Below are 57,671 nucleotides of genomic sequence, written 5' to 3' on the forward strand. Positions count from 1 at the left end.
TTTATAGGCGTATTTTACTAGATCTTGTAGAATATTCTTTAGATTATCAAGATAAAATGCAAATAAACGATATAAAAACGACTTTTTTAGTCAATTTTCTTAATTATTTAGAAAATAATTCAAAAAATGGCAATAAACTATCAAAAAAAAACAAAAATAACTTATTTGAGAGTATTAACTAGCTTTTTTTCTTTTATAAGCGATAATAATGATGATTTGTTTGTTTTTTCCTTTGATATGAAGAAAATTAGATTTAGAACAGAAAAATCAGAAGAAAAATTAAATTATCTTAATGAAAATGAAATTATAAGGCTAAATAATGTTTTAGAGAAAGAAAAAGCAAAAAAAGAAGTTTACAATAGTTTTAGAAATTCTTTACTGATAAAACTTATGCTTTATGGAGGACTTAGAATTTCTGAAGCTTTAAATGTAAAACTTTGTGATTTTGAAGAGGTTGATGATGAAATATTAAAAATATCCATAATAGGCAAGGGCGGTAAAGAACAATTTGCATTTATTAAAAAAGAAGAAGTAGATGATGAGCTTGAATATTTTAAAGAAAATATCCAAGATAGTGATTACATAATGCAAACTAGCACAGGAAAACATTTAAATAGAAGCAATGCTTTTTTGATTGTAAATAATATTTATGCTAAAGCTTTGATCAGTAAAAAAGGACTTCATTTGCTTAGACACACTTTAGCCATGAGATTAACAGCCAAAGGAACAAACCTTGTGGTCATACAAAAAATTCTAAGACATGCAAATCTAAATACTACTACTATATATGCCAAAGCAACAAATGATACAATAAAAGCTGCGTTATTGAATAATTAATTTTTCTAAAATTGAGTATTTACATAGACTTCTTTTTGAAGTCTATGCTGTAAATCTTTCTAATAAAAGTTTAGGTTCTCCGCCAAGTATTTTGATGAAATTTGCAATTCTTGATTGTATCATTTCTACGGAATACATACTTCCTAAACCGCCTAAAGCATAAAATAATTCTTTGAAAATGTCTTCTTTGTTAAATTCAAGTTCTTCTATATCAATAAGATCAGGAGTTTGGCTACCTTTTTGTAATTCTTGATATATTTCAACCAAAATATTAATTCTTTCTGGATTATTTTTAGTTTTTAGATAAGAATTTAAGTGTATTATTAGGGTTTTTATGAGTTTTTCTCTATTTTCTTTATTTTCAACCCCCCCCCACCATAAGCACTTCTTTTGTATTTTCTTTTTTCATATTATTCCTTTCAAATTGTCAACATAATCACTCCACCATTGCATTAAGAGCTTCCTATCGTTTAGCCTTAAACTTCTATTATAAGCAGCTTTAACATTATTTCTTTCACGATGATCTAAGCATAACTCTATAACTTCACTATCTTGCCCATGCAAATTTTTAAATTCATAGAGCAAGGTTGAAGCTGTTGTTCTAAAACCATGAAAAACCATTTCATCGCCAAAGCCTAATCTTTTGATGGCTTGATTTAATGTGTTTTCACTCATAGTTTTGGATTTGCTTATATCACTTGGAAAAACATATTTTGAATTGTGGAATGAAAAAGGTTTGATAAATTCAAACAACTTGATCACGCTTTCACTTAGTGGTACAATAAAATCTTCACCCCCTTTCATTTTATTTGCAGGTATAATTATCTTTAAATTTTTAAAATCTATTTCACTCCATTCTAAATTTCTGATATTAGCGCTTCGCAAAAACAAATATGGGCTGATTTGCAAGGCTACTTTTGTGAATATATTTCCATTATAATTTTCTATTGCTAATAGTAACTCTTTAAATCTTTCTTCTTTTGTGATAGCTCTAAGATTTTGTTTTTTAGGCGAGCCATAAAGAGCTTTCATGTCTAAAGTTAAAATATTGCTATTTTCTATATATTCTTTATTTATGGCATACATTAACATTTTTTTTAAACCCAAGAAGACTCTTTTTATAGTTTCGAGTTTACCTTCTACATAAAGTTTATCAAGAATAAGAAGTATATCATTTTTGGCAAGTTCATTAATATGTTTGTCTTCGTATTTAGAAATAATATGAGTTTTTAATCTCTTCGATAAATTATAAGAAGTATTATTTTTATAAAAAACTTGACTCCATTCATTAAAAACTTCTTTTAGGGTTTTTGATTTTTGTATATCTTCTTTTTGAATTTGTTCTTTGGGATCGATTTTTTCAGCTAACATATTATTAAAAATATTTGCTTTTTCTCTTGCACTTGACAATGTAGTTGTTGGATATTTTCCTATTTTAATGCTTTGTATTTTTTTATTTAACCTATATCTAAAATAAAAAAAAGATAATAGTACCTTTTAAAGAACCTTTTGCTTCGATGTAGAGATTTTTGGTGCACGCATCTTTAATGTATGTTCTTTTTTCTACGATTAAATTTTTAAGCTGTTTATCGTTGACAATAACCATTTTATAATATTCCTATGTTAAAAAGTATATGTTATTTTTGAATTTTAAAATTTAACATACACTATAACATATACTTTTAAAATTGTCAATCCTGATAATTTAAGATAATTTAAGATAATTTGAGATAATTTAAAGTATGATTTTATCATATCTTAATTGATAATTTTAGATTACTTAAGATTTCTTGGGATAATTTCAGAAAAGAAATAATGGTGCCCGAGGTCGGACTCGAACCGACACAAGGTTGCCCTTACCAGATTTTGAGTCTGGCGCGTCTACCAGTTTCACCACTCGGGCTCATTTTTAAGATTTAAAGCTAAAATTATACTTTTTTAGACTAAAAAATACTTTAAAAATAAAAAGTATTTTCAAAAAGATTATATAAAATTATGTAATTTAAATTTTTGGAACAGTTATTGCTTTTGTTTATTAGCAATGTTTGAAAAGATTTTAACTTTAATACTTTAGAGGAAAAAAATGAGAATTACAAATAAACTTAACTTCACAAATAGTGTGAATAATTCTATGGGCGGTCAAAGTGCTTTATATCAAATATCTCAACAACTTGCTTCAGGTTTAAAAATACAAAATTCATATGAAGATGCAAGCATTTATATAGATAATACGCGTCTTGAATATGAAATTAAAACATTAGAACAAGTAAAACAAGCAACAAACAGTGCAAAAGAAATGACTCAAAACAGCATGAAAGCTTTGCAAGATATGGTAAAACTTCTTGAAGATTTTAAAGTTAAAGTAACTCAAGCTGCAAGTGATGGGAACTCTCAAACTTCAAGGGAGGCTATAGCAAAAGAATTAGAACGCATAAAAGAGAGTATAGTTCAGCTTGCAAATACTAGCGTTAATGGTCAGTATCTTTTTGCAGGCTCACAAGTTGCAAATAAACCTTTTGATTCCAATGGTAATTATTATGGAGATAAAAATAATATCAATGTAGTAACTGGAGCTGGAACTGAAAGTCCTTATAATATACCTGGATGGGATTTATTTTTCAAAGCGGATGGAGACTATAAAAAACAAATTACTACTAATATCAGTTTTACAGATAATCGTTATACAGATAAAGATAAACAAGAATATTTAAACGGAGATTCTGCTTGGAAGCAGCTTATCGGGCAAAATTATGTAAAAGATGGAAAATTAGATCCCGATATAGATTTTGAAGATAAAGACCGAAAACTTAATTTTCCACCTTCAACACTCTATGTTCAAGGAACAAAACCAGATGGAACAAGCTTTAAAAGTGCAGTTTTAGTAAAACCAGATGATAAAATAGAAGATGTATTAGAGCAAATTGGCGCACTTTATGGCAACACTGCTAATAATAAAGTTGTAGAAGTAAGCATCAATAATAGTGGTCAAATTCAAATCACAGATTTAAAACAAGGCAATAATAAATTAGACTTTCATGCCGTAGCCTATACTCCACAAATGGACAAAACAGAAAGTTTCAAAGCAATGGAAAAATTTGTTAAGGATAATGATCTTAACATGGATAATGTTACCAATGCTGTTATGCAAGAGGCTATGAAAAATGGTGATATTACCAATCCAACTAGTCCAGTTACTATTAAGTTAACAGGAAAAGATGGAAAAGAGCAAGAGTTTACCTTTAGTTTAGCTCAAACTGATTTTATTAAAAGCAATATGACTGATTCAGCTGGCAACAAAGCCAATGGTGCAGATTATGATAATGTTTATTTTGAAAAAGATGGAAATACTGTTTATGGTAATGTTTCTCAAGTTATTAAAGGAAGTAATGCTTATGCAACTGATTCAACCAAACTTAGCGAGGTAATGGCAGGAAATAGTCTAAATGGTACTACTTTAAATTTAAAAGTCAATTCCAAAGGTGGAAATTCTTACGATGTTACCATAAATTTACAAACTTCAACTGTAAGCTATCCTGATCCTAATAATCCAGGTCAAACCATAAGTTTTCCTATAACCCATACTGATCCTGCAACTGGAAATAGTGGAGTTGTTACAGGATCAAATGATATTACTTATGGTCAAATCAATGATATTATAGGTATGTTTGCCGCAGATAAAATTCCAACCCAAAGCATAACAGCTGCAAATGGAAAAGTTGATGCAAATGGTTATAATAGTTTACAACAACTCATGAAAGATTCTCAAGCTACTGTTGATGTAAGTATGGATTATAAAGGTCGCATTAGCGTTACCGATAAGCTATCCTCAGGAACCAACATAGGAATTTCTTTAAGTGATTCTCAAAGTGGACATTTTCCGCAACCACCTTATACCACAACTGCGCAAGTAGAGAATGGTCCAAATTTTAGTTTTAGTGCCAATAATGCTTTAGTTATAGATGAACCAAATGTTGATCTTATAAAAGATTTAGATACTATGATAGATGCGGTTTTAAGTGGTAATATGAGAGCCGATGGAAATTCGGCCGATCCAAGAAATACCGGAATGCAAGGAGCTTTAGAAAGACTCGATCATTTAGCAGATCATATCAGCAAGCTTAATACAACCATGGGAGCTTATCATAATACTATAGATGGTGTCAATACTCGAGTAAATTTCTTAAGCGTAAATGTGCAAAGCATTAAGTCAAATGTTATTGATGTAGATTATGGTGAAGCTATGATGAATTTAATGCAAGTTCAACTTGCATATCAAGCTTCTCTTAAGGCTAGTACAACAATTTCTCAACTTAGCTTATTAAATTATATGTAAAAATTTATGGTATAATTTGGCTTTGATTTTATTTTTAAGGAAAGAATATTAAAAAAGAAGCCATTTTTACCAGCTCTACACTTGTTATTTTTTATATTTGTCTTTGTATGCTAGCACCTAGCATGGGAGAATGGGTTTACAAGGCTAATTTATTTTTATTTGGAGAATTTGGGTATTATTATCCATTTTTTTTACTTGTGTTAAATTATCTTTACTATAGAAAAAATTATAAAATAGAAAATTTTAAGCGTAGAGAGCTTTTTGGTTTTTCTTTGGCCTTTTTTTCTACTTTGCTTTTATTTTCTGTCTTTTATAGAGAGTTTGGGTATATTTTAGAAATTGTATATGGATTTTTTTCTATAATCTTAGGACATACAGGGAGTGGAATTTTTGCTCTTTTACTTTTGCTATTTTCTTTGATCTTATTGTTTCCGAAATTTGCAAAAGAAATTTTAAAAAAAGAATTAGATTTTACTTTTTTATTAAAAGTAGAGCAAGCTTTTAAATCTTTACTTATGCGTGTATTTGGCGGAGAAAATGAGAAAGAAGATGTAGGTAAATCAGAACCTATGGCTCCAAAATTAAATATTTTGCAAGATAGTATTTATGAGAATTTGCAAATAAATAAAAAAGAAAAAACCAATAACTTAGAACAGATAATCAAAGATTGCAATATCAATGCAAGTAAAAATTCAATTACCACAGCTAAGGAAAACTTTGAAAAACTAAAAAATCAAATTTTAGATGAAACCATAGAGATTGATACACAAAGCTTAAAAGAATCAAGAAGTTTTGTTTATGAGCATTCTCAACAAGTGCGAAATTTCGCACAAAAGGCTAGCAAAATGAGCATTAGCCTTGATGAAGATTTTAATTTTATTTCAGAAGAAGGGGTAGATATGATTCCTGAACGTTTTTTAAAACCTAAAAAACTTGAAGATATAAAGCAAATAGATACAAATAAAAATTTAGATGAGCCAAGTTATAAGCGTAAAAATATTGAAATTCCAGTTTCTAAACAGGAAGTTAAACCAAAAATTTTCACAAAAGAGCTTGAACTTAGAGAGAATTTGATAAAAAAAGAAAAACTAGAACAAGAATACAAAGCCTATCAAAATGAAATTTTAGAAAATAAAGTAAAACAAGAAATTAAAAAATTAGAAGAATATGATGCGATAAATTCAAGCAATATTATAGAAGGGAATAAATACAGTTTTAATAACTCAAAGACAATCAAAACAGAAACAGAAGAATCAAACAAAATAAATGAAAATAAAAATCCAGATAAAGCAGACAATATCTTCGAATTTACTCCTATTGTAGAAGAGTTAAATCATCCTTATATAGAACCTACTCCTATAAAAAATATAAATGAAATAGTTATAGAAGAAAAAAATACACTCGATTTTATCCAAAATACAGAAATTAAAATCGATAATGAAAAAACAAATGAACAAGAAATTAAACTTCAAAAAGCAGTTTTAGCCAAAGAAATTGCTATTAACCAAGCTTTATTGCGTGAAATAGAGCAGGGTGAGATAGAAAAACCAAAAGATTTCACCTTGCCACCATTAGATTTTTTAGCTAATCCAAAAGAGCATAGACAAGAAATCAATGAAAGTGAAATAGATAAAAAAATTTATAATCTTCTTGAAAAGTTGCGTCGTTTTAAAATAGGTGGCGATGTTATAAGCACTTATGTTGGTCCTGTGGTAACTACTTTCGAATTTCGTCCTAGCGCAGATGTGAAAGTAAGTCGTATTTTAAATTTACAAGATGATTTAACTATGGCTTTAATGGCAAAATCAATCCGTATTCAAGCTCCAATACCAGGAAAAGATGTTGTAGGCATAGAAGTCCCAAATGATGAAATTCAAACTATTTATCTAAGAGAAATTTTACAAAGCGAAGTTTTTAAAAATGCTAAAAGTCCTTTAACTATAGCTTTGGGCAAAGATATAGTAGGCAATGCTTTTGTAACCGATCTTAAAAAACTTCCGCATTTACTCATCGCAGGAACTACAGGTAGCGGTAAAAGTGTGGGGATAAATTCTATGCTTTTAAGTCTTTTATATCGTAACTCTCCTAAAACCTTGCGTTTGATGATGATAGATCCTAAGATGCTTGAATTTAGCATTTATAATGATATTCCTCATCTTTTAACTCCTGTTATCACAGATCCAAAAAAAGCAGTCAATGCACTTTCAAATATGGTGGCTGAAATGGAAAGACGCTATCGTTTAATGGCTGATGCAAAAACCAAAAATATAGAAAATTACAATGAGAAAATGAAAGAATTAGGTAGCGAAGAGCTCCCTTTTATTGTAGTAATTATTGATGAACTTGCTGATTTAATGATGACTGCGGGTAAAGATGTAGAATTTTATATAGGAAGACTTGCGCAAATGGCAAGAGCAAGTGGAATTCACTTGATTGTAGCTACGCAACGACCTTCTGTTGATGTTGTAACAGGGCTGATCAAAGCGAATTTGCCAAGTAGAATTTCTTATAAAGTAGGGCAAAAAATTGACTCTAAAGTTATTTTAGATGCTATGGGTGCTGAGAGTTTACTTGGAAGAGGGGATTGTTTATTTACTCCTCCTGGAACAAGCTCTATAGTGCGTTTGCATGCGCCTTTTGCAAGCGAATTTGAAATAGAAAAAATCGTGGATTTTCTAAAGGATCAACAAAGCGTAGAATATGATGAAAGCTTTTTAAAAGATCAGCAAAGCGTGGGTGTTACAACAAATGAAAGCTTTGATGGGGAAGTAGATGAGCTTTATGAAGAAGCCAAAAGAGTGATCTTAGAAGATGGAAAAACAAGCATTTCTTATTTGCAACGCCGTTTAAAAATCGGCTATAACCGCTCTGCAAATATTATTGAACAACTTACGCAAAACGGGATTTTAAGCGAACCTGATGCCAAAGGACAAAGGGAAATCTTGTAAGATTTTTCTTGTATTTTTGATATATAAAACTGATTACAAAAGAAGAAATTTAAAAAGAAAAAGCCCCGTAAAAAGGGCTTAAAAATTATTTATCTCTAAGATTTAATTCAGTAATTAACTTACTATAAGAATTATAATCTTTTCTTTTAAGATAAGATAAAAGTCTTTTTCTTTGACCTACAAGTTTTAGAAGTCCTAGTCTTGATGAAAAGTCTTTTTTGTAGATTTTTAAATGTTCTGTAAGTTCTGCAATTCTTGCAGTTAAAAGAGCTACTTGAACTTCTGTTGAACCAGTATCACCTGGTTTTTTAGCGAATTTCGCAACTATTTCTGCTTTTTTGGCCGAATCCAAAGCCATGATAGACCTCCTGATTGGTAAAATAATAAAATTAAAGAACTGTAATTTTATCTTAAAAAGCAAAAAATAAACTGAATTTATCCTTTTTAGAAGGTTTTGTCAAAATTTAAGTCTTTTTCTAAGAATTATTTATTATAATTACAGCTATTTCTATAGTTATAATAAGGAGAATCTGTGCTATTTACCAAAGCTAGCGAATACGCTTTACTTTCTTTAATTTATATTTCTCAAAAAGAAACACCTCAAGATGTAGATTCTTTAGCTTTAGAGCTTGATATTCCCAAAAGTTTTTTAGCTAAAATTTTACAAACTTTAGCTAAAGATGGTTTGTTAAAATCCTTTAAAGGGGCAAAAGGTGGTTTTGCATTAATCAAAGAACCAAATCAATATACTATAAAAGAAATTGTTAATAGTGCTGAAAAAAAGGATATCAGTGTATTTGAATGCAGTGGTGGTACTTGTCCAAATAATAAAGAAAAAAATTGCACCTTAATGCCTATGTTAGTAAATTTACAAAATAAAGTAGATGAATTTTTAGATTCTATTACTTTAGAAGATATTATGAAAAATAATGGCAAAAAATAAAATAGTCGATTTAGTTTTTCCTTTTTTGGGACCTTTAATTGCTCCTGTTTTAAAAGCTAAAAGCTTAACTATTGTTGGTTTTTTAGTTTGCATTTTAGCTATTATCATAGTTCCTTTACCAAGTCCTATTTTGGACTTTTTCTTAGCTTTAAGTATAGCTTTATCAGTATTAATTATTTTAATTTCTATTTATATACCTAAACCGACAGATTTAACAACTTTTCCAACTTTAATCTTGATTATTACTTTATTTAGACTTTCTTTAAATATAGCTACTACAAGGATGATTTTAAGCGAAGGGCAAAACGGCCCTGAAGCTGTGAGTGAGATTATAGCAGCATTTGGAGAATTTGTTGTTGGTGGAAATATGGTCATTGGTGTGATTGTATTTTGTATCTTAGTATTAATTAATTTCATGGTTGTAACAAAAGGTAGTACAAGGGTTTCTGAAGTACAAGCAAGATTTACACTTGATGCAATGCCGGGTAAACAAATGGCTATTGACGCGGATTTAAATGCGGGACTTATCGATGAACAAACCGCTAGAGCAAGACGTCAAGAAGTTATTGCTGAGGCAAACTTCTATGGTGCAATGGATGGTTCTTCTAAATTTATCAAAGGAGATGCTGTTGCAGGAATTATCATAACTATTATAAATATCATAGGTGGTTTTTTAATAGGATCTTTTCAGCACGATATGGCTTTAAGCGATGCTGCATCTACCTATACTATTTTAACCATAGGTGATGGACTTGTATCGCAAATTCCAGGGCTTATTACTTCTACTGCAACCGCTATAATTATCACTCGTGCAAGCAAAGATGAGGAAAATTTTGCAGAAGGAACTTTAACTCAACTTTTAAGTGAATATCGCACGCTTTTAATAGTAGGTTTTGTACTTTTTATCTTTGCGTTAGTGCCTGGTTTGCCAACTTTATCCTTGGGCTTTATGGCTTTAGTTTTTTTAAGTCTTGGCTATCTTACCAAGCAGGTTAAGGAAGGTAAAATTGATATAACCACAGTTAAAAAAAGCAAACCAAGTGCTGCAGCTGCATCTCAAAGTGGAGCAGGTGGGACAACGGCAGCGCCTGCTAAGAAAAGCGAAGAAGAAATTCTCAAAGAAGAAGAGCACAAGATTAACGACATACTCAAAGTTGAAATTTTAGAACTTGAACTTGGATACGGACTTATTAAGCTTGCTGAAAACGAACTTACAGAAAGAATTCGCTCAATGAGAAGAAGCATTGCTGAAAGTTTAGGATTTTTAATGCCAAAAATAAGAATAAGAGATAATTTAAGACTTAAACCAAATGAGTATAGTTTTAAACTCAAGGGCGTGTCTATAGCAAGTGCTGAAATTTATCCGGATAAATATTTAGCCATGGATAGTGGTTTTATCACAGAAGAGATAGAAGGGATTGCTACAAAAGAACCCGCTTTTAACTCTGATGCACTTTGGATTGATGCGAATTTAAAAGATGAAGCAACATTAAATGGCTATATAGTAATAGATCCTGCAAGTGTTATTTCAACACATATGAGCGAACTTATCAAAGCACACGCAAGCGAACTTCTCACACGCCAAGAGGTGCAAAATCTTCTTGATAAGGTTAAAAATGATTATCCAATCATTGTAGAAGGTGCTTTAGGTGTTGCACCTGTAAGTCTTATTCAAAAAATTCTCAAAGACTTGCTTAAGCATCACATACCAATTAAAGATATGCTTACTATTTTAGAATCTGTAAGCGATATAGCAGAAGTAAGCAAGAGTTTTGATATGATTATTGAACATGTAAGGGCGTCTTTAGCTAGGATGATTACAAATATGTATTTAGATGATAAAGGAAATTTGGATATTTTTATCTTAGACTCTGCTAGCTCTGCAGTTTTAATGGAAAATGTACAATTTAGAGATGGAAGTTATCACTTGCCTTTAAGTGTAGCTCAAACAGGCACTTTAGTAGATACTCTAAGGGCTGAAGTTGCCGCGGTAGCAAATGGTCGTATCAAGCCTTTTATACTTTGCGTTGAACCGCAACTTAGAAAATTCATTGCTGATATTTGTTATAATTTTAGCATTAATATAGTAGTGTTAAGTTTTGCAGAAATTGCAGAAAATACAAATTTTAATACCGAGGGTATTATTAGGATAGAACTTTAAGGAATATAATGAAAATTTATCATCTTTCGCACACAGATCTTGATGGTTATGCTTGTCAATTTGTAGTAAATTTTTATTTTAAAAATGTGAAATTTTATAATTCTAATTATGGTAAAGAAATTAATGAAAATTTTAACTCTATTATAGGCGATATAGAAAAAGATGAAAATTTCGGAAAAGCTATTATTCTAATAACAGATTTAAATTTAAATTTAAATCAATGCGAAGAATTTGAAAAAATTTGTAAAGAGAAAAATATTAAAATTTTTCTTCTTGATCATCATCAGAGTGGTGAAGAATGCGCTCAAAAATATTCTTGGTATTTACTTGATTCTAAAAGATGTGCAACTAAAATCGTTTATGATTTTTTCTCTAAAATCTGCACCCCAGTTTTAAAACTTTCAAAATTTGTTGATGTAGTTAATGCTGTTGATATTTGGCTAAGCGAGGATGAAAATTTTGAACTTGGAAAGGTTTTTTTAGGCTTGATTGCCAATGCAAAAGAAATAAATCGCGTGATGTTTAAAGAATCGCAAATTGATTATATGTTTTTCTTGCTTGATAAGGCTTGGAAATTTATAGGAAAAGAAAATGCGAATATTTTACTCGATAATGCTACTCATTTTATAAAAAAGGATTATTTTGCCAGAAAAAATGATGATACTCTTTCTAATTTAATTTCTTATTTTGTAGTTGAAAAACTAAGTGAGCTAAAAGAAAATTTCAGTATAGAATATGAAGGCCATAAAGGCATCTTAACTTCAAATATAGGCAATACTTCTGTTATTGGAAATGATTTTTTAGTAAAAAATCCTGATTATGACTTTTTTATTGATGTTAGTTCTAGAAAAACCTTAAGTTTTCGTGCAAATGGAAAAATAGATGTAAGTTTAATGGCTAAAAATTTAGTAGGTGGTGGTGGACATAAAAATGCTAGTGGTGGACTTTTTGCGACATTTAAAGATGGAGCAAATTATAATCATATTAAGGCTCAAATTATTGATTTAATTAAAAGCAAAGAACTTAAAAAGGAAAACAATGAATCAAAACAATAATAAAACCTTAAAAAATGAACTAGAAGATTTACAATATGAGCTTAGCATAGTTTTAGAAGCTATGCTTTTATACGCTGGAGTTAAAAGAGAAAAATTAGAAAATGCAATAGAAGCTTATATCGATAATATAGATAATGTGCTCGAAAATTCGAACAAAGAAGGGGTTGATGAAATTTTAGAAGTCGTGGAATTTCTAAAAAATAAATACAAAGATTTTTTTCAATGAAAAAGTGTATTTTATTTTTTTTTAGTTTATATTCTTTAAGTTTTGCTAATATTTACGAAAAATTAAATGATTTTGCTTATGAAAAAAAACCGAACAAAGATTTTAAGATTCAAGAAGTTAAATTAGTACAATTTTCGCAAGAAAATAAAGATTGCCTTGAGCTTTTAATAGAAGCTGGTCAAGTTAGAATTTTAAATAGCTATAACTCTTGTCAAAAATTATCTAAAGATAAAAGTTTTCAAAAATTTCTTAATGAAGATTTTTTAAAACTTTATAAAAATAATGGATACTTGATTAATGAAAATTTACAAAATTTGAAAAATACCATGCAGGATATTATGATATATTATAAACTCCGATATTCTTTTAGTAAAGATGTAAAAGATATGAGTAAAGATAAGAATTTGGATGTTTTAAATATAGATGAAAAAGATGGCGGTACTTTGCTTTATAAAATCAACAATCAAGCTTGCGTTGGAATAGAACTTACAAGACATGACTCAAGAATGGCTATGAAAATATACGGAATAGAAAATTTGGATAAAGAGTGCAAACTATTTATCCAATCGCCTTCTTTTAAAGATCTTTCTTACACAAAAAAAGATTTTAAGTGGTATTATTTAGAATAAATAAATGCTTTAATTTTTAAATAAAAATTTTTAAAAATCGCACTTAAAGTAAAAGTATCTTGCCTTCCAAGATTTTGAAAAACGCAGTTATCTAAGTCTTTTTTTTCTTGAATGCTTAAATTTTTCATTAAACCAACCTTTAAAAATATTGCAAGTTTCAATTTTATCAAAAAAAACTTTATTTTTATTTTAAAGTTTTAATTATAAGGCAAATAAATATTGTTTTAAGAATTTGAAGTTTTTTATTGAAATATTATTAACTTTTATTGACTTTTTTGAAGCAAAGTTATATACTGAATTCGAATTAGACAAATTTAAGGAGGAAAAATGATGAATAAATTTTCTATAGTTTTAACTTTGTTGTTATGTGGAAGTTGTGCTTTAGCCTTAGATCCAAATTTGGAAAAAACTAAGAGTGCAACAGGTATTGATCTACCTACTGCCAAATGGAATTTACCTAAGGCTTTAAATGAAGATGGTACTATAGATGAAACTAAAATGCCAAAAAATTCAGAATATAGCAAAATGGTTATTTTGGGAAATAAAATTCTTAATGAAACAAGTAAATATGTAGGTCCACAGGCCAAAGATCCTAAAAAAAGATTTGCGGGAAATAATCTTTCTTGTTCAAGTTGCCATGCTAATGGTGGAAGTGTACAAAATCAATCAGGTTTTGTAGGAATTTGGGCAAGATTTCCACAATATAATGCCAGAGGAGATAAAGTAATTACCTTAGCAGATAGGATCAATGGCTGTTTTGAACGCTCTATGAATGGCAAAAGAATGCCTAGTGATGCGCCTGAAATGAAAGCCGTGCTAACTTATATGCAATGGTTATCTCAAGGAGTTCCAGTAGGAGCTAAGATAGAAGGGCAGGGGCTTAAGAAGATAGATTTCATCTCGAGAGCAGCTGATCCTAAAAAAGGTAAGGCAATTTATATGGATAAATGTGCCGTTTGTCATCAAGAAAATGGATTAGGGCTTAAAAATGAGGATAGTGCAGGGGCGTATTATCTTTATCCACCACTTTGGGGCAATGATAGTTATAATACAGGAGCTGGAATGTATCGTCTTATCAAAGCTGCTTCTTATATTAAAGAAAATATGCCTCAAGGTGCGCCTGACTTAAGTCTTGAAGATGCTTATGATGTAGCAGCTTACATGAATTCACAAGCTCGTCCTATTAAAGCAAATAGAGATAAAGACTTTCCAGATAGAAAGGTTAAGCCTTTAGATATGGATGTAGGACCTTATGATGATAGCTTTTCTACAACCCAACATCGCTATGGACCTTATACAAATATGATCAAAAAATAATTTTAAGGCAATTTTTATTGCCTTAAAAAATTTATTATTTCATATTGCTTAATTTTTTAACTAGATCTTCTAAATCTTGCATCGAATTGATTGCACTTGGGTTAATTTGATATTTTCCATTAACAACAAAAGCAGGGGTGCCATAGGTTTTAGCTATATCATTAGCTCTTTGAAACTCGCTTAAAATTTCTTTAGCTTTTGGGGTATTTAAAAAATTTAATACTTCATTTTTATTTACATTCATAGCCTTTAAACCTATGTCGTAAAATTCATCTAAATTCGAAAAATTTCTTTGCTTGTTTAAAAAATAAGAAACAAAATAAACATCAGCAAGTTTATGAGATAAACTATCAGAATAACTCGCGTCTTTACCATTTTGCTCATCTTTGTATTGAGCAAAGGCAAAAAGCTCATTCATTTCTTTGGAAAAATCTCCATTCATTAAACTTACAGGATAGAGTTTAAAATGTAAATTTGGAAAAGCTTCTCTTAGTTTTTCAAGGGTTCCAAATTTATGATGATTATAACAATGTATACATTTATAAGAAAATGCTTCTATTACACTATTTTCGGAGTTGGGTAAATTTGGATTAAGAGTAATAAAACTATTATTTGCTAACGCAAAACTTGAGCAAAATACAAGCGCTAAAACAAATTTGCAAAAAAAATTACGCATACTATATCCTTGATTAAATAAAATTTTCAAAGATAATTTTATTTAAAAAAAATAAATAAGCCCAAATTTATTTTTGGGCTTATTGTTATTTTTTAGGATTGAATGCTTGATCAACACTAAAAGGCATTGCTTGATAACCCGTGCCTGAACCGCTAAATTGAATTTGAACCGAAGGCTCCTTAGCACCCCAGTTAAATTCATCAATTTCAGGTTTTGGTTCCCCAAGACTTACACCTTTGCTAAGATCAAAAGCCATTCCAGCTGTTGCGCTATAAACCATAATAGAATCTTTATCTGGTTCATATTGAGTTAGAGAAGTTACAGGAGAAAACCATTCATTTCCACGATTTTTACCATATTCCCAAATTTGTTCCACAGTTTTATTTTGCTGATCGATTTTATAAATTACAGCACGAGAATATTTTTGACTTGCAAACGCAGGTTGTTCAGCTCCTCTTGCATCACCATTATCAAAAACACTTATATAAATATAACGCTTGTTTGATTTACTATCAATTCTCCAGCCTGTATGTTGCGTCCAAGTGAAATCAAATCCACCATTGTCATTTTCATAACCTGGGCATTTGCTATAATCATCATCACAAACAATTTTTTTGCCATTTTTATCTACAGGTTGCAATAAATATTTTTGAAATTCTTTATTCCACCCTTTATGTGCCCCTAAAATCCATTTTATTTTTTTATCACGACCAATTTTAACAACAGCACTTTGATGGCGACTAGAAATAATAATACTATCATCACTTGGATCATAATCAACGCTATTTACATGAGCCCAATTCCTACCTATACCTGTACCTGCTATATCTCCAAATTTGTCGCTTTCATCCATTTTGGCAAGTTCTTCATCGCTTAAAGTTTTACCCGCTTTGCTTGCATCTATATTTAAACACACTGCACCTTGATCTAAAGCTTTGATAATAGTACTTCTATAAGGATCTAAAATCTCATACAATCTCCAATCATCAACAACATTACCATTCTCATCTACTTCTATAATAGTATCACGCACTGTGCGTACATGCTTACCATCTGGACGCAAAGTATTTGCTGAAGCTACTCTTAATAAATAATGCCCATTTTGCATATTGTCCATAGCATGAGAAAAATCTATATAGGTAGCAGGTAATTTGCGATTGAAAATTTCTCTTCCTAAGATATCGTATTTTACATATCTTTGACCAAATCCCCAAGTTAAAGCTCCATCTTTGTTTTGATGAAAACCCATCATAATTCCACGATTGTAAATATTATCCCAGTTCATTAGTTTATCGTTATCAAAATACCATCTGATTTCACCCTTAGTATCTATGATAAAGACATTTGAATTTTCATCCCATTCCATAGCACCACCTACAGGATTATTCCATACAGATTGTGAGCCTTTGCCAGATTGTTTTCCAGGAGCATTATTTACTAAATATAGCCTATCTGAAAATTTTGGATCCATTTTTAATACTTTCACATTTTCAAAAGGAGTTCCTCTTTGATCAGTACTTCCACTTGGTTCTATGCTAACCCCTGGAGTTGTAATTTTATAAATCTCATCAATGACTTTTTGACTTTTACCATTTGCAGTCTTAGTATAACTTACCTTTACTGTATTTAAATAAGAAGGATAAAGTCCAAAAATAGGAATTCCACCATAAGTCTTAGCCATTTTAGAATTCACATTATAAGAAATAGTTTGACCATTTGGTTTAGGAACAATGGTTACTTTTATATCACTTAAGACATAACCATTATCCATAATAATAGCGGTCAAAGGAGACAATCCATAAGGATTCATTTTAATCGCACCTATTTGTCCTTGAATTTGCCAATCTATTTTCGCTCCACTAGGACCACCCATGGCCATTAAAGCATTAGGTGCAAGTAGGGTAGAACCCGCCAAAAGTGCCATACAAAGAGTTTTGCTAAGTCTCATGATCAATCCTTTAAAATTATTTAAGCCATCCTAAGATAGCTTAATAAAATTTTAATAATACACAACAAAAATAATTTGTTGCGTATTTTAAGAGTATCTTTAAATGACTTGATTTAAATGATTTAAACTAGCTATATTTTGATTTGGATTTTTTGGTTCGCCTATAAATTTAAGCACCAAAACCAAAATAACAATCACCAATGCAAAAATTTTAGCATTAGGTTTATTTTTATCTAAAACATAGGTTATAAACATTGCAAAAAGCACAATAAAACAACATAAAAATGCTATAAGACAGCAAATTGCCATATTCATAAACTTTAAACTAGGAATCAAATACCAACCATTGCTATAAAGCCCATTTTCAAAATTAGGTGGACTTCCTATAAAAAATTTTTGAAAAGCATTAAGATGATTATAAGCATTTTCTGGAACTACAGGGGTATCCATCCCACATTCTCCTGTTGGCAAAAACCAACTAGGAGCCCACTCATGCAAAGGTAAATTAAATGGATAAATAGGAATTTCACGACATCCATCTACACCTGCAAAAGGATTTTCAGAATGAACCACTTCATGAATATGATTTAAAGTTATACAATGCTCCAAGCCAAGCCAAATTCCATAAAAAGCTAAGCCATAAGAAAAAATTTTTATAATATTATTTTTAGGGTTGATTAATGCAATCATACCACCTATAGCCATAACAAGCATATCAAATCTTATATACACACATTGTTCGCAAGGTTCCATAAAAAGATATTCTTGAAATAAAAAATGCGCTATACAAGTAAGCCCTATAGTAACTATAATCAAAATTAACCAAGGTTTGCGCGTATCTTGCCATTTGGAAAGTGAAAAATTTCTGCAATTATCTTTCATTTTTATACAACTCATTTTTGCTTGCTAAGTTCTTTAGTAATTTCAATCAAAGCCTCTGGAGAGTTAATTGCACTTGGAACGATTTGATATTTTCCATTAACAACAAAAGCAGGGGTGCCATAATTTTGCGAAATAGGATTGGCAATTTCATAACTTTTTAAAAGCTCTGCAGCCTCTGGAGTTTTTAAGAAATTTTCAAAATCAGCTTTACTTACATTCATTGCTTTTAAACCGACACTATAAAAAGCTTCAGGATTTTTACCATTTTCCCATCTTTGTTTTTTCTTAAAATATGTATTAAAATAAGCTTCAGCAACTTTATGAGTTAAGCTATTTTTATCCGTAGGATCAGCTTTATTTACACCATCTTTAAATGCCGCAAAAGCAAAAATTTCATTAGCTTGCTTTCCATAATCTCCCATAGAACTTACAGGATAAAATTTATAAGTTAAATTAGGTAATTTTTCTTTAACTTTACCCATGGTATTAAATTTGTGATGATCATAGCAATGAGTACAGCGATAAGAAAAAATTTCAATCAATGAATTATCAGCGTTAGCAATAGGATTTTTAAGAATTACATATTCTTTACCTTCACTTAATGCACTGGCACTTATACCTGCTAAAAAAGCACATACAACAATAGATCTTGCTAATTTTACTGGAAATTTCATTACCTTCTCCTTGAAATTTGGTTTTGATAAAACTTTTTATTAAGTTTTTATGTAATAACCATTATAAAACTATTAAAATAAAAATATTCTTAAAAATTTTATAACTAAGAATATTTACTTTAACTAAAAATCAAGAATAGGGGATTAAAAAATTTAATGCACAAGTTATCATTTTTATGTATATTTTGATAATAATATAAAATCATTTAATTTTTAAATATTCTTTATAGTTTTCAAGAAAAATAAAATATAATTTTAATTTACAAAATAAAATTATCAATTTTTTACATTATATTTTATGGATAAGTTTATTTCACTCAAAAGGTAAAATCATAAAAGTATGTAAAAATAGTAGCTTAATCTATATCAAAGTAGAATAATCTAGGTGTATATAAAAAAGTTTGAAAATTATAGTTTTCAATACAAAATTATAAATTTTACATATTTTTACCTTTTATCATATCTTTTTATGATTGATATAAGATTTATTTAATAAAAATATTTCAATCTTTTTGGCTTGCATATAAAAACAAACTTTTTCCTAAAAAAGCTTTTTTTTACTAAGTTAATACTAAAATACCTTTTCTAGTTAAAAAGCTAAAATTTTAGATTTAGGAAAAGTTTTTATGAAATACCCTTTAGATTGTGAAGAAAATTTTGAAAAATCATTCTTATTTTGGCTAGCAAAATATGTAAAATTTAAACTCAACTCGCTATCTAACAAAGAATTAAAAAATCCACAAGCTTTAGCAGAAGTTAATTTTGCTCTTGCAAAAGGTGTAAAAAACATTGAAGAACTTGACGCTCTAGCAAAAAAAGCAAGAAATGCTGGTTTAAGTGGAATTAATACTTATTTTAATCCTTTAAAAAAAGTATTTGAATATTTAAATTTTTACAAGCTTTACTCTTTAAAACAGATTGATGAAGAACTCATTGTAGAAGTTTTAGCAAGTATAACAGGTGCTTTATCAGATGCAAGTAAAAAAAATTACCGTATTGCTGTGATTAATTTTTTTGATTTTTTAGACAAGCAAAATGAAGAAGATGAAAAAGCGCATATTTTCAATATCAATCTTAAAAACTGGGCAGGTATAGCGGGTTCTAAAGGGGTAAAATTACCTGAATTTATGAGTGAAGAAGAACTTAAAAAATTTCTTGATGCTATTGAAAATGCAGATTTTAAAAACAATACCATACGCAATAAACTTATTATTAAAATCATCATTTTTACAGGCATACGGGTAAGCGAAGCTATCAATATCAAAATGGGTGATATTAGCGAAGAAAACGATCTTTATATCATAAGAATAAGAGCTAAAGGCAATAAATATCGTGTTGTAATGATAAAAAAAGAACTTATTTACGATTTGCTTAAAAATGTAAGTATTAATTATATGAGCAAAGACGCCCTGCTTTTTGTCAATAAAAAAGGCACTCCACTGACCCAATCTTATGTCAGTCGCATAGTAGAACAGCTTTTATTTCGTGCAGGAATTCGCAAACAAAAAAATGGTGCTCACATGTTGCGTCATACTTTTGCCACCCTACTTTATAAAAAGCAAAAAGATTTAATTTTAGTTCAAGAAGCTTTAGGGCATGCGAGTTTAAATACTTCAAGAATTTATACTCATTTTGATAATGATAAATTAAAACTTGCCGCACAGGTTGCAAAGGAATTAAGTGACTCTTGAAAACTATGCTGTTTTTGGTGGATATTTTTACTATGATTTAAAACACACTTTAAAAGCCTTTAACCACAAAGAAAGTAAAAAGTGCTTTAAATTTATAGAAAAATATAAAAATGATTTTTATATTTTAATGCTTGCTGATTATGAGCTATATAGATATTTTCAAGATAAAAATTTCACAAGTAAAAAAGCTTATTTGTCTATATTTGCTTTTAAAAAAAGAAAAAAATTTCAAAAAGAAGATATTGATGAAGAAAAATTTATTCCTGAATTTATAAATTTTTTAGATCAAGATAATTACAAAGAAAATTTCATCAAGGTTAAAGAGGCAATCTCCAAAGGAAGAGTTTATCAAATCAACCTCACTCAAAATTTTAAATTTCATAGCAAAATGGATTCTTTTGAACTTTTTAAACTTTTGCTTTCTAGACAAAATACTGAATTTAAAGCTTTTATAAAAGATGAAACAAGAGAAATTTTGTCCTTCTCACCTGAACTTTTCTTCAAGACCAAAAAAAGAAAAATATTTACAAAACCTATGAAAGGCACAATTAAGCGTGATAAAGATCCTATAAAAGATGAAGAAAATAAAATTTTCTTGCAAAATGATACAAAAAATCTAAGTGAAAATGTTATGATTTGTGATCTTTTGCGTAATGATCTTTCAAAAATCATCACAAAAAAAAGCTTAAAAACCAAACTTTTTGAAATTCAAAGCCACCCTACTTTACATCAAATGACTTCAAGCGTACAAGGAAAACTTAAAAAAAATATTTCTTTATATCAAATTTTTAAAGCTCTCTTTCCTTGCGGTTCTATTACAGGTGCTCCAAAGCTTGAAAGTATTAAATTTATTAAAGAATTAGAACAAAGAGAGCGTGGTATTTACTGCGGAACCATAGGTTTAATACACAAAAATAAAAATAAATTTAGCGTAGCCATACGCACCTTAGAAAAACAAGATGAAATTTATACTTATAGCACGGGTAGTGGCTTGGTTTGGGACTCAAATTTCAAAGATGAATTTGAAGAATTAAAACTTAAAAGCGCGATCTTAAATCCTTGTGATTTTCATCTTTTTGAAACCATGTATTTTAAAAATTCTCAAATTTTATTTTTAAAAGAGCATTTATTAAGGCTTATAAATTCAGCTCTTAAATTTAATTTTAATACTCACAAGCTCTTTAAAGATTTTTATAATATTTTAAATCAAAAAAGTTCTTATAAAGAATATCAAAATTTTACACTTTTTAAACTCGATGAAAAAATTTTTCACAAAAAACACTCTTTATTTTATCATTTTCCCCTACCCTTTAAAAATCCACATAAAGAAGGAATTTTAAAACTGATTTTATATAAAGACGGAAGATACGAATTCCAACAAAGCGCCTTAAAACAAAATTCAAACGATATTTTGCTTTTAAGTGATGATAAAATCAACTCAAAAAGTGACAATCTCTATCACAAAAGCTCTTTACGTACTTTTTATAATCAACACTCATACAAATGGCATCAAAACTTGTGTTATGACATAGCTTTTTTTAACGAAAAAGATGAACTTTGCGAAGGTTCAAGAACCAATCTCATCTTAGAAAAAAACTCTCAATTTTATACTCCACAAATTCAAAGCGGTATGTTAAATGGCGTATATAGAAATTTCTTAATCAATCTTGGTTTGATAAAAGAAAAAGCATTATTTAAACAAGATTTATTTGAAGCAGAAAATATTTATTGTATTAATTCCGTGCGTGGTTTAAAAAAGGTAAAATTACAATGAAGAAAATTTTATTTATAGATAATTATGATTCTTTTAGTTATACCATCATCTATTATCTTAAAGAACTTGGTTTTGAATGTAAAGTGATAAAAAATGATGCCTTTAAAAAAGCTAAAGAATTAGAAAAATTTGATTTCACTCATCTTATCATCTCTCCTGGCCCTCATTCTCCCAAGGAATCTAAATTAAGCTTAAAAGCAATCAAATATTTTAAAAAAAATAAAAAAATTTTAGGTATATGTTTAGGACATCAGTGTATAGCTGAAGTTTTTGGCGGCAGGGTTTCTAAAATACAAAATCCCATGCATGGTAAAATTTCTAAACTTTATTTTAAAAAAGATCCTATTTTTAAGGGTATTAAAAAAGAAATTGAAATTTGCTTATATCATTCTTTACATATCAGTTCTATGCCTAAAAAATGTAAAATTTTAGCTCAAAATTCAGAAAATATCATTATGGCAATTAAACATAAAAAATATCCTATTTATGGATTACAATTTCACCCTGAAGCAGTTTTAACGCAAAAAGGCAAAAAAATACTTAAAAATTTTATGAAACTTTAATATAAAATATTTATTTTAATTATTTTTTAAATTCAAAATATATTTTTAATAACTTGCTTATAAAATTTACAACTAAAAATATCAATAAAAATAAAACTATAGATTAAAAATTAATTTTTTTAGTAATAGTTTTAATTAATGTTTTAAAACATTAATTAAAACTATAAAAGTTACAATTTTGTTTATAGCATAATTAAAAAATATTTATTTTTACAAAATAATACTTGATTTTATTTTAATAATATGATAACATAATACCGCAAATTTAAATTTTAACAAGGAAGGAGCTCACTTATGATTTATCATAATAAATTGGTGCTTTCTGCAATTGCAGCAAGCTTTATAGTTTCCACGGGGGGGGCTTTATGCACAAGATATCAGCGACGATGGTAAGCTAATACAAGATAAAAACAATAAGAGTCATTACACCTATGAATTTAACACAGGTGATGATGTTAAAACAGAACTTGGCAAAACTAAACTTTCAGGCAAAGAACCAATCAAACATCTTACTATAAAAGCAGGAAAAGATCAAAGTGGTGAATTAAAATTTACAGGAACTACTGGAAAAAAAGCATCTTTAGGTAATGGCTATAGTTTTGATCTTACGGCAGACAGCTTAAAATTTACAGGAGATGCTATAGGTGATGCAAATATTATTGCCACTAATGGCGCAAGCACTATCAATGCTAAAAATGGCGTAGAATTAAACAAAGGACATATACAAGTAGGTAATGGAACTTTCTTTAATCAAAGCTTTAATGGCTCTTTAACCATCAATGGAGATTTAAAACTTACTGATAGTAGTGTTGCAAACTTTGGACAAGCTAATTTTAATGTTAATGGAAAAGTAAGTGCTAAAAATACAACATTTGAAGCTGAAACATTGGATTTAAGTCGTGTAACTAGCAATGGTTTTTATATCATGAGTGCTACTAAGGGTTTTGAAAATGCAGTAAGTTCAGATAAAAGCTTTACAGATGTTAGCAGCGGCAACAAGGGAGCTTTAATTTTTCACAATCCATTAGTAAACATTTCTTCTAATCTTATGAATCAAAATTACGCAGGTGGAATAGGCACTATAACTGATTTTGACGAAATTGCACCAACAACCAATCTAGACAGTCTTTATAAAACAGAACTTGTTCAAAAAGGCAATAGTCTTTATGTAGATGGTGGTTTTAGTGCTACTAAAAATAATAGAGTTGATTTTGATGCATTAAACACAGCTATCAAAGCAGAATTTACAAAGCAAAAAACAGCTTTAGAAGCTCTTTACAAAAATGAAAAAGGATCTGAAACTGGAACTTTTGCAACAAATAAAAAAGTAGTTAATGATAAAATAACTGAATACAATAAAAAAGATGGTACTATTGAAAAATCTCAAAAAGCTGTTGATGCCACTAAAACTGCACTTGATGAAGCCAATAAAAAAGGCGATCAAGAAGGAATTAAAAAAGCCCGAGAAGCTTATAATGCAGCTGTAAAACAACTTGAAAACGATAAAAAAACTCTAAGCGAACTTAACAATCGTTTAGCAGAATACAATGCACTTATCGAAGACATTAAAAACAAAACAGCTAATCTAAATGATAAAATCAATAATACCAAATTCGATATCAGAGCAGGACAAAAAGGACAAATTTTTGCTTCTTTAGCTGAATCTAATGTAGGTGGTAAATTAGCTGGAACAGCTGATTATATCTTTGCTAATGGTAAAGTAATCAACGATGTAGAAAGAGCAGCGCAATCAAATGCAGGAAATTCAGCTCTAAATGCTCCTATTGGTGCTATCAATATGTCAAACGATATGGCTATATCAAATCGTTTAGCTAAATTTAGCAATCCTTATTCAACTGTAAATGTAGCTTCTTTAGAAGACTTAAAATTTGCAGCAGGAAATGGAATCGCTAGCGATTCTCAATACGCTTATGGAGCAAGAAGTTATGATAATAATGTATGGGCAAATGTAATCGGTGGTGCTAATATCATCGATAGCAAAAGCGGTGCTTTATATGGTGTAAGCGTAGGTTATGATCGCTTAGTAGGTGAAGATACTATTCTTGGTGCTTATTTAACTTATGCTGATTCAAAAATTAAAACTAGCATGGTAAATCAAGAAAGTGATAACTTACAACTTGGTTTATACTCAAGAACACTTTATGGAAATAGCGAATTTGACTTTAAAGGCTATGCACAATTTGGCTGGACTGATCAAGATAGATTTATAGCTGGAACGGTAAATTCATCTGATTTTACTAGAAAATTCTTAGGTGCTAGCGGAACTTATGGTTATGTATTTGATATGGGAAATGATTTTTATATTAAACCTTTAGCAGGGCTTAATCTTTATTATTCTTTTACACCTGATTACAATGAAAATGGTGCATACGCTCAACACGTTCAATCACAATCTAGTTTTGACACTAGTATAGAAGCAGGTGCTGAATTTAGAAAATATCTATCAAAAGAAAGCTATATTTATGCTACACCAAAAATCGAGCAATATATAATCACTTCAGGAGATGATTACACAGCTAGATTTTTAGGAAGCCCTACTTCATTTACTATCAATGGAAGTGATAAGAAAAAAACTTATGGCTCATTTATAGTTGGTGGAGATGTTAATATAAAAAATCAATGGGCATTTACTTTCTCAGCAGGTGTTAAACATCTTTTAAGTGGTAAAGTAAATGACGAAAGCGAAACTTATTTAAGTGGAAACATCGGACTTAAATACCAATTCTAATCCTATAAAGTAGAATTCTCCTAGCAAAGCCATTATGGCTTTGCGTCCTAAACAAAATATTATCAAAACATATATCTAAGAATTATAAAATCGAGATCAATAAACTTTTGCAAAGCTTAAAAAATGTATAATATATTATAAAATTTAAAATCAAGGCTGTTTTATGACTTATCTAGAAATCGAAGGCACAAATCATCTAAGCGGAAATGTTGCAATAAGCGGGGCAAAAAATGCCGCCCTACCCTTGATCGTTTCAAGCATACTTGCTAAAAACGAAGCAAAAATCAACAATGTTCCCAATGTTGCTGATATAAAAACTCTTATATCTTTGCTAGAAAATTTAGGAGCTAAAGTCAATTTTCAAAATAATAGTGCTTTATTAAACACAAACACCCTTAATCAAACTATAGCCAAATATGACATTGTACGCAAAATGCGTGCTTCCATACTTACCCTAGGGCCTTTACTTGCTCGTTTTGGGCATTGTGAAGTATCTTTGCCTGGTGGATGTGCCATAGGACAAAGACCTATTGATTTACATCTTTTAGCCTTGGAAAAAATGGGGGCAAATATACAAATCAAACAAGGCTATGTCGTAGCTAGTGGAAATTTAAAAGGCAATGAAATTCTTTTTGATAAAATCACGGTTACAGGTAGCGAAAACATCATCATGGCAGCAGCTTTAGCTAAAGGTAAAACCAAACTCTTAAATGTTGCAAAAGAACCCGAAGTTGTTCAACTTTGCGAAGTTTTAAAAGACGCAGGACTTGAAATCAAAGGCATAGGTACAGACGAGCTTGAAATTTATGGCAGCGATGGAGAACTTTTAGAATTTAAAGAATTTAGTGTTATACCTGATAGAATTGAGGCAGGAACTTATCTTTGTGCTGGGGCTATTACAAATTCTAAAATTACTTTAAATAAAGTTAATGCCACTCATCTTAGTGCAGTTTTAGCAAAACTTCATCAAATGGGTTTTGAAACCCTGATTGCAGAAGATAGCATCACCCTACTTCCTGCTAAAGAAATTAAACCTGTAGAAATCATGACAAGCGAATATCCAGGCTTTCCAACCGATATGCAAGCGCAGTTTATGACATTAGCCTTAAAAGCTAATGGAACTAGTATTATCGATGAAAGACTATTTGAAAATCGCTTCATGCATGTAAGTGAACTTTTAAGAATGGGCGCGGATATTAAACTCAACGGTCATATTGCTACTATAGTAGGCGGAAAAGAACTTAACGCTGCTGATGTCATGGCTACAGATTTGCGTGCTTCTTCAGCTCTTATCTTAGCAGCTCTTGCAGCCAAAGGCACAAGCAAAGTCCATAGAATTTACCATCTTGATAGGGGTTATGAAAATTTAGAAGAAAAATTTAAAGGTTTGGGTGTAAAAATCACAAGGCTTGAAGAATGAAAAATATCTTTGAAACCTTAAAAGACTTAGAAGATCAAATTTCATGCTTAGATGAAAGTGAGCTTATTAGCCTTGAAAAAGCAAAAGATAGAATTTTAGCTAAAGATTTATACGCTAGAAAAAATCTACCCAGTTTTGACAATGCTGCTCTTGATGGCTATGCTTTTAATTATGCTGATATCAATGAAGCTTTGGAGATTAAAGGGACTATTTTTGCAGGAGATAAAAATTTTTATACAGTTGCTAAAAATGAATGCTATAAAATCATGACAGGGGCTAAAATGCCCAAAAATGCTGATACTATCTTAATGTTAGAAGATGAGTATATAGAAGAAAATAAACTCATCATTAAAAAAGTTCCTAAACAATACAATGCCTATCGTTATAAAGGTGAAGAATTAAAAAAAGGTAAAATTTTACTTCAAAAAGGCACCAAACTTAATGATAAACATATCGCCCTGCTTGCTTCTCAAGGGCTTTATAAAATAGAAGTCATAAGAAAAATTCGCATAGGTATTTTTTCAAGTGGAAATGAGCTAAAAGAACCTTGGCAAGAATGCGATGAAGAAAGTATTTATAATGCCAATGCTTTGCCTTTACTAACCATGCTTCAAAATGCTTCTTATTTAGGTATTATCAAAGATAATTTTAAAAGCACTAAAGAGGCTTTAGAAAATACAAATTTTGATCTTTTAATCACTTCAGGGGGCGCAAGTGTTGGTGAGGCCGATTTTATGGAAAAAGCTTTAGATGAATTAGGCTTTACTCCGCTTTTTAAAGGACTAAAAGCACGCCCTGCAAGGCCTACTAAGCTTTATCAAAAGGGTAAAAATTTCGTATTGATTTTACCAGGAAATCCTATGGCAGCTTATCTTTCTTGTTTTATTTTTGCTAAAAAAATCATTGATTTATTAAGTGGAAACCTAGATAATCCTTTAACATTTTACGCCAAAATGGGTATGGATTTAAAGCTTAAAAGTGGAAGAAATAATCTCATCTTAGGAAATTTAGAAAAAGATATTTTTACACCATTTAATGAAAATAAATTTGGATCTGGTATGATACTTCCACTTATTAAAAGTGAGTTTTTACTTATAAGCGAAGAAAATACAAGTGAATTAAAAAAAGGTGATGAAATCACGCTTTTAAAAATATAATGTTTGTGTTTTTCACAAACATTAGCTTAATTTATCCTCATCATCATGATCATGGATATATTGTTCATCATTTTCCAAGGTGTCAACAAAACGCCCTATCCTTTCCCAGCGAACATTTTTATCTTTATCCCAAGAGAAATATACAAACCAAGGTTTACCTACTATCAACTTATAAGGAACAGAACCCCAAAAACGACTATCATAAGAATAATCGCGATTATCGCCCATCATGAAATACTCATTTTCAGGTACATCAAAAACATAAGCATTTCCGCCGCTAAAACCTATATGATTTCCAAGTTCTTTAATATAAGTTGGAGACATAGCAAAATCACCTATGCTAAGAAAGCGCAAGATATCACTTTCTATATCTTTTTTTGGATCATAATGAATACCTTTTTGTTTATAAGGTTCTTTTACATAAATTTGCCCTCCAAGAGTAACAAGATCATTTGGATAATGTTCTTTCATAAATTCATCACCCTCATGCATTCTCACATAAAGTGTTTTATTTGCATAAACTATCCTATCTCCTCCTGTACCTACACAACGCTTTACAAAGTGTTCTTTTTCATTTCTAGGGTTTCTAAAAACAACTATATCTCCTCTTTGTGGCCCTTGTGCTTTTATCAAATGTCCATTTTTATTAAAATCCGGCAAAACAGGAATTTCCAACCAAGGAATATGAGGAGTTGGGATACCATAGCTAAATTTTTTAACAAATAAAAAATCCCCCACTAATAAGGTGTTTTTCATAGAGCCAGAAGGAATAACAAAAGCTTGTATAAAGAAAAAAATCACCAAAAGAACAATAACTACAGTTCCAGTCCAAGACTGTGAAAATTTATATAATCTCTTTAAAAATTCCATAGATTTTTCCTAATTAAGTCTATTTTTAGCAGATTTAACTGTATTTTCTAAAAGTATAGCTATAGTCATAGGACCTACTCCACCTGGAACAGGAGTTATATAACTAGATTTTTTAGATACTTCTTCAAAATCTACATCTCCAACTATCTTTCCACTTTCAAGACGATTGATTCCAACATCAATAACAATCACTCCTTCTTTTACCATATCCGATCGAAGCAAATTCACACAACCTGCTGCTACTATAATCAAATCGGCCTGTCTAGTATAAAGGCTCAAATCTTTGGTTTTGATATGACAAACGCTTACTGTAGCTCCAGCATTTAAAAGCATAGTAGCCATAGGACGACCTACTATATTTGAAGCACCTATAATAACAGCGTCTTTTCCTTCTAAATCAATTTCATAAGCCCGTAAAAGCTTCATAACTCCAAGTGGAGTACAAGGCAAAAACCCACTTTCTAAGCCTAAATTTAAATATCCTACATTAATAGGATGAAAACCGTCAACATCTTTACTACTTATAATGCTTTCAAGTATTAAATCTTTACAAATATGATCAGGTAAAGGAAGCTGAACCAAAATTCCATGAACACTATCATCGTGATTTAAGGTATTAATCAATGCCAAAAGTTCATTTTGTGTAGTATTTTCATTAAGATGATAAACTAAAGATTTAATTCCACATTCTTCACAGGCTTTAGCCTTAGATTTTACATAAGTTTGACTTGCAGGATTATCTCCAACCAAGATAACAGCTAAACAGCTTTCAATCCCTTTGCTTTTCAAAAATTGATTTTTTTCTTTTAATTCTTCTTTGATTTTTGCGCTTAAAGCTTTACCATCAAGCAAAGTCATTATTTTCCTTCTATAAATTTAATCACTTTTTTAAAGTAAAAATTGTATCATATTAAAACTTCATTAACAAGGTGAAACTTTGAAAATTGTTTTAATGTTTTTTTTATTCAGTATCAATCTTTTTGGTGCTGATTTTATCACTCTTAAAGAATACTCTAAAATGCTTTATGAAAATCCAAGAGGCATTAGTTGTAAAGAATGTCATGGAACAGATGGAAGCGAGCAAATTTTAGGATATTTTATGAAAAATGGTATTAAAACAGCTTATAAAGTTCCAAGTATACAAAATCTTAGTTTTGAGAATTTTAAAAATTCTCTTAATCAGAGTAAAGACGCAAAATCAATCATGCCAAATTACTCTTTAACAAATGATGAAATTGTAACTTTATATAATTACATCAAGCAATTTAGCAAGGAAGAAAAATGACAAACAAAAAAGCTTTTAAAGAAGCGTGTAAATTCATCGCAGGTGGTGTAAATTCTCCAGTTCGTGCTTTTGCAAATGTTCAAAGTGAGCCAAAATTTATTTCCCATGGAAAAGGTGCTTATATTTTCGATATAGATGGAAATTCTTATATAGACTATGTTCAAAGCTGGGGGCCTTTACTTTTTGGACATTGCGATAAAGATATACAAAAAGCTTGTCAAAAAGCACTTCACAAAGGTTCAAGTTTTGGAGCTCCAACTTTATTAGAAACTGAACTTGCCAAGCTTGTTTTATCTGATTTTCCTCATTTAGAAAAGATCCGCTTTGTAAGCAGTGGAACAGAAGCAACCATGAGTGCTATTCGTCTTGCCCGTGGCTTTACTAAAAAAGATAAAATTTTAAAATTTGAAGGATGTTATCACGGGCATTCTGATTCATTATTGGTGAGCGCAGGAAGTGGTGCTGCTACTTTTAACTCTCCTAGTTCTTTAGGTGTTTTAGAAGATGTAGCTAAACACACTTTAGTAGCAAAATATAATGATATAAATAGCGTCAAAGAGCTTTTTGAAAAAAATAAAGATATTGCATGTGTTATCATTGAGCCTATTGCTGGAAATATGGGGTTAGTTCCAGCTAAACAAGATTTTTTAGAAGAACTTGCTAAGATCTGCAAAAACAATCAAACTCTGCTGATTTTTGATGAAGTAATGAGTGGATATAGAGCATCTTACCTTGGTTCCTATGGAATCAATCATATTCAAGCAGATATAATTACTTTTGGTAAAGTAATAGGAGGTGGTCTACCTGCAGCAGCGTTTGCTTCTAGAGCTGAAATTATGGATATTTTAAGTCCTTTGGGTGGAGTTTATCAAGCAGGAACTTTAAGTGGAAATCCTTTAGCAATGGCTGCAGGCATAGCAAGTCTTACAAAAGCCAAAAAGAAAACCAAGCTTTATGACAAGCTTGGAAAATTAGCAAAAAAACTTACTCAAGGAATGAAAAAATTAGCAGATGAAAAAGGACTTCCGCTGCAAGTTTGTCATGTGGGTTCTATGTTTGGATACTTTTTCACCAAAAATCCTGTATCAAACTACCAAGATGCATTAAAATCTGATCTAGCATTATTTTCAAAATTTCACAAAAATATGCTTGAAAATGGAATTTATTTAGCGCCTTCTCAATTTGAAACAGGCTTTATATGTTCAAAAATGGATGATAAAATTGTAGATACAACATTAGAAGCTGTTAGGGAAAGCTTTAAAAGAATATGAGCAATATTTTAAAAGAAGAAAAAAATCACTTAGAAAATTCCAACAGCAAAAGACAAAAAATCATTCGCAAAACTCTTGAAGCTGCGGATGGTTTAAGTCTTGGCATCTCTATGGTTGTTGCTGTATTTATAGGTGTGGGAATAGGATATTTGCTTAAAAAATTTACTCCTTATCCTTGGCTTTTTTGGCTTGGAGTTTTTTGGGGGATCAGTGCTGCTATACTTAATGTTTATAAAGCTTATAAAGTTCAAGTAAAAAGCTATGAAGAATTTAAAGAAAGAGATGAGTTGATCAAAGAAAAAATTCAAAAAGAAAAGAACAAATAATGGAACATAAAAAAGCTCTATTTTGTATTTTTGCCATTATTCATTTATTTTTTTGGATCATATTTTTATCGTTAAATCATTTTAAATTAGACACATTTTTAAGCTATGAAATAGCTTTTTTTAGTATTTTATTGATTATTTTTGCTTCTTATTTAAATTATAAAAAAGTCATTATAAAAAAATCAAAAAATTATGAAAAAGATTTTAATTTCATTTCATCACTTTTTATCAAAAAAGAACAAAATTTATCAAAAATTATTCATTTTAAAGTTCTAAAAGACGATTTAAAGCCAAATATTAAAGAGAAAATCCATTTTTTTGCTATGTTTTTTACTCTCTTTAAATTGATGGCTTATGTGATATTGGTTGCTGGATTTTTATTTTTACATCGCCAAGATAAATTAGATATCTTTGCTTATATTTGTGGAATTTCATCCTTGCTAGTTTGTGTGTTTATTTTTATTTTATATATAAAAAAGTATGAGTCCAAAAAAAATTATTAAATCAATGACAGCGCTTTTTGCTGGTATGGCTTTTTTATTTGCAGGTAATGCCTTGATAGTAAGCTCTATAGGTGTTATATTAAAAGAAAACGGAGAAAGTTCTTTAGCTGTTGGAGTGGTAAGTTCTTGTTTTTTTATAGGCGCTCTTGTTGGAACCATCAGTGCTCATAAAATTATTTCTCGTATAGGTCATATACGCTCTTTTGGGCTATTTGGGGCTATTTTTGGAATTTCAGCTATGCTTCATACAGTAAGCGAAAATCTTATTTTTTGGGCTGTTTTAAGATTTTTCATAGGGATTTGCTACTATGGTCTTTTAATAGTCATAGAATCATGGCTTAATGAAAAAAGCAAAAATGCCATTCGATCTAGAATTTTAGGTTTTTATGAAATTGTTTTTTATCTTGCTTTTGGTATTGGAGTTTTAATCATAGCGTTAAATTTAAGCAAACATAGTGTATTTATTCTCAGTGCAACTTTGATTTTACTTTCATCTTTGCCTTTAAATTTGATTAAAATCAAAGAACCTGTTTTGCCCGCACCAAGTCCTATTTCTATACCTAAAATTTTTGATATAGCCCCTTTGGCTATCGTCACAAGCTTTATAGCTGGAATGCTTATAAATGGCTTTTTTTCTATGGCATCTTTATTTATACTTTTGCAAGGTTTTGATGCAAAAGCGGTTTCTTATTTTGTATTTTGTGGGGTTTTAGGTGGTTTTATTGCACAAACCATCATAGGAACTATTTCAGATAAACTTGGTCGCAAATTTGCCATTATCACTTGTGCAAGCATAGGATTTATCACTATGCTTATATTTATCTTTTTTAAACTTCACTTGTATATGCAATATTTTTTAGGAATTACTCTTGGTGTAGGAATATTTTGTTTATATGCTTTAGCACTTGCTAGAGCAAATGATGTTTTAGTAAGCAAAAATAAAGGCGTAGAGTTAGGTCGTGGTGTTCTTTTTTGCTATTCTTTGGGCTCTTTGTTTGGCCCTTTAATTTTAGGTTTTTTAATGCAATACTTTGAAATCAAAGGTTTTATATGGTTTTATATAGTTTCTTTAGCATTTTTAATTCTTTTTGCTATCAATAAACCAAATATTTTAAATAAAAAATTTAAGAAAAAGCCTGGAAATATGGTGATATTTGATGATTAATACTCAACTAGCAAGTCAAATTGCCAATACGCAAAAAAATGATTTAAAAGTAGATAACTCTACTTCAAAAGATAAAACAAATTTAAAGGACAATCCAAAAGAAGCACTTGCACAAGCTTTAAAGCAAAACTTAGGTTTAAGCAAGGACGCTAGTAGTGAAGAAATACTAGCAAAATTTGTTCAAAATGAAACAGGCACCAAATTAAAAGAACTTGTTAATAAACTTTTAGATCAAATCAATGCTCAAAAAAATCCCGATTCCCCTGTACTTAAACAAGGAAAAAATTTAAATTTAGCTCCTAATTTTGCTAATGAATTAAAAACTTTAAGCACAGAACTTGCAAAAAGCGATACTTTTACACAAGTTTTAGACAGATTAAATCAAATTTTAAAACCTGCCAGTGAAATAAAAAACAATAACTTAGCTCCTTTGTTTAAAAATTCAGGCGTATTTTTAGAAGCTAAATTAAAAGATGCCCTAAACGAAGAATTACTACCCAAAAGTTTTCACTCTCTTTTAAGTACAATCAAAGGTCTTAGTAGTGAAAAACTAAGCGTTCAGATAGCCCAGCTTGCAAATACAAATTTAAGCCCAAAAGACACTTTAAAAGAATTAAAAAATATTATTAATTCTAGCAAAAATGAAAATAAGCAAATTTTAAATCAAAGTTCTTTTAAAGCACTTTTAAATTTAAGTTCTAAATTGGAAAATTTTAAAAATTATATAAGTAAAAATCCCAGTCATGCTCAAGAAAAAATCACCCCTATAGCTAATAAAATTTTAAAAGAATTAAATTCCATCAAAAATGATTTTTTCAAAGCTCTTAATAAGCCAGAAAATTTAATGATAAAAGATCCAAACATCCTTAAGCAAACTGCTACCGCCTTTGAAAAACTTGAAAATACTTTAAAAAATATACTAGGCAATCAAGCTTTTAAAATACAAGATAAAGAAAATATTTTAGAAAATCTTTTAAGTAACAAAGAAAATATCAAGGAAGAAAAACTTAATCATAATACAAAAAACCAAGATGAAGAAAAACATATAAAAGCATCAAAAGAAGATGAAAATTTAAATTCTGGTATAAAAACCCATGAAGAAGATACCCAAGATACAAAAAATGATATTCAAAACAATGAAACAGAAAATAAGCCAGACAATGATATAAAAAATTCTACTCCAAACCAAGAAAAAATTAAAGATGAAAAACAAGAAAAATCAAAAGAAAATATCAAAGAAAATCCAAAATTTTATGAAACAAAAATAGAAAACAAAACTTCAATCAATACAAATACCAACACTTCAAATCCTAACACAAACAATACGCAAAATTTAAATAATACTCAAAATATTCAATCTAACAATAACCAAACTATGCAAAATATTTTTAAAAATCAGGAATTTATAAAACAAAATATTGTAAAAAATTTAGCATTTAATGTAGAAAATTTAGATCTAGAACAAGTGCAAGATTTAAGTAAAAATTTAAACAATCTTTCTCGTAGACTTAATGAAAGCTTGAAAGAACTTGAACCCTATACTCAAAATGCCAAGCTTAATCAAGCAGAACTTAAAAATCTTGAACACAAACTCAATCTTTCTACCAAAGATCTAACGCAAATTAAACCAAAAACAGAACAAGATATAGCTGAATCTTTACATCATGATGTAAAATCAACACTTTTGCAAATTTCAAATTTAGCTAAAAATGAAGGCAATGAAGCTGTGTATAATCAAGCTAATCGTCTTTTGGCGCAAATTGAAATCAATCAACTCATGTCTTTAGCCAATGATTCTATCAATACCTATCTGCCTTTTTCTTGGGATGATTTAAATGATTCTAAAATTATGTTTAGACGCGGAAAAAAGGATAAATTTTTTGCTCAGATTAAACTCGAATTTGCAAAACTTGGAGATTTGGAAATTCTTATTTCTTTAAATAATGAAAAATATATAGATATTAATATTATGGCAGAAAATATTGAATTTAGAAAAACCATCTATGAAAATGCCCATGAGCTTAAAAGAAATATCAATAAAGCAGGACTTTTAAGTGCAAATTTCTTTGTAGGTGATATCATAAGAAGTAAATTTGATACTAGAAATATGAAAAATTTAGACCTTGAAATGGGTATGGATAAAAAAGTATGAGCAAAATCAAAAGATCGATTAAAAAAGCTGTAGCTCTAGGCTATCAAAAAGAAAAAAACTCTGCCCCAAAAGTGCTTGCAAGTGGCAAAGGTGAAAGTGCTGCTAAAATTATTTCTTTAGCCAAGGAACACGGAGTTCCCATTAAAGAAGATGAAGATTTAATAGAAATTTTAAGCAAGCTTGACTTAGGTGATGAAATTCCACCTAATATGTATAAAGCTGTGGCTGAAGTTTTTGCCTTTATCTATCAAATGGCAAATAAAACTCCTAAAAACTAATCCGCTATTTTTTCTCCAAATTTAATACCCTGCCCTGCTTTTAAATTAAAAGTTAAAAGTCCTTTTTGAGAGATTAAAACTATAGTAGAACCCAGTTCAAAATTTCCTAGTTCTTCGCCTTTTTTTAGATTTAAATTTTCATATTTTCTAGTAAAATTATGAGAAATTTTAGCATTGGTTTGTATGCTTATATCAAAATTAAAACGCATTTTTCCTACATTTTGCGCTCCTACAAAAACAAGCCAAAAAATACCTTTTTCATTTTGACATTTTAAACTCACTCTTTCATTTTTTACATACAAATTACTAATGCGTTCTAAATGCTTTTCATTTACACTATAAAGCACTCCACTTGTGTAAGTTGCGCTTAAAATTTGCATATCACAAGGGCTGTGATAACGATGATAATCTTTTGGAGAAAGATAAATATTGACATAATCGAGCCCATTTTTAAGTTCATCTTTTTCAAAACTATCTTTTAAAAGCTCCTCAACGCTATAAGTATGTCCTTTTATAGAAAAAGCAAAATGTTCTTCATTTGCCAAAAAAGTACTTCCACACTCTAAAATTTTACCATCGCTTGGGCTGATAAAGCCCTCTTCAAGTTTTCTTGGAATTTGCAAAGTTCTTGTAAAAAGAGCATTTAAACTCTCGTATTCACAAGGGGCTTTAAATTCACTCATATCGATATTAAAATACTTAACATAATTTTCATTAATAACTTTTTGTATCATTTTAGGAAATTTAACCCCTGCTACAAAACCAAAAAGTCTCGAACTTTCTTTCGAAAAACTCATTTTTTTCCTTTTAAATTTAAAATCACTATTTCACTTGGAGCAAAAACTCTAAGACTTGGTCCCCAAAATCCTGCTCCACTGCTCACATAAAGCTTAGTTTTTTCTCCTAAATCATAAAGCCCATGAACAAAACCTTGCTGAAGTTTAACTAAAAACATAAAAGGAAAAATTTGTCCTCCATGAGTATGCCCGCTTAAAACAAGATCAAAATCACTTAAATCATAAAGCAAAGCTGTTTTGGGTTGATGTGTGAGTAAAACACTAGGTTTGCTTGTATTTAAATCCACTTTTATTCTTGCTAAATCAGGAGCATATAAACCCTTATCAAGTCCGGCTAAATCCCCAAGTCCAGCAATATTTATAAAATCTAAATCTAAATTTTGATTGACTAAAATTTTCATATTAGTATGTTTTCTAAGCAAATCCAAAACTTCATTGATACCATGATAATACTCATGATTTCCCAAGGCATAAAAAGTTCCATAAGTGGAATTAAAATCATTAAGTTTTGAGATATAATTTTTTAAATCTTTAGGATTAGTATCAATCAGATCTCCTACTATTACAACCATATCAGGACTTTGCAAATTCACTTTAGTGATGAGCTTGTCTAAAAAATTTTCATGCAAATTTTTACCCAAATGTATATCAGTAAGCATGGCAATTTTTAAATCTTGTTTAAGATTTGGTATTTCAACATCAACACTCTTTACTTCAGGTGTTTTTAGAGCATTATTTATACTTACATAAATTAAAAACACACTTAAAACTATAAGAAAAAACTCGAAAATCAAACGCAAAATAAGATTATATTTTTTATCTCTTTTACCTATAAGAGCTAAAATCAATTTAATAAAATCCCAAGCTAAAGTCATAAAAAACAAACAATAAGTCGGAGCATAAAGCATGGCTAAAATTTCATACCAAGTATCACTTAAATATTCATCTCTACGAAATATTAAAAACACAGCTTGGGCCAAAAAAAGCACAATAAAAATAAAGACAAAAATTTTATAAAAATACTTAAAAAGAGTAATTTTCTTGATTAATCTTTTATAAATATAAACATTTGCTAAGCCAAAAATCAATAATACAATGAAAGAAAAAATTAAAAATATCATAAAAGTATTATAACCAAGTAAAATTAAATATCCGTATAAATTTTTCTGTTATAATAAACTTTTAAATAATTTTAAAGGCTATAAAATGTACCGTTTTGCACCTTCTCCCACAGGTGATATGCACATAGGAAATTTACGCGCAGCAATTTTTAATTATATCTGTGCAAGACAAAAAAATATGGATTTTATCTTACGTATTGAAGATACTGATAAGGCTAGAAATATAGCAGGAAAAGAAGAAGAAATCAAAGAAATTTTAAATCTTTTTAGTATTTCATGGCAGCATTACTATATACAAAGTGAAAATTTAAAATTCCATCGCCAAATGGCTTTAAAACTTATAAGTGAAAAGAAAGCTTTTGCTTGTTTTTGCACCGAAGAAGAACTTGAAGCAAAAAAAGAGCTAGCTAAAAAACAAGGTAAAGCTTATCGCTACGATGGCACTTGTGAAAAACTAGCCGATATCGATGTTTTAGATTGTGAAAAACCCTTTGTTATCCGTCTTAAAAAACCTACTCACACTATGAAATTTACAGATTTTATCAAAGGTGAATTAAGTTTTGAACCTGAAAACATAGACTCTTTTGTGATTATGAGAACGGATAAAACTCCAACTTATAATTTTGCTTGTGCGGTTGATGATATGCTTGAAAATGTTACTTGTATTATACGCGGAGAAGATCATGTTTCAAACACTCCAAAACAAGAACATATCCGCGCAAGTTTAGACTATAACAAAGCCATAACTTATGCGCACTTGCCTATCATTTTAAACGAAGAAGGTGTTAAAATGAGCAAAAGAGAAGCACATTCTTCTGTAAAATGGCTACTTGAAAGTGGAATTTTACCTAGTGCAATCGCAAATTATCTTATCATGCTAGGCAATAAAACTCCTTGTGAAATTTTTACCTTAGAAGAAGCTATAAAATGGTTTGATATTTCTAAAGTTTCAAAAGCTCCAGCAAGATTTGATCTTAAAAAACTTTTGCAAATTAATCGTGAACATATCAAAATGATAAAAGATGATGAGCTTAATAAAACTTTAGATTTAAACAAAGATCTTGCACAACTTGCTAAATTTTACACTCAAGAAGCAAGCACCACAAAAGAACTTAAAGAAAAAATGCGAGCTATTTTCAACACAAAAGACTTTGGAGAGTTTGAAACAGAATGTAAAATTTTAAAAGAACTCTTAAAAGATATTGAACTTTTTGAAAACTATGAAGATTTTAAAAATGAACTTTTAAGCAAAAGCGGCTTAAAAGGTAAAAAATTTTTCATGCCTTTAAGGATAATTTTAACAGGAAATATTCACGGACCTGAGCTTAGCGATCTTTATCCTTATATTAAAAATTTTATTCACGAATTAGCAAGGATTTAATTATGGTTATAGACTCTTTTATTATTTCTATTTTTCAAGTACTACAAATTGTCATTAACATTTATACTTGGATTATTATTATCACGGCACTTTTAAGCTGGGTAAATCCTGATCCTTATAATCCTATAGTGCAAATTTTATATAAACTAAGCTACCCTGCTTACGCCTTAGTTAGAAAAATTCCAACACGCATTGGTAATATTGATCTTGCACCTTTGATTATAGTCTTAGCATTGCAGTTTCTTGGTATTTTTCTTGGGAATATCTTAAGGAGTATATTGTGATAAAAAAAATACTCGTTTTTTTATTTATTTTTTCAAGTTTAAATGCTACACAATATAGTATAGAAAAACTCAAAAAGGAAGAAAATTCGCTTGCTAAGGATTATTATATTTATAGGCTTTTAGAAAAAAATAAAATCAGTAAAAAAGATGCACAGGATTTAAATTCTCATATTTTTCGCTATATAGGAAAAATTAAATCCGAACTTGAAAAAATCATCCCTTTAAAGCCTTATATCAACCCAAAATATGCTAAATGCTATACCTATACAGCAAATACTATCTTAGATGCAAATTTAACTTGTCAAAGTGTGCGCTTAAATTCATTAGTTTTTATAGCGAGTTTAAATTCCAAAGACCGAACGACTTTAGCTCAAACCTTTAAAAATCAAAGACCTGATTTGACAAATTTATTACTAGCTTTTAATACTTCTGATCCTATGAGCTATATAGTACAAAAAGAAGATATTAATGGTTTTTTTAAACTTTATAATTATTCTAAAAAATACGACTTAGATTTAAATACAAGTTTAGTCAATAAATTACCAAACCACATTGGTTTTAAAGATTTTGCACAAAATATTATTATTAAAAAAGAAAATCCAAAATTTAGACATTCTATGCTAGAAATAAATCCTGAAAATGTAAGTGAAGATTCTGCTTTCTATTTAGGAGTCAATGCCTTAACTTATGATAAAACAGAGCTTGCTTATGACTTTTTTAAAAAGGCAGCACAAAGTTTTAAATCGCAAAGCAATAAAGACAATGCTATATTTTGGATGTGGTTGATTAAAAACAATGAAGAAGATTTAAAAACTTTATCACAAAGTTCTTCTTTAAATATTTATAGTCTTTACGCAAAAGAACTTACTAACACACCTTTTCCAAAGATAGAAAGCCTTAATCCAAGCAAGAAAAAAAATAATTTTAATATGCAAGATCCTTTTGCTTGGCAAAAAATAAACAAACAAATTCGCGATGCTAATGCAAGTCAACTAGATGTCTTGGCAAAAGAATTTGACACACAAGAAACCTTGCCTATTTATGCTTACATATTAGAACGCAAAAATAATTTTAAAAAACATTATTTTATAATGCCTTATTATGACAATATAAAAGACTATAATAAAACAAGACAAGCTTTAATTTTGGCTATTGCCAGACAAGAAAGTCGTTTTATTCCAACTGCTATTTCAGTTTCTTATGCTTTAGGCATGATGCAATTTATGCCATTTTTAGCCAATCACATAGGGGAAAAAGAATTAAAAATTCCAAATTTCGATCAAGATTTTATGTTTAAACCTGAAATAGCATATTACTTTGGAAACTATCATCTAAATTACCTTGAATCACGTTTAAAATCTCCACTTTTTGTCGCTTATGCTTATAATGGTGGTATAGGATTTACTAACCGTATGCTTGCAAGAAATGATATGTTTAAGACGGGCAAATTTGAACCTTTCTTGTCTATGGAGCTAGTTCCTTATCAAGAAAGCCGAATTTACGGAAAAAAAGTTCTAGCTAATTATATTGTGTATCGACATCTTCTGAACGATAGTATAAAGATTTCGGATATTTTTGAAAATTTAATTCAAAACAAGGCAAATGATCTAAACAAATCTTAGCTACAAGCCTAGTCTCTTCCTTGACACTAGGAAGAGATACTTTAAAATAATCAGTATAGTTGTTTTGTATTATATATTTTAAATACTCATCATCTAATTTTTCAATATTGGCTTTTTTATTATTGATAAAAACTTCTAAATTTTGAATTTTTAATGTATTTGGGGTAAAAGATAAAGCTAATACATCATCTTTACTTATCTTGTCTAGAATTGGGTTTAAATAAGACATGGTTACAATGGCATTAATCTTATCTTGTGTGATTTTGTATTTTTGAGTAAACATTAAAGTTTGAGATTTTAAATTTGTATCCACAATCGCCTGATCTTTTAAAGAACAAGCTCCAAGCAAAAAAGCACCTAAAATTACACTATAAATTTTCATTCTTTTTCCGTATTTTTTAGTATTATTGTAGCCTTTTAACCCTATTTTTTGGTTTAAAAAGATATAATTTTACAAAAAAAATTAAGAGTATATTTTATGAAACAACTTATCATAGCTTTTAGCGGGCCTTCAAATTCAGGAAAAACCACACTCATCACCAAAATAGCTGATAATTTTTTGCAACAAAATTTAAAAGTTTTAATCATTAAACATGATCCTGCCGATAAAGCTCAATTTGATTTTAACGGTAAAGATAGTTTTAAATTTTTTCAAAGTGGAGCTGAAGTCATGGTTTTAAGCCCTACAAGAACAACTTTTTTTTCTCATGAAAATAGAGATATTTTAAAAGCTTTAAAATTAAGCCCTGATTTTGACATTTGTTTGGTTGAAGGATTGAAAACTCTTGATTTACCACGCATTAGCGTATTTTGCAAAGAAATTGATGAAAGTTATTTTACTTTTTCAAACGCCATTGCAAGCTATGAAAAAATTTCTCACCCTTATCTTACTTGGCTTGATTTAAACGATATACAAGCTATTTGTCAATATATACTTAAAAATGCTAAAAATTTACAAGGAGAATTATAAAATGCAAGAAGTGATTTCTTATATACAAAAAGCGGTTTTAGAAATTTCTAACGCTTTAAAATTTCCCGATACAAGCTACAGTCAAAATCAAAATTTTACAGGCGATACCCAACTCAAATTTGATGTTTTAAGCGATGAAATCATCACAAAAACCCTAAGTCAATGTTCAAGCATTAAAGCCATCATAAGTGAAGAAAAAGACGAAATTTTAACGCTTAATAAAAAAGCAAATTTTATCGTAGCTTATGATCCTTTAGACGGTTCTAGCTTAATGGATGTTAATTTTGCTATAGGTTCTATTTTTGCCATCTATGAAGAAAAAGCAAATGCCAAAAATTTAAGAGCTGCACTTTATAGTATGTATGGAGCGCGCTTAGAACTTGTGATTTGCAAAGATCAACCAAAACTTTATCGCCTAAATGCAAATAATGAATTTATTTTTATAAAAGATCTTAAAATGAATGAAAAAGGCAAAATTAATGCTACAGGCGGAACGCAAAAATTTTGGGAAGAAAAACACGCTAAATTTGTCAAAAGTCTTTTTGATGAAGGATATCGCTTAAGATATTCTGGGGCTATGGTAAGCGATATCAATCAAATTTTATTAAAAGGGGGTGGGATTTTTAGTTATCCTGCAACACAAGATGCGCCTAATGGCAAACTTCGTGCTTTTTTTGAAGTCTTTCCTCTAGCCTTTATCATAGAAAAAGCAGGCGGAAAAACTACAAATGGAAAAAATCACTCCTTGCTTGAACTTGAATTTGATAAAATCCATGCGACAACTCCTTGTTTTTTTGGCTCAGAATATGAAATTTCAAAACTTTTAAAGGCTTACAATGAATGAAACTAGAGATGAATTTGAGCAAGATATGGATAAAAAGAAAGAAATTTTACTTTCATGTCAAAACTCAAAAAACCTAAACTCTTGTTATAATTGCAATGAAATTTTTAACTGCCAAACTAGAAAAAATTATGTTGATGCAGTCTATAATAGTATGTCTAAGGGTAAAACCGAAGGCGGATTTGACTTTTAAAGGAAAAAAATGCGTTATATTACAACACCAATTTATTATGTAAATGATGTACCTCATTTAGGTCATGCTTATACTACCATCATAGCCGATACTTTAGCAAGATTTTATCGTTTGCAAGGACATGAAACAAGATTTCTAACAGGAACAGATGAGCATGGACAAAAAATCGAAGAAGCTGCCAAACTAAGAAATTCCACTCCTCAAGAATATGCTGATAAAATCAGTTTTGAATTTAAAAAATTATGGGATGAATTTGAAATCACCTATGATATTTACGCAAGAACAACTGATACAAGGCATATTGAATTTGTTAAAGCTATGTTTTTAAAAATGTGGCAAAAAGGTGATATTTATAAAGATGAATACGAAGGACACTATTGTATTTCTTGTGAAAGCTTTTTTACTCAAAGTCAGCTTATCAATGATTGTTCTTGTCCGGATTGTGGCAAACAAACTAGAATTTTAAAAGAGGAAAGCTATTTTTTCAAACTTTCAAAATATCAAGATAAAATTTTACAATGGTATGAAGAAAAAGATCCCATCCTACCAAAAAACAAAAAAAACGAACTTATAAATTTTGTCCAAAGCGGCCTTAAAGATCTTTCTATTACAAGAACAAGTTTTGATTGGGGGATTAAACTGCCTCAAGAAATTAATGATGATAAACATATTATTTATGTATGGCTTGATGCACTTTTTATCTATATAAGTTCGCTTGATTTTCAAAGCAAGGGAGAAAATGCTAAATTTTGGCCTGCGCATGTGCATTTAGTAGGAAAAGATATCTTGCGTTTTCATGCCATTTATTGGCCAGCTTTTTTAATGAGCGTGGATTTGCCTTTGCCAAAATTTATAGGTGCACATGGCTGGTGGACTAAAGAAGGTGAAAAAATGAGCAAATCTAAAGGCAATGTTGTAAAACCTAAAGAAATAGTTGATGCTTATGGAAGCGAAGCTTTTAGGTATTTCTTGCTTAGAGAAGTACCTTTTGGTAATGATGGGGATTTTAGCGAAAATATGCTGATAAATCGTATCAATGCTGAACTAAGCAATGAATTTGGAAATTTACTTAATCGCATTATAGGTATGAGTACAAAATATTCTCAAGGAAATATTTCAAAAGAAAGTGTTTTAAAATTTTACAATGCTGAATTAAATCAAGTAAAAGAACACTTAAATTTAGCGGTAGAATTTTTAGAAAACTTACAGTGTAATCGTTATTTAGAAGAACTTTTTAAAGCCTTAAGTGTGGCAAATTTAGCCATTAGCAAATACGAACCTTGGAATTTAATCAAAGAAAACAAACACGAACAAGCTAATGCTTTAGTAGCACTTTGTGCAAATATTTTAGCTAAAACAAGTCTTTTGCTAAGCCCTGCTCTACCAAAATCTTGTCAAAAAGTAGCTTTGGCTTTAAATTTTGAAATTTCGTCTGTAAATTACGCAAAAATGATACTTGATAATAAACTTTTAGATTTTAAAGCAAATCCTTGTGAAGCTTTATTTCCAAAAGTAGAAAAAGCTCTTTTAAAACAAGAAATTAAAGAAGAACCTAAAAAAGAAGAAAGTCCTAAAATAAAAATCGATGATTTTGCAAAAATTGAAATCAAAGTTGCTAAGGTACTTGATTGTCAAAATATAGAAGGGAGTGAAAAACTTTTAAAATTTCAACTCGAACTTGACAATAAAGAGATCCGTCAAGTACTCTCAGGCATAGCAAAATACTATAAAGCCAGTGATTTAATCGGTAAACAAGTATGTGTTATAAGTAATCTTAAAAAAGCTAAAATTTTTGGACATGAAAGCGATGGTATGATACTTTCTGCAAAAAGCGGAGATAAACTTGTTTTAATCACCCCTGAACAACTTGTGCAAAACGGTTCTTTAGTAGGCTAAAATATGCAAATTAGCAATTTAGGTGAACTTTTAAACGCGACACTCGTTCATGAAGGTAGCGTTTTAAGCGTGGAAGGTTTTGCCATAAATTTAAACGAACTTAAAGCAGGCTTTGCCTTCTTTAATAACGATAAAAAAGAAATTACCCAAGCTGTAAAAAAAGGCGCTTATGCTATAATTACAGAAAATGACATTACTATTGAAGATAAAGACATTTTTTACTTTAGAGTAGAAAATCTAGAACAAGCTCTTGTAAGATTTTTACGCTTTTTTTGTGAAGATAAAGAATGTGAATTTTTACTTTTTAAATCTTACGAACTAAGTCTTTGCAAGGCTTTTTATTTTAACATTTTAAAAGGAAATATTTTTGCTGATTTTGAAAAACTAATCAAAGCAAAAAAGGGTGAAATTTTTTGCTACTGTGAAGAAAATTACTTAAATAAACTTTGTGCCTATTCTCATAGTCTAAAAGATGCTAATTTTACTTTATTATCGCGATCTAGCTTTTTTTTTACAACTTTGATTTGTGAAAATTTATATTTTAAAAATCTTAATTTACCTTTTTTTTACGCAAATAGTTTTGCAAAAATTATTTCTTTTTTAAAAGAAAAAAATCAAAAAATAATATTTGACTTTAATAAGATTGATGATTTTAAAATTTATTTTATTGATGATAAATTTGAAATCACTCCTTTTGGTTCAAGCTCTCAAGCGTTTATTGTAAGCAACAACCAAAATACCTTTGAATTCTGGAAAGAAAAATTTAAAAACATAAAAGACTTTAAAATTGCTTCTAAAAATTCTTTATTTTGTGATTTTTCCTATAATCAGCTTTCAGATTTAAGAAAATTAAAAAATTTTAAATATTGTTTAATTCTTGAAAATTATGATATTTTTGAACAAGAATTTGAAAACAAAGAAAATCAAACCCCAAGCTTATTTTAAATTCACTCCTTCATTTTCAAGCAAAAATCTTTTTATTTCAAGCCCTCCATTATATCCTCCTATGCCATTGCTTGCAATAACTCTATGACAAGGTATAAAAATAGGAATTTGATTTTTAGAATTTGCATTTCCGACAGCTCTAAAAGCTTTTGGATGATTAATTTTTTCTGCTATATCTTTATAAGTAGCTATTTTACCATAAGGAATTTTCATTAAAGCCTTATAAACCTTTGATTCAAAATCTGTACCTTGTATCAAAACAGGAATGCTAAATTTTCTAAGCTTATGAGTAAAATATAAATCAAGTTCATATTTTGCTAAGTCAAGCAAACTACAATTTTTTTCTGATCTTTTATTATCACAAAAATCGACTCTAGTTAAAAATTTTCCATCACTATGTAAAGATAGGTAACATAAAGGCATTTTATAATAAACTTTAAACATTTTTTATCCTTCAAAGAGCTACAATTATAATAAAAAATATTTAAGGAGTAGAAAATGTCTTTTATGCAAGAATACAATAAACTTGTTGAAGAAAGAGCCGCTTTGGGTATACCACCCCTTCCTTTAAATGCAAATCAAACTAAAGAACTTTGTAAACTACTTGAAAATGAAAATAATGAAGAGCTTGCAAATCTTTTAGAAAATAGAGTAAATCCTGGTGTTGATGATGCAGCTTTAGTAAAATGTGAATTTTTAGATTCTATACTTAAAGGCAAAATCAGCGCTCCAAATATAGACAAAAAAAGAGCCTTAAGAATGCTTGGAACTATGCTAGGCGGATATAATGTTAAAGTTTTAATCGATGCCTTAAAAGATGAAAACATAGCCAAAGATTCTGCAGAAGTGTTGAAAAATATTATTTTTGTTCATGATAATTTTCATACCATAGCTGAACTTAGCAAAAACAATCCACACGCTAAGGAAGTTTTACAAAGCTGGGCAAATGCGGACTGGTTTAACAAAAAAGAAAAATTACCTCAAGTGATTAAATGTATAGTTTTCAAAGTAGCAGGTGAAACAAATACCGACGATCTAAGCCCTGCAGGAGATGCTTTTACAAGAAGCGATATTCCTTTGCATGCAAATGCCATGCTAAAGGTAAGACAAGCAGGATCCTTAGAAAAAATCAAAGAGCTTAAAAAAAGCGGTCGCGAAGTAGTTTATGTAGGTGATGTTGTAGGAACAGGTTCAAGTAGAAAATCAGCAATAAATTCTATACAATGGCATTTAGGAAAAGAAATAGAAGGTGTGCCAAACAAGCATAGCGGTGGTATAGTAATGGGTTCAACTATAGCACCGATTTTCTTTAACACTGCTCAAGATAGCGGGGCTTTACCTATTATCTGTGATGTAACAAACTTAGAAATGGGCGATGAGTTTGAAATTCATCCTTATGAGGGAAAAATCATAAAAAATGGCTCTACAATTGCAGAATTTACACTCAGTCCAAACACTCTCTTAGATGAAGTTAGAGCAGGAGGAAGAATCCCACTTATCATAGGTCGCGGGCTTTGTACTAAGGCTAGAGAATTTTTAGGAATGGAAAGTGAAAATATCTTTACCAAACCTGAACAACCTAAATCTTCAAGCGGTGGTTATACCTTGGCTCAAAAAATGCTAGGTCGTGCCTGTGGAGTTGAAGGCGTGCGTCCAGGTATGTATATAGAACCTATAACTTTAACTGTAGGCTCTCAAGATACCACAGGTCCTATGACTAGAGATGAAATTAAAGAACTTGCAAGCCTAGGTTTTAATGCAGACTTTGTGATGCAAAGCTTTTGCCATACAGCTGCTTATCCAAAAGTAAGCGATTCAAATTTACATAAAACCTTGCCCAATTTCATGACAAGTCGTGGTGGGGTAAGTTTAAAACCAGGTGATGGGGTTATTCACTCTTGGCTTAATCGTTTTGTATTGCCAGATACCGTAGGAACGGGTGGGGATTCTCACACACGCTTTCCTATAGGAATTTCTTTCCCTGCGGGAAGTGGACTTGTGGCTTTTGCTGCAGTTACTGGTTCTATGCCTTTAAATGTCCCTGAAAGTGTTTTAGTGCGTTTTAGCGGGGAATTACAAGCTGGAGTTACCTTAAGAGATTTGGTTAATGCTATACCTTATTATGCAATCAAACAAGGACAACTTACCGTTGAAAAGAAAAATAAGAAAAATATTTTTGCAGGAAAAATTTTAGAAATAGAAGGCTTGCCAAACTTAAAAGTCGAACAAGCTTTTGAACTTAGTGATGCAAGTGCTGAAAGATCTGCAGCTGCTTGCAGTGTGGATTTAAGCATAGAAAGTGTAAGCGAATATATCAAATCCAATATTTCTTTAATTGAAGCTATGATAGAAGTAGGATATGAGAATAAAGCTACCCTTGCTAGAAGGGCTGAAAAAATGAGAGAATGGCTTAAAAACCCTACTCTTTTAAGAGCAGATAAAGATGCAAAATACGCTTATATTATAGATATTAACCTTAATGACATTAAAGAGCCAATCCTAGCTTGTCCAAATGACCCTGATGATGTAGCAACCTTAAGTGAAATTTTAGCCGATGATAAGCGTCCAAAAAATATAGATGAAGTTTTTGTAGGTTCTTGTATGACAAATATAGGACATTATAGAGCTTTGGGAGAAATTTTAAAAGATAAAGGCATACTTAAAACCAGACTTTGGGTAGTGCCTCCAACAAAAATGGATAAAGCACAACTTACCAATGAAGGTTATTACAGCATCTTTGGTGCAGCAGGTGCTAGAATAGAAGTTCCTGGTTGTTCTTTATGTATGGGTAATCAAGCTAGAGTAAATGATGGAGCTGTAGTTTTCTCAACTTCTACAAGAAATTTTGACAACCGTATGGGAATGGGTGCTAAAGTATATTTAGGCAGTGCAGAACTTGCGGCAGTTTGTGCGATTTTGGGTAAAATTCCAAGCAAGGAAGAATACTTACAAATTGTCAGCGAAAAACTAAGTGATGAGCATAAGGCAAATATCTATAGATATTTAAATTTTAATGAGATTGAAAATTTCAAACTTGAAAATTAATTCAAATTTAATACTTATTTGGATTAAATAACAAAATTAAAATTTTCAAAGGAAAAATATTGAAGTTATTATTCACTTCCTTTTGTTGTTTTGCAAGTTTAATGGCTAGCGATGCCATTAACTGCGACAACATTAAAAATAATAAAACATTGCTAAATAAAAGTTCAAATTTAGATTATTTAAATATAGCTTCAAGCTGTAAAGAATCTTTAAAAAATCAAGATTTTACAAAAAAACTCTATGCGATTTCCAATGAAATTCGCGGAAGCAATAGCTCTTGTAATGGTGTGGCTTATTTGCCCAAATTACAACAATTTGATTTTTTATTATTAAAAATAGCTATCGATCCCATCGCTTATCAAAAAACTTTAGATACACCCGAAAATTTAGAAAAAAAATATGATATTTTAAAATCTTATTTTAGATATTGGGCATATCAAAGTATAGGAAATTTTAGACTTTACAAAGCTTTTTGGAAAGAATATAACAATGCTATAGAACCTTTAGAAAAGTATTTTGAAAGTAATTTTAATTTTGACAAAGGTAGTAATATTTACTATACTAGCAATGCTTTAAACGAATTTTTAAATTGGGCTGTTGGTGAAACAAAAATTTACAAAGACATTAGTCCTTTAGCAAAAATCATGTCAAATAAAAATTATTCGGTATCTTATATACAAGATTTTATTTTTTCAAATAATCCAAGCCAAGATGATCTTACGATAGCCTTGCAAGCAGCGCTTCTAAATCAAAGAGAAAAAGAAATTTTAGAACTTTTGATTCGTTTTGGTGCTAGGATTGACGAAGGTTATGAAAGTGCTATTTTTTACGCATTGGAAAATTATGAAAATACAAATTTTTTAATCCAAAATGGAGCGAATGTTAATCAAGCCAATGCCTTTGGTAAAACCCCACTTTTTTATGCCATAGAGTTTAATCGCCTTGATATCATAAAACTACTTCTTGATAATGGAGCAAATTTTAATCAAAAATATATTAATAACAATGAAAAATTAGCATTAAGTGCGAACATAGGTTCAAATACGCCTTATTTTATTACATTTTGTGCTCTAGAGCACACTTCAAAAAATGTTTTAATGCATGCTGCAGCCTATGGAAATGTTGAAATTTTAAAACTTCTTATTTCAAAAGGAGCAAATTTTAATGCTGTTGATGATCTTGGTTTTAATGCGCTTGACTTTGCGCTAGCAGCAGGTAAAAAAGAAAATGCTGATTATCTAAAAAGCTTGGGTTTAAAAGCAAACGAAAATCTATTTTACGGAGGTAGTTTAGAATGAAAACCGCATTTATTACAGGAGCTAGTTCAGGTTTTGGTAGAGCTTGCGTTGAAGCTTTTATACAAAAAGGCTACAAAGTAATCGCCCTTGCTAGACGCAAAGAGCGTCTAGAAGAGTTAAAAAATGCTCACAAAGATAAGATTTATACGCTTTGCATAGATGTAAGAAATCAAAAAGAAATCTTTGAGGCTATTGAAAATTTACCCAAAGAATTTCAAGAAATTGATGTGCTTTTTAATAATGCAGGTTTAGCTTTAGGGGTAGATGAATTTGATAAATTAAACCTTGAAGATATTAACACTATGGTAGATACAAACATCAAAGGATTTTTATATGTTGCAAAAGCTGTTATTCCTATACTTCGTAAACAAAAAAATGCTTATATTTTTAACTTAGGTTCGGTTGCAGGACGCAATCCTTATTTTGGAGGCAATGTGTATTGTGGAACCAAAGCCTTTGTAGGACAATTTTCATTGGCCTTAAGAAATGATCTTAGAGGAAGCAATATCAAAGTAACAAACATTGCTCCAGGACTTTGCAAAACTGAATTTAGTGAAGTGCGTTTTAAAGGAGATATCCAAAAAGCTGATGCAGTGTATGAAAATACGCAATTTATCAGTGCTAATGATATTGCCAAAGTGGTAATGTCTATTATTAACCTACCAAGCCATATTAATGTTAATGAAATCGAGCTTATGCCGGTAACACAAACTTGGAATGGATTTTATATAGAAAGAGATGAATGAATAAATTTTTAGTTTTATTGTTTTTACCTTTAGTTGCATTTGCAAACTCCTCAGAAGCAGCTGCAAATGCTAATTTATTTGGAGTTTTTACGCTTATACCACCTTTAGTTGCTATTGCTTTAGCCTTTATCACAAAAGATGTTATTTTGTCACTCTTTGCTGGAGTTTTAAGTGGAACTTTTCTACTTAGCCTTTCTGCAAATATTTTCAAAGCACAACATTTAGCTTTTGTAAATTTTTATAATACTGCAGTAGAATCTTTTTCAAAGATTATTTCTTATATCTTAGGTTCAACTTCTGATCCAGTAAATGCGGGAATCATTTTACAAATTCTTTGTATAGGTGGTCTTGTGGCGCTTATCACAAAAATGGGTGGTGCAAAAGCTGTAGCATTAAAATTTGCCAAAAGAGCCAAATCAGCTGTATCAGCTCAAGTTAATACTTGGTTTTTAGGGCTTTTAATATTTTTTGATGATTATGCTAATTTACTGATCGTAGGTCCAATTATGCGTCCTTTGGCGGATAAATTTAAAATTTCTCGTGAAAAATTTGCCTTTATTATCGACTCTACCGCAGCTCCTGTGGCAGGAATAGCTGTAATTTCCACTTGGATAGGCTTAGAAGTTTCCTTAATTAAAACCGCTTATGAACACATAGGCATTAGCGATATTAGTGCTTTTGGAATTTTTGTCGAAACCATACCTTATCGTTTTTATAATATCTTCATGCTTTTTTTTGTAGTCATGACTGCAATCATGGGACGTGAGTTTGGCTCTATGTACAAGGCTGAAGTGCGTGCAAGAACCACAGGACAAATTGCACCTCTACCTAAATCAGGCACGCTAGATACTGCTGAATTAGAAGATCAGTTTTTAGCGCCAAAAGAAGGTATTAAAATTCGTGCTTTTGATGCTATTGTTCCTATTTTTACTTTAATCATTTTAGCTATATTAGGATTTTATTTTAATGGACTTAGCACTTTAGAAGGCGAAGAACTTGCAAAAGCAAGTGCCAATCCTTTGTCTTTTGAAACTTTTAGGGCTGCTTTTGGAAATGCTGATTCTTCTGTGGTGTTATTCCAAGCTGCTTTGTTTGCTGCTATTGCAGCGATTTTTATCGGGGTGCGTCGTAAAATTTTCAATCTTAAAGAAGCGGTAGAAACTTGGATATATGGCTGGAAAACCATGATTTTTACCATAGTATTGCTTTTATTTGCTTGGTCGCTTTCAAGTATAGTAAAAGATCTAGGAACTTCTTTATTTATCACCAGTCTACTTGCAGATAAATTGCCTGAGTTTATTTTACCTGCTACTATTTTTGCTTTTGCTTCAGCCATTTCTTTTGCCATAGGAACAAGCTATGGAACTATGGGGATTTTAATGCCTTTGGCTGTGCCTTTAGCTCATGAAATCGCCAAAATCAATGGTATGGATGCAAATGCTATGCATCATTATATGGTCATTAATATAAGCTGCGTTTTAACAGGTGCGATTTTTGGAAACCATTGCTCACCAATTTCAGATAATGTAATCCTTTCATCTATGAGTGCAAAATGCGATCATATGGAGCATGTAAGAACACAAATTCCTTATGCTCTATTTATCTGTGGTATTTCTTTAATCGCTGGATATATTCCTGTATCTTTAGGACTTAGCGTTTGGTTTGTCTTGCCTTTAAATTTTATACTTATTGCGCTTTTACTAAGACTCATCGGAAAGAAAGTTCCATGAGTCTTGAAAATTTTGGAAATTTTCTTACTTTAGATGAAAAACACTCTTTCATAAAAAAATATTTTAAAGAATTTTATACAAAGGAATTTAAACTTTTTGCCTCAAAAGATAAACATTATCGTACAAGAGTTGAACTTTCATTTTATCATGAAAATGATACTCTTTTTTATGCAATGTTTGATCCAAAAAGCAAAAAAAAGTACATTATAGAATATTTAGATTTTGCTGATGAAAAAATTTGCGCTTTTATGCCAAAACTTCTAGAATGCTTGCGTCAAGATAGCAAATTAAAAGAAAAACTTTTTGGCGTGGAGTTTTTAACCACAAAGCAAGAACTTAGCATAACTTTACTTTATCATAAAAATATAGAAGATATAAAGTCAAATTTAGAAAATTTAAGCAATATTCTTCATATCAACCTTATAGCAAGAAGTAAAGGCAAAAAACTTATTTTTAAAACAGAAAATCTAAGACAAACTTTAAATATTCAAGATAGAAAAATATTTTATGAATTTAACAACGATTGTTTTATTCAGCCTAATACTGCTATAAATGAAAAAATGATTACTTGGGTATGTGAAATTTTAAGCACTCAAAAAAGAATGGATTTACTTGAGCTTTACTGTGGATATGGAAATTTTACTTTAGCTTTAGCACCATTCTTTTTTAAAATTTTAGCCACTGAAATTTCAAAAAGCAATATTAATTTTGCTTTAAAAAATTGCGAGCTTAACAATACAACAAATATCCACTTTGCAAGACTTTCAAGCGAAGAATTAAGTCTTGCTATCAAAAAAGAAAGAGAATTTTTTCGTTTAAAAGATATTCGATTAGATGATTTTAATTTCTCTCATGTTTTAGTTGATCCACCCCGTGCAGGACTTGATAAAAGCGTAATTGACTTAATAAAAAAATATGAAAATATTATTTATATTTCTTGCAATCCTATCACTTTAAAAGAAAATTTAAAAGAATTAAGTCTAACACATAGAGTGGAAGAGTTTGCTCTTTTTGATCAATTTGCCAATACTCCACATCTTGAATGTGGAGTATTTCTTAGCAAGGTATAAAAAAATAATTCATTAATTTAGCCAGTATTACTATCGCGATACAAAGCACAAATACAAAAGGATGGATAAAAGCACCAAGCGGGTTTTTCTTCTTTAATATAAAATGACAAAATAAAGAAAAAACAACTAAAGATAAAATTCCAAAAGCCAAAATAATTTTTATAGCAAAAAGTAAATTTAAAGGTTTAAAATGAAAACCTGCCAAAGCACCTCCGCTTAAAAAAAGCAAAAGAACCACAAAAGGCATTATTTTAACCCCAGTAGCACTAAAAAGACTTTTGTCAAAATTAGGATTTTTCTTTTTAACTACGCCCAAAACAAATACATCAACAAACAAATAACCTATAAACAAAATAGCACAAAGAAGATGGATTGTTAAAGTATATGGATAAAATTCTTCCATTTTTCCCTCCTTATTAAACTTCGGAATTTGCTATATTATAACACTTTTTTCATTTTTTGAATTCACTTTAGTTAATTTTTTAATCATTTAAGATAAAATACCAAAACAAAGGTTAATAATGAATGAAAAAGAAACTATCTCTTATATTATAAATACAAGTAAAAATATTGCCATATTTGCTTTAAGTCCAGATAAGACAAAAGCTTCTTATAGGGTAGCAGAATTTTTACAAAGAAAAAATTATAAAATTTTTCCTATTTATCCTAAAGAAGAGTTTATTTTAAATGAAAAAGTTTATAGAAATTTAGATCAAATAGAAGAAAAAATCGATACACTTATACTTTTTAGAAAAGGCGAAGCGGCACTAGAAATTCTTCCTAAGCTTGTTGAAAAAAATATTAAAAACCTATGGCTTCAACTTGGTATTAGTAATGAAACAACCAAAGAAGAATGTAAAAAATTAGATATAAATTTTATACAAAATCGTTGCATTATGCTAGAATATCCGTATTTTAAAACAAAGGAAAAATAGTGTTAGAGCTTAATAAAATTTACAAAGCAAAACAACAAATTTCAGGGTTTGTAAACAAAACTCCTTTCATATACTCTTCTTTTTTAAGTGATATTTGTCAAAGTGAGATTTATCTTAAAAATGAAAATTTACAAATTACAGGTGCTTATAAAATTCGTGGAGCTTATAATAAAATAGCCAATCTTAGCGCTGAACAAAAACAACATGGAGTCATTGCCGCAAGTGCGGGAAACCATGCTCAAGGCGTGGCCATTAGTGCAAAAAAATTTGGCATTAAAGCGGTTATTGTAATGCCAGAATCCACTCCGCTCTTAAAAGTTTCTGCTACAAAAGCCTTAGGAGCAGAGGTGATACTCAAAGGGGATAATTTTGATGAATCCTATACTTTTGCAACCTCTTATGCTAAAGAAAATAATCTTAGTTTTATCCATCCTTTTGAAGATGAATTTGTAATGGCAGGACAAGGAACTTTGATGCTTGAAATGCTTGATGAAATAAGTGATCTTGATATGATTATCGCACCTGTTGGAGGTGGAGGACTTATAAGTGGTATCGCAAGTGCAGCTAAACAAATCAATCCAAACATTAAAATCATCGGCGTTGGAGCCAAAGGAGCTCCTGCAATGTATGAAAGTTTTCATGCTAAAAAAATCAAAAATGCAAAAAGCGTACGCACTATAGCCGATGGTATTGCTGTGCGTGATGCAAATCCTATTAATTTTAATATTATTTTAGAATGCGTAGATGATTTTATCCAAGTTGATGATGAAGAAATCGCTAATGCGGTATTGTTTTTACTTGAAAAACATAAAATCATAGTTGAAGGCGCAGGAGCTGCGAGTGTAGCCACCCTACTTCATCAAAAAATAAATACACAAAATCATAAAAAAATTGGCGTAGTTTTAAGCGGAGGCAATATCGATGCACAAATGCTAAATATCATCATAGAAAAAGGTTTATTTAAATCTTACAGAAAAATGCAAATTCATGTTACTTTAGTAGATAAACCTGGGGCATTATTACACCTTACAGACAGCTTAAAAATAGCCAATGCAAATATAGTAAAAATCGACTATGATAGATTTTCCACCAAGCTTGATTATGGCGATGCGATGATTTCAATTACCCTAGAAACCAAAGGCAAAGAACATCAAGAAGAAATAAGAAAAATTTTAACCCAAAAGGCGTTTAATTTCTATGAAAGTTTTTAATAACATATACGGCTTAAATAAAGCCCATTTGGCGGTGCTAAAAAGTGATTGTATTGCTTTTTAGCCTCAATCTGTTCTTTGAGTTCTTTTTCACTCATTTTTCCTTCTAAAACCTTTAAAACGCTTGCTACGCTTAATCTAATTTGCCCTCTTAAAAAACCATTAGCTTTAAAATGAAAAATGCTAAAATCTTTATAAGCATAAGCTCTAGCAATAAAAATTTCTCTTAAAGTCGTTTTATTATCCCCTCCACTTTTGCAAAAAAACTTTAAATCCTTTTTTCCTACAAAAAAACCCAAAAGCTCATTAGCTTTACCTAGGTCAAATTTAGGATAAAAATGTACATAAGAAGCCATAAAAGGACTATAAGAAGAGTGAGAAAATATATAGCGGTATTCTCTACTTTTTACATCAAATCTCACTTCAAAATCATCTTTTACTTTTTCAATTTTTTTGATATGGATAAAAGGATGGGAAAATTTATTAAGCTGTTTTTGAAGATATTCTAAATTTACAAAATGATCTCCACACTCCACACTAGCTACAGCATAGCTTGCATGTACTCCTTTATCTGTACGAGAAGCCATCAAAAGAGGTGAAACAATACCCAAATGCGATAAGGCACCACTTAAAGCATCTTGAACACCTTTTTTATGAGGCTGAGTAGCAGAACCTAAAAAAGCAGAGCCATCATAAGAAAATATAATTTTTATTTTCATCAATAACGACTCAAAATCATTTTCTTAAAACAATAAGCCGAAACAAATAAACTTAAAGAAAAAATTCCAAGGCAAGCCAAAATTGGAGGTTGAGAAAAAGAACTTAAAAGTCCAAAATATATAGCAATCACTCCAAACATACCTAAATACACATAGCCTTTTTCATAACGATAAGTAACCAAACCAAAACAAAGCGCAAAAAGCGTACTAGCAAGTGGAAACAAGGCTATAGTTGTATAAATCACAAATTCTCTTGCTCTTTGTGGATTTTCGTTTAAATCATTCCAGTATTCATAAAATTTCTTTGTTTGAAGATTGTCTGTATTAAACTGAGTATTTACTACTAAAGTGTCAAATTCTCCACTAAAAATACTTTGACCTTGCTCAAAATTATACATTTTGCCTTGATTCAAGCTAAAAGCAAAGCTATCATCTTTTCTTTGCACATGCGCTTCTTTGGCTATGATAAGTTGTTCTTTATCATCTGTTTTATGTTTAGGGCGATACATAATTATGTTTTCATACTTATCACTATCTTGTTTTTCTATAAAAATCATCCAGTCTAAAAATTTTTGTCCAAATTCTCCTGTTTTGTAGTTAAATTTCACTTGAGTGCTTTTATAGTTTACAAAGTTATCCTGAAGTTCAAATACTATAGGTATCATTACCAAAGCCACAACAAGCATAAAAGCACTAATCAAGCTTGCAATTTTAAGGAAAAATTTTGCCAAAATCATTGGTGAAAATCCCAAAGTAAAAAGTACTATGCTTTCATTTTCCTTAGAAAGCCTAAACAAAGCCAAAGTTAAAGAAATAAAAAAAGATATAGGCAAGGTAAAAATTAAAATTCTAGGCAACATAAATCCATAAAGCTTTAAAAGATCCAAAAAACTAATCTCTATACTTGAAGTAAGTTTTGCAAGTTGAATAAAAAACACCATAGATACAATAGCAAAAAGTACGAAAAATATAGACAAATTCGTACTTAAAAATTGATTTAAAACATATCTTAAACTAAGCTTCATTAGAATAAT

At 29.9% G+C, this 57,671-nt stretch carries 56 protein-coding genes, 1 tRNA gene and 1 pseudogene (1 of these 58 running past the window's edge); 38 read left to right on the forward strand and 20 right to left on the reverse strand.

Going from position 1 to position 57,671, the window contains the following annotated elements:
- Window positions 1–182, forward strand: a pseudogene (locus tag AJ888_RS09635) (hypothetical protein); the annotation flags it as partial.
- A 55-nt stretch (window positions 183–237) separates the two neighbouring features.
- On the forward strand, window positions 238–837 hold the full coding sequence (locus AJ888_RS05025) for a tyrosine-type recombinase/integrase (protein ID WP_079744356.1): 600 nt from the start codon (window positions 238–240) through the stop codon (window positions 835–837).
- Between the two features lie 42 nt (window positions 838–879).
- On the opposite strand, the gene AJ888_RS05030 is transcribed toward AJ888_RS05025, so the two are convergent.
- From AJ888_RS05030 to AJ888_RS05040, 4 genes are all read right to left on the reverse strand, one after another.
- Window positions 880–1,104 carry a hypothetical protein gene (locus AJ888_RS05030; RefSeq protein WP_002861514.1) on the reverse strand — a complete coding sequence of 75 codons (225 nt, stop codon included), beginning with the start codon at window positions 1,102–1,104 and terminating at the stop codon, window positions 880–882.
- Between the two features lie 138 nt (window positions 1,105–1,242).
- Window positions 1,243–2,286: a tyrosine-type recombinase/integrase gene (locus tag AJ888_RS05035; protein WP_315968083.1), complete on the reverse strand. Its 1,044-nt coding sequence runs from the start codon at window positions 2,284–2,286 to the stop codon at window positions 1,243–1,245.
- Between the two features lie 19 nt (window positions 2,287–2,305).
- Window positions 2,306–2,443, reverse strand: a complete 138-nt coding sequence (locus tag AJ888_RS09475; protein WP_002861512.1) for a hypothetical protein — start codon at window positions 2,441–2,443, stop codon at window positions 2,306–2,308.
- 210 nt (window positions 2,444–2,653) lie between these two features.
- Window positions 2,654–2,740: transfer RNA gene (locus AJ888_RS05040), tRNA-Leu, on the reverse strand.
- Between the two features lie 180 nt (window positions 2,741–2,920).
- Between AJ888_RS05040 and flgL the strand changes: the two genes are divergently transcribed.
- Together flgL and AJ888_RS05050 are read left to right on the forward strand one after the other, a co-directional pair.
- Window positions 2,921–5,170, forward strand: coding sequence for a flagellar hook-associated protein FlgL (gene flgL / locus AJ888_RS05045; RefSeq protein WP_002861511.1), 2,250 nt, complete (start codon window positions 2,921–2,923; stop codon window positions 5,168–5,170).
- 107 nt (window positions 5,171–5,277) lie between these two features.
- Entirely contained in the window at window positions 5,278–8,118 is a 2,841-nt protein-coding gene (locus AJ888_RS05050) for an FtsK/SpoIIIE family DNA translocase (protein WP_002861510.1), read from the forward strand.
- Window positions 8,119–8,203: 85 nt separating this feature from the next.
- Here the strand turns inward: AJ888_RS05050 and rpsO are convergent, their stop codons facing one another.
- Window positions 8,204–8,476 carry a 30S ribosomal protein S15 gene (gene rpsO / locus AJ888_RS05055; protein WP_002852579.1) on the reverse strand — a complete coding sequence of 91 codons (273 nt, stop codon included), beginning with the start codon at window positions 8,474–8,476 and terminating at the stop codon, window positions 8,204–8,206.
- A gap of 174 nt (window positions 8,477–8,650) precedes the next feature.
- Here rpsO and AJ888_RS05060 point away from each other — a divergent pair, with 174 nt between their 5' ends.
- The 5 genes from AJ888_RS05060 to AJ888_RS05080 are packed head-to-tail and all read left to right on the forward strand — an operon-like array spanning window position 8,651 to window position 13,132.
- Entirely contained in the window at window positions 8,651–9,061 is a 411-nt protein-coding gene (locus AJ888_RS05060; protein WP_002861509.1) for an Rrf2 family transcriptional regulator, read from the forward strand.
- Window positions 9,048–11,222 (forward strand): flagellar biosynthesis protein FlhA, encoded by a 2,175-nt coding sequence (flhA, locus tag AJ888_RS05065; RefSeq protein ID WP_002852599.1) that lies wholly within the window; start codon window positions 9,048–9,050, stop codon window positions 11,220–11,222. Before AJ888_RS05060 ends, flhA begins: the two co-directional genes overlap by 14 nt.
- A gap of 8 nt (window positions 11,223–11,230) precedes the next feature.
- Window positions 11,231–12,277, forward strand: a complete 1,047-nt coding sequence (locus AJ888_RS05070) for a DHH family phosphoesterase (protein ID WP_002861508.1) — start codon at window positions 11,231–11,233, stop codon at window positions 12,275–12,277.
- Window positions 12,261–12,503 (forward strand): hypothetical protein, encoded by a 243-nt coding sequence (locus tag AJ888_RS05075; protein WP_002852415.1) that lies wholly within the window; start codon window positions 12,261–12,263, stop codon window positions 12,501–12,503. Before AJ888_RS05070 ends, AJ888_RS05075 begins: the two co-directional genes overlap by 17 nt.
- Entirely contained in the window at window positions 12,500–13,132 is a 633-nt protein-coding gene (locus AJ888_RS05080; protein WP_002861507.1) for a hypothetical protein, read from the forward strand. The genes AJ888_RS05075 and AJ888_RS05080 overlap by 4 nt, the downstream gene beginning before the upstream one ends.
- On the opposite strand, the gene AJ888_RS09215 is transcribed toward AJ888_RS05080, so the two are convergent.
- Window positions 13,120–13,260: a hypothetical protein gene (locus AJ888_RS09215; protein WP_002861506.1), complete on the reverse strand. Its 141-nt coding sequence runs from the start codon at window positions 13,258–13,260 to the stop codon at window positions 13,120–13,122. The two genes, AJ888_RS05080 and AJ888_RS09215, sit on opposite strands and share 13 nt — an antisense overlap.
- A 202-nt stretch (window positions 13,261–13,462) precedes the next feature.
- On the opposite strand from AJ888_RS09215, the gene AJ888_RS05090 reads away from it, so the two are divergent.
- Window positions 13,463–14,449 (forward strand): c-type cytochrome, encoded by a 987-nt coding sequence (locus AJ888_RS05090; RefSeq protein ID WP_002861505.1) that lies wholly within the window; start codon window positions 13,463–13,465, stop codon window positions 14,447–14,449.
- A 34-nt stretch (window positions 14,450–14,483) separates the two neighbouring features.
- Here AJ888_RS05090 and AJ888_RS05095 read toward each other — a convergent pair whose 3' ends face one another.
- The 4 genes from AJ888_RS05095 to AJ888_RS05110 all read right to left on the reverse strand — a co-directional run bounded on the left by AJ888_RS05095 (window position 14,484) and on the right by AJ888_RS05110 (window position 18,629).
- Entirely contained in the window at window positions 14,484–15,125 is a 642-nt protein-coding gene (locus tag AJ888_RS05095; protein WP_002861504.1) for a thiol:disulfide interchange protein DsbA/DsbL, read from the reverse strand.
- 85 nt (window positions 15,126–15,210) lie between these two features.
- Window positions 15,211–17,073, reverse strand: a complete 1,863-nt coding sequence (locus AJ888_RS05100; RefSeq protein WP_002861503.1) for an aryl-sulfate sulfotransferase — start codon at window positions 17,071–17,073, stop codon at window positions 15,211–15,213.
- Window positions 17,074–17,172: 99 nt separating this feature from the next.
- Window positions 17,173–17,970: a protein-disulfide oxidoreductase DsbI gene (gene dsbI, locus AJ888_RS05105; protein ID WP_032603317.1), complete on the reverse strand. Its 798-nt coding sequence runs from the start codon at window positions 17,968–17,970 to the stop codon at window positions 17,173–17,175.
- Window positions 17,967–18,629, reverse strand: a complete 663-nt coding sequence (locus AJ888_RS05110; RefSeq protein ID WP_002861501.1) for a thiol:disulfide interchange protein DsbA/DsbL — start codon at window positions 18,627–18,629, stop codon at window positions 17,967–17,969. Before AJ888_RS05110 ends, dsbI begins: the two co-directional genes overlap by 4 nt.
- A 626-nt stretch (window positions 18,630–19,255) precedes the next feature.
- On the opposite strand from AJ888_RS05110, the gene AJ888_RS05115 reads away from it, so the two are divergent.
- The 6 genes from AJ888_RS05115 to AJ888_RS05140 all read left to right on the forward strand — a co-directional run bounded on the left by AJ888_RS05115 (window position 19,256) and on the right by AJ888_RS05140 (window position 27,983).
- The gene (locus tag AJ888_RS05115) at window positions 19,256–20,320 is read left to right on the forward strand and encodes a tyrosine-type recombinase/integrase (protein WP_002861500.1); all 1,065 of its coding nucleotides are present in this window, start codon (window positions 19,256–19,258) and stop codon (window positions 20,318–20,320) included.
- Window positions 20,310–22,094: a bifunctional chorismate-binding protein/class IV aminotransferase gene (locus AJ888_RS05120; RefSeq protein WP_002861499.1), complete on the forward strand. Its 1,785-nt coding sequence runs from the start codon at window positions 20,310–20,312 to the stop codon at window positions 22,092–22,094. The genes AJ888_RS05115 and AJ888_RS05120 overlap by 11 nt, the downstream gene beginning before the upstream one ends.
- The gene (locus AJ888_RS05125) at window positions 22,091–22,657 is read left to right on the forward strand and encodes an anthranilate synthase component II (RefSeq protein ID WP_002861498.1); all 567 of its coding nucleotides are present in this window, start codon (window positions 22,091–22,093) and stop codon (window positions 22,655–22,657) included. The genes AJ888_RS05120 and AJ888_RS05125 overlap by 4 nt, the downstream gene beginning before the upstream one ends.
- An 886-nt stretch (window positions 22,658–23,543) precedes the next feature.
- A complete protein-coding gene (locus AJ888_RS05130; protein ID WP_180753244.1) occupies window positions 23,544–25,406 on the forward strand; it encodes an autotransporter outer membrane beta-barrel domain-containing protein in 1,863 nt (620 codons plus the stop codon).
- Window positions 25,407–25,569: 163 nt separating this feature from the next.
- Window positions 25,570–26,826: a UDP-N-acetylglucosamine 1-carboxyvinyltransferase gene (gene murA, locus AJ888_RS05135; RefSeq protein WP_002861496.1), complete on the forward strand. Its 1,257-nt coding sequence runs from the start codon at window positions 25,570–25,572 to the stop codon at window positions 26,824–26,826.
- Window positions 26,823–27,983 carry a molybdopterin molybdotransferase MoeA gene (locus tag AJ888_RS05140; RefSeq protein WP_070296168.1) on the forward strand — a complete coding sequence of 387 codons (1,161 nt, stop codon included), beginning with the start codon at window positions 26,823–26,825 and terminating at the stop codon, window positions 27,981–27,983. Before murA ends, AJ888_RS05140 begins: the two co-directional genes overlap by 4 nt.
- 21 nt (window positions 27,984–28,004) lie before the next feature.
- Here the strand turns inward: AJ888_RS05140 and lepB are convergent, their stop codons facing one another.
- The gene (gene lepB / locus AJ888_RS05145; protein ID WP_002861494.1) at window positions 28,005–28,853 is read right to left on the reverse strand and encodes a signal peptidase I; all 849 of its coding nucleotides are present in this window, start codon (window positions 28,851–28,853) and stop codon (window positions 28,005–28,007) included.
- 9 nt (window positions 28,854–28,862) lie between these two features.
- The gene (gene folD, locus AJ888_RS05150; protein WP_002861493.1) at window positions 28,863–29,711 is read right to left on the reverse strand and encodes a bifunctional methylenetetrahydrofolate dehydrogenase/methenyltetrahydrofolate cyclohydrolase FolD; all 849 of its coding nucleotides are present in this window, start codon (window positions 29,709–29,711) and stop codon (window positions 28,863–28,865) included.
- A 79-nt stretch (window positions 29,712–29,790) separates the two neighbouring features.
- Here folD and AJ888_RS05155 point away from each other — a divergent pair, with 79 nt between their 5' ends.
- Genes AJ888_RS05155 through AJ888_RS05185 form a run of 7 tightly spaced genes read left to right on the forward strand, consistent with a single transcriptional unit; the run spans window position 29,791 to window position 35,833 of the window.
- Window positions 29,791–30,138: a hypothetical protein gene (locus AJ888_RS05155; RefSeq protein ID WP_002861492.1), complete on the forward strand. Its 348-nt coding sequence runs from the start codon at window positions 29,791–29,793 to the stop codon at window positions 30,136–30,138.
- Window positions 30,135–31,409 carry a glutamate-1-semialdehyde 2,1-aminomutase gene (hemL, locus tag AJ888_RS05160; RefSeq protein WP_002861491.1) on the forward strand — a complete coding sequence of 425 codons (1,275 nt, stop codon included), beginning with the start codon at window positions 30,135–30,137 and terminating at the stop codon, window positions 31,407–31,409. The genes AJ888_RS05155 and hemL overlap by 4 nt, the downstream gene beginning before the upstream one ends.
- The gene (locus AJ888_RS05165) at window positions 31,406–31,735 is read left to right on the forward strand and encodes an AtpZ/AtpI family protein (RefSeq protein WP_002852414.1); all 330 of its coding nucleotides are present in this window, start codon (window positions 31,406–31,408) and stop codon (window positions 31,733–31,735) included. The genes hemL and AJ888_RS05165 overlap by 4 nt, the downstream gene beginning before the upstream one ends.
- The gene (locus AJ888_RS05170; RefSeq protein ID WP_002861490.1) at window positions 31,735–32,238 is read left to right on the forward strand and encodes a hypothetical protein; all 504 of its coding nucleotides are present in this window, start codon (window positions 31,735–31,737) and stop codon (window positions 32,236–32,238) included. Before AJ888_RS05165 ends, AJ888_RS05170 begins: the two co-directional genes overlap by 1 nt.
- Entirely contained in the window at window positions 32,216–33,403 is a 1,188-nt protein-coding gene (locus AJ888_RS05175) for an MFS transporter (RefSeq protein ID WP_032603316.1), read from the forward strand. The genes AJ888_RS05170 and AJ888_RS05175 overlap by 23 nt, the downstream gene beginning before the upstream one ends.
- Window positions 33,396–35,555 (forward strand): flagellar hook-length control protein FliK, encoded by a 2,160-nt coding sequence (locus AJ888_RS05180; protein WP_002861487.1) that lies wholly within the window; start codon window positions 33,396–33,398, stop codon window positions 35,553–35,555. Before AJ888_RS05175 ends, AJ888_RS05180 begins: the two co-directional genes overlap by 8 nt.
- Window positions 35,552–35,833: a FlhB-like flagellar biosynthesis protein gene (locus AJ888_RS05185; RefSeq protein WP_002852641.1), complete on the forward strand. Its 282-nt coding sequence runs from the start codon at window positions 35,552–35,554 to the stop codon at window positions 35,831–35,833. The genes AJ888_RS05180 and AJ888_RS05185 overlap by 4 nt, the downstream gene beginning before the upstream one ends.
- Here AJ888_RS05185 and AJ888_RS05190 read toward each other — a convergent pair.
- Together AJ888_RS05190 and AJ888_RS05195 are read right to left on the reverse strand one after the other, a co-directional pair.
- On the reverse strand, window positions 35,830–36,630 hold the full coding sequence (locus AJ888_RS05190) for a phosphatidylserine decarboxylase (RefSeq protein ID WP_002861486.1): 801 nt from the start codon (window positions 36,628–36,630) through the stop codon (window positions 35,830–35,832). The two genes, AJ888_RS05185 and AJ888_RS05190, sit on opposite strands and share 4 nt — an antisense overlap.
- Window positions 36,627–37,751, reverse strand: coding sequence for a metallophosphoesterase (locus AJ888_RS05195; protein WP_002861485.1), 1,125 nt, complete (start codon window positions 37,749–37,751; stop codon window positions 36,627–36,629). The genes AJ888_RS05190 and AJ888_RS05195 overlap by 4 nt, the downstream gene beginning before the upstream one ends.
- Window positions 37,752–37,836: 85 nt before the next feature.
- Between AJ888_RS05195 and gltX the strand changes: the two genes are divergently transcribed.
- From gltX to AJ888_RS05210, 3 genes are read left to right on the forward strand one after another with little or no spacing between them, the layout of a single operon-like run.
- Complete coding sequence (gene gltX, locus AJ888_RS05200; protein WP_002861484.1) at window positions 37,837–39,132, forward strand: glutamate--tRNA ligase; 1,296 nt, start codon at window positions 37,837–37,839, stop codon at window positions 39,130–39,132.
- 2 nt (window positions 39,133–39,134) lie between these two features.
- Window positions 39,135–39,416 carry a YggT family protein gene (locus AJ888_RS05205; RefSeq protein WP_002852501.1) on the forward strand — a complete coding sequence of 94 codons (282 nt, stop codon included), beginning with the start codon at window positions 39,135–39,137 and terminating at the stop codon, window positions 39,414–39,416.
- On the forward strand, window positions 39,413–41,038 hold the full coding sequence (locus AJ888_RS05210) for a lytic transglycosylase domain-containing protein (protein ID WP_002861483.1): 1,626 nt from the start codon (window positions 39,413–39,415) through the stop codon (window positions 41,036–41,038). Before AJ888_RS05205 ends, AJ888_RS05210 begins: the two co-directional genes overlap by 4 nt.
- Here the strand turns inward: AJ888_RS05210 and AJ888_RS05215 are convergent.
- Complete coding sequence (locus AJ888_RS05215; protein WP_002861482.1) at window positions 40,935–41,420, reverse strand: hypothetical protein; 486 nt, start codon at window positions 41,418–41,420, stop codon at window positions 40,935–40,937. The two genes, AJ888_RS05210 and AJ888_RS05215, sit on opposite strands and share 104 nt — an antisense overlap.
- A gap of 96 nt (window positions 41,421–41,516) precedes the next feature.
- Between AJ888_RS05215 and mobB the strand changes: the two genes are divergently transcribed.
- From mobB to AJ888_RS05240, 5 genes are read left to right on the forward strand one after another with little or no spacing between them, the layout of a single operon-like run.
- Entirely contained in the window at window positions 41,517–42,008 is a 492-nt protein-coding gene (gene mobB, locus AJ888_RS05220) for a molybdopterin-guanine dinucleotide biosynthesis protein B (protein WP_002861481.1), read from the forward strand.
- Between the two features lies 1 nt (window position 42,009).
- Window positions 42,010–42,852 (forward strand): class 1 fructose-bisphosphatase, encoded by an 843-nt coding sequence (locus AJ888_RS05225; RefSeq protein WP_002861480.1) that lies wholly within the window; start codon window positions 42,010–42,012, stop codon window positions 42,850–42,852.
- Window positions 42,845–43,042, forward strand: coding sequence for a hypothetical protein (locus tag AJ888_RS05230; protein WP_002861479.1), 198 nt, complete (start codon window positions 42,845–42,847; stop codon window positions 43,040–43,042). The genes AJ888_RS05225 and AJ888_RS05230 overlap by 8 nt, the downstream gene beginning before the upstream one ends.
- A gap of 9 nt (window positions 43,043–43,051) precedes the next feature.
- Window positions 43,052–44,938, forward strand: a complete 1,887-nt coding sequence (gene metG, locus AJ888_RS05235; protein WP_002861478.1) for a methionine--tRNA ligase — start codon at window positions 43,052–43,054, stop codon at window positions 44,936–44,938.
- 3 nt (window positions 44,939–44,941) lie between these two features.
- Entirely contained in the window at window positions 44,942–45,883 is a 942-nt protein-coding gene (locus AJ888_RS05240; RefSeq protein ID WP_002861477.1) for a hypothetical protein, read from the forward strand.
- Here the strand turns inward: AJ888_RS05240 and AJ888_RS05245 are convergent.
- On the reverse strand, window positions 45,875–46,327 hold the full coding sequence (locus AJ888_RS05245) for a methylated-DNA--[protein]-cysteine S-methyltransferase (protein WP_002856786.1): 453 nt from the start codon (window positions 46,325–46,327) through the stop codon (window positions 45,875–45,877). The two genes, AJ888_RS05240 and AJ888_RS05245, sit on opposite strands and share 9 nt — an antisense overlap.
- Before the next feature lie 54 nt (window positions 46,328–46,381).
- Here AJ888_RS05245 and AJ888_RS05250 point away from each other — a divergent pair, with 54 nt between their 5' ends.
- From AJ888_RS05250 to trmA, 5 genes are read left to right on the forward strand one after another with little or no spacing between them, the layout of a single operon-like run.
- The gene (locus tag AJ888_RS05250) at window positions 46,382–48,928 is read left to right on the forward strand and encodes a bifunctional aconitate hydratase 2/2-methylisocitrate dehydratase (RefSeq protein ID WP_002861476.1); all 2,547 of its coding nucleotides are present in this window, start codon (window positions 46,382–46,384) and stop codon (window positions 48,926–48,928) included.
- A gap of 59 nt (window positions 48,929–48,987) precedes the next feature.
- Entirely contained in the window at window positions 48,988–50,226 is a 1,239-nt protein-coding gene (locus AJ888_RS05255; protein ID WP_032603315.1) for an ankyrin repeat domain-containing protein, read from the forward strand.
- Window positions 50,223–50,972, forward strand: a complete 750-nt coding sequence (locus AJ888_RS05260) for an SDR family NAD(P)-dependent oxidoreductase (RefSeq protein WP_002861474.1) — start codon at window positions 50,223–50,225, stop codon at window positions 50,970–50,972. The genes AJ888_RS05255 and AJ888_RS05260 overlap by 4 nt, the downstream gene beginning before the upstream one ends.
- Entirely contained in the window at window positions 50,969–52,702 is a 1,734-nt protein-coding gene (locus AJ888_RS05265) for a Na+/H+ antiporter NhaC family protein (RefSeq protein WP_002861473.1), read from the forward strand. The genes AJ888_RS05260 and AJ888_RS05265 overlap by 4 nt, the downstream gene beginning before the upstream one ends.
- Window positions 52,699–53,772: a tRNA (uridine(54)-C5)-methyltransferase TrmA gene (trmA, locus tag AJ888_RS05270; RefSeq protein WP_002861472.1), complete on the forward strand. Its 1,074-nt coding sequence runs from the start codon at window positions 52,699–52,701 to the stop codon at window positions 53,770–53,772. The genes AJ888_RS05265 and trmA overlap by 4 nt, the downstream gene beginning before the upstream one ends.
- Here trmA and AJ888_RS05275 read toward each other — a convergent pair.
- Window positions 53,759–54,175, reverse strand: coding sequence for a membrane protein (locus AJ888_RS05275; protein WP_002861471.1), 417 nt, complete (start codon window positions 54,173–54,175; stop codon window positions 53,759–53,761). The two genes, trmA and AJ888_RS05275, sit on opposite strands and share 14 nt — an antisense overlap.
- Before the next feature lie 118 nt (window positions 54,176–54,293).
- Here AJ888_RS05275 and AJ888_RS05280 point away from each other — a divergent pair, with 118 nt between their 5' ends.
- Entirely contained in the window at window positions 54,294–54,707 is a 414-nt protein-coding gene (locus AJ888_RS05280) for a CoA-binding protein (protein WP_070296169.1), read from the forward strand.
- Window positions 54,707–55,918 (forward strand): threonine ammonia-lyase, encoded by a 1,212-nt coding sequence (gene ilvA, locus AJ888_RS05285; RefSeq protein WP_002861469.1) that lies wholly within the window; start codon window positions 54,707–54,709, stop codon window positions 55,916–55,918. Before AJ888_RS05280 ends, ilvA begins: the two co-directional genes overlap by 1 nt.
- On the opposite strand, the gene truA is transcribed toward ilvA, so the two are convergent.
- The 3 genes in view from truA to AJ888_RS05300 are tightly spaced (each overlapping or abutting the next) and all read right to left on the reverse strand, a layout consistent with a single transcriptional unit that may run on beyond the window.
- On the reverse strand, window positions 55,915–56,640 hold the full coding sequence (truA, locus tag AJ888_RS05290; protein WP_079396364.1) for a tRNA pseudouridine(38-40) synthase TruA: 726 nt from the start codon (window positions 56,638–56,640) through the stop codon (window positions 55,915–55,917). The genes ilvA and truA overlap by 4 nt on opposite strands.
- Window positions 56,637–57,662 (reverse strand): LptF/LptG family permease, encoded by a 1,026-nt coding sequence (locus AJ888_RS05295; RefSeq protein WP_002861467.1) that lies wholly within the window; start codon window positions 57,660–57,662, stop codon window positions 56,637–56,639. The genes truA and AJ888_RS05295 overlap by 4 nt, the downstream gene beginning before the upstream one ends.
- Window positions 57,662–57,671, reverse strand: partial view of an A24 family peptidase gene (locus AJ888_RS05300; RefSeq protein ID WP_002868803.1) — the 3' end only. The gene runs 767 nt beyond the window's last position; 10 of the gene's 777 nt are visible here — the last part of the coding sequence; its start codon lies off the right edge, out of view; it ends in the stop codon at window positions 57,662–57,664. The genes AJ888_RS05295 and AJ888_RS05300 overlap by 1 nt, the downstream gene beginning before the upstream one ends.

Origin of the sequence: Campylobacter sp. BCW_6467 (assembly GCF_001762855.1) — a bacterium.
Lineage (GTDB): Bacteria > Campylobacterota > Campylobacteria > Campylobacterales > Campylobacteraceae > Campylobacter_D > Campylobacter_D jejuni.

Excerpts from the sequence above, each read along its gene's own strand:
- AJ888_RS05245 (WP_002856786.1), bottom strand. The coding sequence starts at position 46,327 with ATGTTTAAAGTTTATTATAAAATGCCTTTATGTTACCTATCTTTACAT.
- AJ888_RS05175 (WP_032603316.1), top strand. The coding sequence starts at position 32,216 with ATGAGTCCAAAAAAAATTATTAAATCAATGACAGCGCTTTTTGCTGGT.
- AJ888_RS05250 (WP_002861476.1), top strand. The coding sequence starts at position 46,382 with ATGTCTTTTATGCAAGAATACAATAAACTTGTTGAAGAAAGAGCCGCT.
- AJ888_RS05115 (WP_002861500.1), top strand. The coding sequence starts at position 19,256 with ATGAAATACCCTTTAGATTGTGAAGAAAATTTTGAAAAATCATTCTTA.
- AJ888_RS05215 (WP_002861482.1), bottom strand. The coding sequence starts at position 41,420 with ATGAAAATTTATAGTGTAATTTTAGGTGCTTTTTTGCTTGGAGCTTGT.
- rpsO (WP_002852579.1), bottom strand. The coding sequence starts at position 8,476 with ATGGCTTTGGATTCGGCCAAAAAAGCAGAAATAGTTGCGAAATTCGCT.
- hemL (WP_002861491.1), top strand. The coding sequence starts at position 30,135 with ATGACAAACAAAAAAGCTTTTAAAGAAGCGTGTAAATTCATCGCAGGT.
- AJ888_RS05140 (WP_070296168.1), top strand. The coding sequence starts at position 26,823 with ATGAAAAATATCTTTGAAACCTTAAAAGACTTAGAAGATCAAATTTCA.
- AJ888_RS05165 (WP_002852414.1), top strand. The coding sequence starts at position 31,406 with ATGAGCAATATTTTAAAAGAAGAAAAAAATCACTTAGAAAATTCCAAC.
- metG (WP_002861478.1), top strand. The coding sequence starts at position 43,052 with ATGCGTTATATTACAACACCAATTTATTATGTAAATGATGTACCTCAT.
- AJ888_RS05205 (WP_002852501.1), top strand. The coding sequence starts at position 39,135 with ATGGTTATAGACTCTTTTATTATTTCTATTTTTCAAGTACTACAAATT.
- AJ888_RS05025 (WP_079744356.1), top strand. The coding sequence starts at position 238 with ATGAAGAAAATTAGATTTAGAACAGAAAAATCAGAAGAAAAATTAAAT.
- AJ888_RS05180 (WP_002861487.1), top strand. The coding sequence starts at position 33,396 with ATGATTAATACTCAACTAGCAAGTCAAATTGCCAATACGCAAAAAAAT.
- AJ888_RS09215 (WP_002861506.1), bottom strand. The coding sequence starts at position 13,260 with ATGAAAAATTTAAGCATTCAAGAAAAAAAAGACTTAGATAACTGCGTT.
- AJ888_RS05170 (WP_002861490.1), top strand. The coding sequence starts at position 31,735 with ATGGAACATAAAAAAGCTCTATTTTGTATTTTTGCCATTATTCATTTA.
- flgL (WP_002861511.1), top strand. The coding sequence starts at position 2,921 with ATGAGAATTACAAATAAACTTAACTTCACAAATAGTGTGAATAATTCT.
- AJ888_RS09475 (WP_002861512.1), bottom strand. The coding sequence starts at position 2,443 with ATGGTTATTGTCAACGATAAACAGCTTAAAAATTTAATCGTAGAAAAA.
- AJ888_RS05110 (WP_002861501.1), bottom strand. The coding sequence starts at position 18,629 with ATGAAATTTCCAGTAAAATTAGCAAGATCTATTGTTGTATGTGCTTTT.
- AJ888_RS05225 (WP_002861480.1), top strand. The coding sequence starts at position 42,010 with ATGCAAGAAGTGATTTCTTATATACAAAAAGCGGTTTTAGAAATTTCT.
- AJ888_RS05090 (WP_002861505.1), top strand. The coding sequence starts at position 13,463 with ATGAATAAATTTTCTATAGTTTTAACTTTGTTGTTATGTGGAAGTTGT.
- AJ888_RS05125 (WP_002861498.1), top strand. The coding sequence starts at position 22,091 with ATGAAGAAAATTTTATTTATAGATAATTATGATTCTTTTAGTTATACC.
- murA (WP_002861496.1), top strand. The coding sequence starts at position 25,570 with ATGACTTATCTAGAAATCGAAGGCACAAATCATCTAAGCGGAAATGTT.
- mobB (WP_002861481.1), top strand. The coding sequence starts at position 41,517 with ATGAAACAACTTATCATAGCTTTTAGCGGGCCTTCAAATTCAGGAAAA.
- AJ888_RS05080 (WP_002861507.1), top strand. The coding sequence starts at position 12,500 with ATGAAAAAGTGTATTTTATTTTTTTTTAGTTTATATTCTTTAAGTTTT.
- folD (WP_002861493.1), bottom strand. The coding sequence starts at position 29,711 with ATGACTTTGCTTGATGGTAAAGCTTTAAGCGCAAAAATCAAAGAAGAA.
- lepB (WP_002861494.1), bottom strand. The coding sequence starts at position 28,853 with ATGGAATTTTTAAAGAGATTATATAAATTTTCACAGTCTTGGACTGGA.
- AJ888_RS05050 (WP_002861510.1), top strand. The coding sequence starts at position 5,278 with ATGCTAGCACCTAGCATGGGAGAATGGGTTTACAAGGCTAATTTATTT.
- AJ888_RS05260 (WP_002861474.1), top strand. The coding sequence starts at position 50,223 with ATGAAAACCGCATTTATTACAGGAGCTAGTTCAGGTTTTGGTAGAGCT.
- AJ888_RS05275 (WP_002861471.1), bottom strand. The coding sequence starts at position 54,175 with ATGGAAGAATTTTATCCATATACTTTAACAATCCATCTTCTTTGTGCT.
- flhA (WP_002852599.1), top strand. The coding sequence starts at position 9,048 with ATGGCAAAAAATAAAATAGTCGATTTAGTTTTTCCTTTTTTGGGACCT.
- trmA (WP_002861472.1), top strand. The coding sequence starts at position 52,699 with ATGAGTCTTGAAAATTTTGGAAATTTTCTTACTTTAGATGAAAAACAC.
- dsbI (WP_032603317.1), bottom strand. The coding sequence starts at position 17,970 with ATGAGTTGTATAAAAATGAAAGATAATTGCAGAAATTTTTCACTTTCC.
- AJ888_RS05240 (WP_002861477.1), top strand. The coding sequence starts at position 44,942 with ATGCAAATTAGCAATTTAGGTGAACTTTTAAACGCGACACTCGTTCAT.
- AJ888_RS05230 (WP_002861479.1), top strand. The coding sequence starts at position 42,845 with ATGAATGAAACTAGAGATGAATTTGAGCAAGATATGGATAAAAAGAAA.
- AJ888_RS05195 (WP_002861485.1), bottom strand. The coding sequence starts at position 37,751 with ATGATATTTTTAATTTTTTCTTTCATTGTATTATTGATTTTTGGCTTA.
- AJ888_RS05280 (WP_070296169.1), top strand. The coding sequence starts at position 54,294 with ATGAATGAAAAAGAAACTATCTCTTATATTATAAATACAAGTAAAAAT.
- AJ888_RS05265 (WP_002861473.1), top strand. The coding sequence starts at position 50,969 with ATGAATAAATTTTTAGTTTTATTGTTTTTACCTTTAGTTGCATTTGCA.
- AJ888_RS05070 (WP_002861508.1), top strand. The coding sequence starts at position 11,231 with ATGAAAATTTATCATCTTTCGCACACAGATCTTGATGGTTATGCTTGT.
- AJ888_RS05185 (WP_002852641.1), top strand. The coding sequence starts at position 35,552 with ATGAGCAAAATCAAAAGATCGATTAAAAAAGCTGTAGCTCTAGGCTAT.
- AJ888_RS05190 (WP_002861486.1), bottom strand. The coding sequence starts at position 36,630 with ATGAGTTTTTCGAAAGAAAGTTCGAGACTTTTTGGTTTTGTAGCAGGG.
- AJ888_RS05100 (WP_002861503.1), bottom strand. The coding sequence starts at position 17,073 with ATGAGACTTAGCAAAACTCTTTGTATGGCACTTTTGGCGGGTTCTACC.
- AJ888_RS05075 (WP_002852415.1), top strand. The coding sequence starts at position 12,261 with ATGAATCAAAACAATAATAAAACCTTAAAAAATGAACTAGAAGATTTA.
- AJ888_RS05095 (WP_002861504.1), bottom strand. The coding sequence starts at position 15,125 with ATGCGTAATTTTTTTTGCAAATTTGTTTTAGCGCTTGTATTTTGCTCA.
- AJ888_RS05295 (WP_002861467.1), bottom strand. The coding sequence starts at position 57,662 with ATGAAGCTTAGTTTAAGATATGTTTTAAATCAATTTTTAAGTACGAAT.
- gltX (WP_002861484.1), top strand. The coding sequence starts at position 37,837 with ATGTACCGTTTTGCACCTTCTCCCACAGGTGATATGCACATAGGAAAT.